The organism is Endozoicomonas gorgoniicola, from assembly GCF_025562715.2.
In the GTDB taxonomy this organism is placed as follows: domain Bacteria; phylum Pseudomonadota; class Gammaproteobacteria; order Pseudomonadales; family Endozoicomonadaceae; genus Endozoicomonas_A; species Endozoicomonas_A gorgoniicola.
In genome coordinates, this window is record NZ_JAPFCC010000001.1 from 4,225,515 (window position 1) to 4,283,185 (window position 57,671).

At 49.2% G+C, this 57,671-nt stretch carries 50 protein-coding genes and 1 pseudogene (2 of these 51 cut by a window edge); 33 read left to right on the forward strand and 18 right to left on the reverse strand.

The features are described from left to right. A protein-coding gene (bfr, locus tag NX722_RS19180) for a bacterioferritin (protein WP_262564459.1) crosses the window boundary here: on the forward strand, positions 1-182 show its end. The gene continues 292 nt to the left of window position 1, outside the view; the window shows 182 of its 474 coding nt (coding positions 293-474); the start codon falls outside the window, past its left edge; the stop codon is at positions 180-182. 71 nt (positions 183-253) lie between these two features. On the opposite strand, the gene grxD is transcribed toward bfr, so the two are convergent. The 4 genes from grxD to NX722_RS19200 form a co-directional block, all read right to left on the reverse strand. Next, a complete protein-coding gene (gene grxD / locus NX722_RS19185) occupies positions 254-580 on the reverse strand; it encodes a Grx4 family monothiol glutaredoxin (RefSeq protein WP_262564460.1) in 327 nt (108 codons plus the stop codon). A 155-nt stretch (positions 581-735) separates the two neighbouring features. Continuing rightward, complete coding sequence (locus NX722_RS19190) at positions 736-1,509, reverse strand: HAD-IIA family hydrolase (protein ID WP_262564461.1); 774 nt, start codon at positions 1,507-1,509, stop codon at positions 736-738. 171 nt (positions 1,510-1,680) lie between these two features. Then, positions 1,681-2,490, reverse strand: coding sequence for a M48 family metalloprotease (locus NX722_RS19195; protein ID WP_262564462.1), 810 nt, complete (start codon positions 2,488-2,490; stop codon positions 1,681-1,683). A 17-nt stretch (positions 2,491-2,507) separates the two neighbouring features. Further along, a complete protein-coding gene (locus NX722_RS19200) occupies positions 2,508-3,776 on the reverse strand; it encodes a pyridoxal phosphate-dependent aminotransferase (protein ID WP_262564463.1) in 1,269 nt (422 codons plus the stop codon). Between the two features lie 183 nt (positions 3,777-3,959). On the opposite strand from NX722_RS19200, the gene NX722_RS19205 reads away from it, so the two are divergent. After that, on the forward strand, positions 3,960-4,358 hold the full coding sequence (locus NX722_RS19205) for a hypothetical protein (protein ID WP_262564465.1): 399 nt from the start codon (positions 3,960-3,962) through the stop codon (positions 4,356-4,358). Positions 4,359-4,400: 42 nt separating this feature from the next. Here NX722_RS19205 and metE read toward each other — a convergent pair whose 3' ends face one another. The 3 genes from metE to NX722_RS19220 all read right to left on the reverse strand — a co-directional run bounded on the left by metE (position 4,401) and on the right by NX722_RS19220 (position 9,218). Next, complete coding sequence (gene metE / locus NX722_RS19210; protein ID WP_262564467.1) at positions 4,401-6,692, reverse strand: 5-methyltetrahydropteroyltriglutamate--homocysteine S-methyltransferase; 2,292 nt, start codon at positions 6,690-6,692, stop codon at positions 4,401-4,403. A 162-nt stretch (positions 6,693-6,854) separates the two neighbouring features. Continuing rightward, positions 6,855-8,444, reverse strand: a complete 1,590-nt coding sequence (locus NX722_RS19215; protein ID WP_262564468.1) for an ATP-binding protein — start codon at positions 8,442-8,444, stop codon at positions 6,855-6,857. Between the two features lie 60 nt (positions 8,445-8,504). Continuing rightward, entirely contained in the window at positions 8,505-9,218 is a 714-nt protein-coding gene (locus tag NX722_RS19220) for a winged helix-turn-helix domain-containing protein (protein WP_262564469.1), read from the reverse strand. An 809-nt stretch (positions 9,219-10,027) separates the two neighbouring features. On the opposite strand from NX722_RS19220, the gene nrdA reads away from it, so the two are divergent. From nrdA to NX722_RS19295, 15 genes are all read left to right on the forward strand, one after another. Further along, complete coding sequence (gene nrdA, locus NX722_RS19225) at positions 10,028-12,298, forward strand: class 1a ribonucleoside-diphosphate reductase subunit alpha (RefSeq protein WP_262564471.1); 2,271 nt, start codon at positions 10,028-10,030, stop codon at positions 12,296-12,298. 57 nt (positions 12,299-12,355) lie between these two features. Further along, the gene (nrdB, locus tag NX722_RS19230) at positions 12,356-13,486 is read left to right on the forward strand and encodes a class Ia ribonucleoside-diphosphate reductase subunit beta (protein WP_262564472.1); all 1,131 of its coding nucleotides are present in this window, start codon (positions 12,356-12,358) and stop codon (positions 13,484-13,486) included. Positions 13,487-13,544: 58 nt separating this feature from the next. Further along, positions 13,545-13,829: a class I ribonucleotide reductase maintenance protein YfaE gene (yfaE, locus tag NX722_RS19235; protein WP_262564473.1), complete on the forward strand. Its 285-nt coding sequence runs from the start codon at positions 13,545-13,547 to the stop codon at positions 13,827-13,829. Between the two features lies 1 nt (position 13,830). Further along, the gene (locus NX722_RS19240) at positions 13,831-14,013 is read left to right on the forward strand and encodes a hypothetical protein (RefSeq protein WP_262564474.1); all 183 of its coding nucleotides are present in this window, start codon (positions 13,831-13,833) and stop codon (positions 14,011-14,013) included. Next, complete coding sequence (locus tag NX722_RS19245) at positions 13,979-14,983, forward strand: bile acid:sodium symporter family protein (protein ID WP_262564475.1); 1,005 nt, start codon at positions 13,979-13,981, stop codon at positions 14,981-14,983. Before NX722_RS19240 ends, NX722_RS19245 begins: the two co-directional genes overlap by 35 nt. A gap of 331 nt (positions 14,984-15,314) precedes the next feature. After that, positions 15,315-16,235: an aspartate carbamoyltransferase gene (pyrB, locus tag NX722_RS19250; RefSeq protein ID WP_262564476.1), complete on the forward strand. Its 921-nt coding sequence runs from the start codon at positions 15,315-15,317 to the stop codon at positions 16,233-16,235. Positions 16,236-16,265: 30 nt separating this feature from the next. Next, positions 16,266-16,721, forward strand: coding sequence for an aspartate carbamoyltransferase regulatory subunit (pyrI, locus tag NX722_RS19255; RefSeq protein WP_262564477.1), 456 nt, complete (start codon positions 16,266-16,268; stop codon positions 16,719-16,721). 163 nt (positions 16,722-16,884) lie between these two features. Further along, positions 16,885-17,802: a DMT family transporter gene (locus tag NX722_RS19260; protein WP_262564478.1), complete on the forward strand. Its 918-nt coding sequence runs from the start codon at positions 16,885-16,887 to the stop codon at positions 17,800-17,802. A 91-nt stretch (positions 17,803-17,893) separates the two neighbouring features. Continuing rightward, positions 17,894-18,214, forward strand: coding sequence for a hypothetical protein (locus NX722_RS19265; protein ID WP_262564479.1), 321 nt, complete (start codon positions 17,894-17,896; stop codon positions 18,212-18,214). Positions 18,215-18,446: 232 nt separating this feature from the next. Further along, entirely contained in the window at positions 18,447-19,853 is a 1,407-nt protein-coding gene (rhlB, locus tag NX722_RS19270; protein ID WP_262564480.1) for an ATP-dependent RNA helicase RhlB, read from the forward strand. A 277-nt stretch (positions 19,854-20,130) separates the two neighbouring features. Then, the gene (locus NX722_RS19275) at positions 20,131-21,534 is read left to right on the forward strand and encodes a PhoH family protein (protein ID WP_262564481.1); all 1,404 of its coding nucleotides are present in this window, start codon (positions 20,131-20,133) and stop codon (positions 21,532-21,534) included. 291 nt (positions 21,535-21,825) lie between these two features. Next, a complete protein-coding gene (locus NX722_RS19280; RefSeq protein ID WP_265442370.1) occupies positions 21,826-25,590 on the forward strand; it encodes an RING finger domain-containing protein in 3,765 nt (1,254 codons plus the stop codon). Positions 25,591-25,651: 61 nt separating this feature from the next. Further along, a complete protein-coding gene (locus NX722_RS19285; protein WP_262564484.1) occupies positions 25,652-26,623 on the forward strand; it encodes an HlyD family secretion protein in 972 nt (323 codons plus the stop codon). Beyond that, positions 26,623-27,573: an ABC transporter ATP-binding protein gene (locus NX722_RS19290; RefSeq protein WP_262564485.1), complete on the forward strand. Its 951-nt coding sequence runs from the start codon at positions 26,623-26,625 to the stop codon at positions 27,571-27,573. The genes NX722_RS19285 and NX722_RS19290 overlap by 1 nt, the downstream gene beginning before the upstream one ends. 8 nt (positions 27,574-27,581) lie before the next feature. Further along, positions 27,582-28,679 carry an ABC transporter permease gene (locus tag NX722_RS19295; RefSeq protein WP_262564486.1) on the forward strand — a complete coding sequence of 366 codons (1,098 nt, stop codon included), beginning with the start codon at positions 27,582-27,584 and terminating at the stop codon, positions 28,677-28,679. A 72-nt stretch (positions 28,680-28,751) separates the two neighbouring features. On the opposite strand, the gene NX722_RS19300 is transcribed toward NX722_RS19295, so the two are convergent. Both NX722_RS19300 and NX722_RS19305 read right to left on the reverse strand, forming a co-directional pair. Next, positions 28,752-29,537 carry a DUF4198 domain-containing protein gene (locus NX722_RS19300; RefSeq protein ID WP_262564487.1) on the reverse strand — a complete coding sequence of 262 codons (786 nt, stop codon included), beginning with the start codon at positions 29,535-29,537 and terminating at the stop codon, positions 28,752-28,754. 61 nt (positions 29,538-29,598) lie between these two features. Then, positions 29,599-29,913: a hypothetical protein gene (locus NX722_RS19305; RefSeq protein WP_262564488.1), complete on the reverse strand. Its 315-nt coding sequence runs from the start codon at positions 29,911-29,913 to the stop codon at positions 29,599-29,601. 192 nt (positions 29,914-30,105) lie between these two features. On the opposite strand from NX722_RS19305, the gene NX722_RS19310 reads away from it, so the two are divergent. The 3 genes from NX722_RS19310 to NX722_RS28965 all read left to right on the forward strand — a co-directional run bounded on the left by NX722_RS19310 (position 30,106) and on the right by NX722_RS28965 (position 33,111). Beyond that, complete coding sequence (locus NX722_RS19310) at positions 30,106-30,339, forward strand: FeoA family protein (protein WP_262564489.1); 234 nt, start codon at positions 30,106-30,108, stop codon at positions 30,337-30,339. A gap of 81 nt (positions 30,340-30,420) precedes the next feature. Further along, positions 30,421-32,922, forward strand: a complete 2,502-nt coding sequence (gene feoB / locus NX722_RS19315) for a ferrous iron transport protein B (RefSeq protein ID WP_262564490.1) — start codon at positions 30,421-30,423, stop codon at positions 32,920-32,922. Positions 32,923-32,934: 12 nt separating this feature from the next. Further along, positions 32,935-33,111 carry a FeoB-associated Cys-rich membrane protein gene (locus tag NX722_RS28965; RefSeq protein ID WP_407648014.1) on the forward strand — a complete coding sequence of 59 codons (177 nt, stop codon included), beginning with the start codon at positions 32,935-32,937 and terminating at the stop codon, positions 33,109-33,111. 67 nt (positions 33,112-33,178) lie between these two features. Here the strand turns inward: NX722_RS28965 and NX722_RS19320 are convergent, their stop codons facing one another. After that, positions 33,179-33,790 (reverse strand): flavin reductase family protein, encoded by a 612-nt coding sequence (locus NX722_RS19320; protein WP_262564491.1) that lies wholly within the window; start codon positions 33,788-33,790, stop codon positions 33,179-33,181. A gap of 178 nt (positions 33,791-33,968) precedes the next feature. Between NX722_RS19320 and NX722_RS19325 the strand changes: the two genes are divergently transcribed. The 5 genes from NX722_RS19325 (at position 33,969) to NX722_RS19345 (ending at position 39,070) form a co-directional block, all read left to right on the forward strand. Next, the gene (locus tag NX722_RS19325; protein WP_262564492.1) at positions 33,969-34,091 is read left to right on the forward strand and encodes a hypothetical protein; all 123 of its coding nucleotides are present in this window, start codon (positions 33,969-33,971) and stop codon (positions 34,089-34,091) included. A 71-nt stretch (positions 34,092-34,162) separates the two neighbouring features. Next, positions 34,163-35,938 carry a gamma-glutamyltransferase gene (gene ggt / locus NX722_RS19330; protein WP_262564493.1) on the forward strand — a complete coding sequence of 592 codons (1,776 nt, stop codon included), beginning with the start codon at positions 34,163-34,165 and terminating at the stop codon, positions 35,936-35,938. A gap of 113 nt (positions 35,939-36,051) precedes the next feature. Continuing rightward, entirely contained in the window at positions 36,052-36,597 is a 546-nt protein-coding gene (locus NX722_RS19335) for an LOG family protein (RefSeq protein ID WP_262564494.1), read from the forward strand. A gap of 14 nt (positions 36,598-36,611) precedes the next feature. Continuing rightward, the gene (locus tag NX722_RS19340) at positions 36,612-37,229 is read left to right on the forward strand and encodes a YqiA/YcfP family alpha/beta fold hydrolase (RefSeq protein ID WP_262564495.1); all 618 of its coding nucleotides are present in this window, start codon (positions 36,612-36,614) and stop codon (positions 37,227-37,229) included. Between the two features lie 311 nt (positions 37,230-37,540). Beyond that, entirely contained in the window at positions 37,541-39,070 is a 1,530-nt protein-coding gene (locus NX722_RS19345; RefSeq protein ID WP_262564496.1) for an MFS transporter, read from the forward strand. Here NX722_RS19345 and NX722_RS19350 read toward each other — a convergent pair. Next, positions 38,987-40,477 carry an AMP-binding protein gene (locus NX722_RS19350; RefSeq protein ID WP_262564497.1) on the reverse strand — a complete coding sequence of 497 codons (1,491 nt, stop codon included), beginning with the start codon at positions 40,475-40,477 and terminating at the stop codon, positions 38,987-38,989. The two genes, NX722_RS19345 and NX722_RS19350, sit on opposite strands and share 84 nt — an antisense overlap. Positions 40,478-40,639: 162 nt before the next feature. Here NX722_RS19350 and parE point away from each other — a divergent pair, with 162 nt between their 5' ends. The 5 genes from parE (at position 40,640) to NX722_RS19375 (ending at position 47,842) form a co-directional block, all read left to right on the forward strand. Then, entirely contained in the window at positions 40,640-42,532 is a 1,893-nt protein-coding gene (parE, locus tag NX722_RS19355) for a DNA topoisomerase IV subunit B (protein ID WP_262564498.1), read from the forward strand. 201 nt (positions 42,533-42,733) lie between these two features. Further along, positions 42,734-42,988, forward strand: coding sequence for a type II toxin-antitoxin system CcdA family antitoxin (locus tag NX722_RS19360; protein WP_262564499.1), 255 nt, complete (start codon positions 42,734-42,736; stop codon positions 42,986-42,988). Between the two features lie 135 nt (positions 42,989-43,123). Beyond that, positions 43,124-45,046, forward strand: coding sequence for a PrkA family serine protein kinase (locus tag NX722_RS19365; RefSeq protein ID WP_262564500.1), 1,923 nt, complete (start codon positions 43,124-43,126; stop codon positions 45,044-45,046). 15 nt (positions 45,047-45,061) lie between these two features. Continuing rightward, complete coding sequence (locus NX722_RS19370) at positions 45,062-46,345, forward strand: YeaH/YhbH family protein (protein WP_262564501.1); 1,284 nt, start codon at positions 45,062-45,064, stop codon at positions 46,343-46,345. Continuing rightward, positions 46,346-47,842, forward strand: coding sequence for a SpoVR family protein (locus NX722_RS19375; protein ID WP_262564502.1), 1,497 nt, complete (start codon positions 46,346-46,348; stop codon positions 47,840-47,842). On the opposite strand, the gene NX722_RS19380 is transcribed toward NX722_RS19375, so the two are convergent. From NX722_RS19380 to yedF, 7 genes and pseudogenes are all read right to left on the reverse strand, one after another. After that, positions 47,824-48,714 (reverse strand): hypothetical protein, encoded by an 891-nt coding sequence (locus tag NX722_RS19380; RefSeq protein ID WP_265442371.1) that lies wholly within the window; start codon positions 48,712-48,714, stop codon positions 47,824-47,826. The two genes, NX722_RS19375 and NX722_RS19380, sit on opposite strands and share 19 nt — an antisense overlap. A 225-nt stretch (positions 48,715-48,939) precedes the next feature. Next, positions 48,940-50,037 (reverse strand): phosphonoacetaldehyde reductase, encoded by a 1,098-nt coding sequence (locus NX722_RS19385; RefSeq protein WP_262564504.1) that lies wholly within the window; start codon positions 50,035-50,037, stop codon positions 48,940-48,942. Between the two features lie 119 nt (positions 50,038-50,156). Then, positions 50,157-50,798, reverse strand: coding sequence for a putative adhesin (locus NX722_RS19390; RefSeq protein ID WP_262564505.1), 642 nt, complete (start codon positions 50,796-50,798; stop codon positions 50,157-50,159). Positions 50,799-50,889: 91 nt separating this feature from the next. After that, positions 50,890-51,177: pseudogene (locus tag NX722_RS19395) on the reverse strand (AIR synthase related protein); the annotation flags it as partial. Positions 51,178-51,203: 26 nt separating this feature from the next. Then, entirely contained in the window at positions 51,204-51,419 is a 216-nt protein-coding gene (locus NX722_RS19400; protein WP_262564507.1) for a DUF3343 domain-containing protein, read from the reverse strand. After that, positions 51,416-52,564, reverse strand: coding sequence for an aminotransferase class V-fold PLP-dependent enzyme (locus NX722_RS19405; RefSeq protein WP_262564509.1), 1,149 nt, complete (start codon positions 52,562-52,564; stop codon positions 51,416-51,418). Before NX722_RS19405 ends, NX722_RS19400 begins: the two co-directional genes overlap by 4 nt. After that, positions 52,561-53,223, reverse strand: a complete 663-nt coding sequence (gene yedF, locus NX722_RS19410; protein ID WP_262564510.1) for a sulfurtransferase-like selenium metabolism protein YedF — start codon at positions 53,221-53,223, stop codon at positions 52,561-52,563. The genes NX722_RS19405 and yedF overlap by 4 nt, the downstream gene beginning before the upstream one ends. A 228-nt stretch (positions 53,224-53,451) precedes the next feature. Here yedF and NX722_RS19415 point away from each other — a divergent pair, with 228 nt between their 5' ends. The 3 genes from NX722_RS19415 to NX722_RS19425 all read left to right on the forward strand — a co-directional run. Further along, on the forward strand, positions 53,452-54,075 hold the full coding sequence (locus NX722_RS19415) for a C-GCAxxG-C-C family protein (protein WP_262564511.1): 624 nt from the start codon (positions 53,452-53,454) through the stop codon (positions 54,073-54,075). A gap of 214 nt (positions 54,076-54,289) precedes the next feature. Next, positions 54,290-56,713, forward strand: coding sequence for an ankyrin repeat domain-containing protein (locus tag NX722_RS19420; RefSeq protein WP_262564513.1), 2,424 nt, complete (start codon positions 54,290-54,292; stop codon positions 56,711-56,713). A 315-nt stretch (positions 56,714-57,028) separates the two neighbouring features. Then, on the forward strand, positions 57,029-57,671 hold the 5' end (the start) of the coding sequence (locus tag NX722_RS19425) for a tetratricopeptide repeat protein (RefSeq protein ID WP_262564514.1). Its footprint extends 3,059 nt past the window's final position; 643 of the gene's 3,702 nt are visible here — the first part of the coding sequence; its start codon is at positions 57,029-57,031; the stop codon falls past the right edge of the window.

Genomic DNA, 57,671 nt, shown 5'->3' on the forward strand with positions numbered 1-57,671 from the left:
TACCGGTTTTAAAGGAAGGCATTAAGTACTGTGAGAAAGTTGGGGATTTTGGTTCAAGGCAACTGCTGGAAAAAATACTGACGGCTGAAGAGGAGCACATGGATAGCCTGGAAGTACACTTGCACCAGATCAAAATACTGGGTACAGAAAACTATCTGCTGTCGCAAAGTGCTGACGAATAACTCTGCCGCTCCCACTCAACAGGTTGGACTGCATCAACGAAACAGTCCAACCCCGGAGCAGTCTGTAAAGATTATTCGCTTTTGCCAGCCGCCTCGGAAATCAGTTTCTGCAGGTCGCCACTGTTATACATTTCAATCAGAATGTCACAGCCGCCAACCAGCTCACCACCTACCCACAACTGAGGGAAGGTTGGCCAGTTAGCGTATTTTGGCAGGTTAGCGCGAATTTCAGGGTTTGCCAGAATGTCTACAAAAGCAAACTGTTCACCACAGGCCATCAGTACCTGGACAGCCTTGGACGAAAAGCCGCACTGGGGCAGTTTAGGGGAGCCCTTCATATAAAGCAGAATGTTGTGAGTTTTGATTTGTTCCTGGAAGTCTTCGAGTTCAAATGCCATTAGAACAGCCTTTATTTTAATAGAAATAAGTCCGGAGCATCATAGCAAAGGTATAAGCCAGCGGTACACCGGGTATATAACATAAATTGCCGGTTTTAATGGTACTTTTGCACCATATAAAGTGCGTTATCCTAAGGCGCAAGCAGTGATTTCGGTTAAATAAGGTCAATATCTGTCACGGATGGAAAAATATGATTTGGCTTAAAAGGCACCTGTTCGATATCAGCGGTTTTGCTGACGCCAGATAATACCAGAACCGTCTCCAGCCCTGCCTGGAAACCTGCCAGAATATCGGTTTTCAGATTGTCGCCAATAATCAGGGTGCAGTCCGAATGAGTCTCCATCTGGTTCAGGGCCGCCCGGATAATCCAGGCGCTGGGCTTGCCGACATAAAATGGTTTTTTGCCAGTAATTCGCTCAATGGGGGCGCAGAGAGCGCCACAGGCTGGCGACATGTCCGGGCCATGGGTGTCAGGATTGGTGGCGATAAAACGGGCACCATCAACGACAAACCTGGCCGCCATATGAATCATGTTCCAGTTAAAATTGCGGGTCTCTCCGACGACCACAAAGTCCGGGTTGATATCAGTCATGGTGAAACCGGCTTTGTACAGTTCATGCATAAGAGCGCCTTCGCCAATGACAAAGGCTTTGTGGCCATCCTGGCGCTTCAGAAATTCAGCGGTGGCCATGGCGGAAGTAAAAAAGTGATGTTCAGGAATGTTGATGCCCACAGAGGCAAAGCGATTTTGCAAATCCTTTGGTGTTTGTGAGGGGTAGTTTGTCAGCATGAGCAGTGGGACATCGCGTTCCAGCAGCCTGTGGATAAATTGATCGGCTCCCGGCACAATCTGGTTATTATGGAGGATGACGCCGTCGATATCGCAAATCACACTTTTGGCTGTAGATGGAATTTCTGCTGTGGGCATCCTGATTCTCCGCTGCTCGTGTTGGACAAGGGGCATCAGTATAAGTCTCAGCCGAGGAAAATCCTATTTTCTAATTGATCACCCTGACGCTCCCCCCCCCTGTGTCAGCATAGTTAATGGGATGGTTAGCCTCTTCTTATTTTCAGTTAATGTAAGCAGGAAACAGGCAGATTAATCCTTCCCCCCCAGATGCCGCACCTTGGGAATACTGGCACGTAAGCCAGATATTCGCGTGTTATGTGCGGGATGAGTACTCATAAATTCGGGCGGGCTACCGCCACCCGCCGCTGACATTTTTTCCCAGAGCGTCACTGCGGCATGGGGGTCATAGCCAGCCCTTGCCATCAGCTCAAGGCCAATCAGGTCTGCCTCCACCTCATTGGTTCTGCTGTTTGGCAAAGTCATGCCGTAATTCACCACAGCATCAGCCATCTGCATCGCGCTCCGGCCTGCTCCCAGCAAGGCGGCAGCCGCACTGAACCCCAGTTGCTGCACATAGGCATGGGACATGGCTTCCCGACCGTGTTCACGCAGGGCATGGGCCATTTCATGCCCCATAATCGCGGCAATCTCATCATCAGTCAGCTTTAATTCATCCAGAATGCCGGTGTAAAACATAATCTTACCTCCCGGCATACAGTAAGCGTTCAGCTGTTGACTGGTTAGCAGATTAACTTCCCAGTCCCAGTGCAGGGCATCCATTCGAAACACCCCCACCTGCTTCACCAACCGGTCGGCAATCGCCCGCAGTTGTTTCAGCTGTTTATGATTCTGGTTAAGCGTACCGTCCTTTTTTCCTTTTGCCAGCGCTTTACGGTAAGCCTCGGCAGCCATCTGGTTCACTTCACTTTCAGAAAGCATGGTCACCATTTGCTGCTGTCTCTGAACACCAATGGTGCCGGATGAGGTGGTAGAAACGGACTGGCACCCTGCCAGCGTAATTGCGGCTCCCACAGCAACCGCCCTGAAAAAGTTTTTCATGTTGTTCTTTTAATCTATTATTTCGACCAGTTTTCGATTCGATCACAGGCCTGTACCAGCTTTGGGCAATTCGCCTCAACAAAAGCCTCTTCAGAAAGACTACTGTCGTTTATTGCATTCAGCGCCCTGTCACCATCAAAATCAACAAATGCCATGCGAGTGTACAACTGACTGTCGTCTAAACCAAAGTCCGAACCCGGCAACAAGGCGACACCGGTCTCCTCCAGAAGTTTCTCACAGAGCTGTTCCGATGAAAAAATACCCTTCTGTTCCAGTTTCGCTCGCAGGGCTGCAAAGCTGGTCAGCAGATAAAAACCGCCAACCGGTTCCTCCATTTTCAGCCCGACAGCCCGCAACCTTTTGACCATATACGAAGAAATTCGTTTTAATACTGCACGGGTTGCCACCAGGTAGGCGTCCAGCGCGGCTGACTCTGAAAAAGCCGTACAGGCCGCATACTGGGTTGGCGCGCTGATAGACGTAAAGGTTTCACTGGCAATAATAGCCATAGCATCCTGCAAAGGTCTTAATGTATCAGGCAGCAGCATTACTCCCAGCCGCCAGCCTCCGGCACCACACCATTTACTGAGACCACTGCTGATGACTGTTCCTTCGGGATAATACACAGACATTGACTGATGATTGCCAGCAAAGGTAGTTTCCGCATAAATCTCATCGGCTACCACAATAATGCCGTATAGTCGGGCGACCTCTGCTAACGCCTTCAGACTGTCAGCATCATAACTGCAACCGGTTGGGTTACTGGGGTAATTCAGAATTAAAATGCGGGTTCGTTCAGGTTCCTGCTGACAGAAAGCATCCAGTTCATCCGCCTGAAGTCGCCAGTGGTTTTCTGGTTTAGTGGGCAAGTGAAAAACCTTGCGACCTAACAACTGAGCCTGAGGGGCATAGGAAACCCATGAAGGGGCAGGAATCAATAGGTCACCTTCACAAGCCATCTGCAAATTGAAAATTAATTCCTTGGAACCGGGCCCCACCAGAACATCTTCCGCCTGCCAGGGAATTCCATCCCGGCGTTGGTAATAACGGGCAACCGTTTCACGTAATAAATAAAGACCTTTTACAGGCAGATAATCTTTTTCATGGGCGTGCAACCTTAACGCACTGACGACCACTTCCGGAACCGGGAACGGGGATTGCCCAAGCCCCAGTTTAATGATGTCCCGTCCCTGTTGAATCAGGCGATTACTGTCTTCGTTAATTTGCAGTGTGGCTGATGGCTTCAACCCTCGTACATTCCTGTTGAGCTGATTGACTTTAATCATTGTTATTTTTCTGTCCCGTCCCTGTGACACGCAATGCCTGCCAGAGAAAGTAGCCACTTCAGGCAGGTATTAATTGATTTAACACCCTATTGATTTGAGAGAACAACTGTTTTTTACAAGAACTGCGACTTTGCTGGTCTTTGCTACAATGGCTCTCAACTTTCAGGATCAGAATAACTACCCATGAAATCAGCTCTCAAACTTTTGATATTGCCGCTGTTATTGTTTATTTCGGCCTGTGGAAGTCTTTCCAAAAACGGTACTGAAGAGGTTTATTATCAGCTGGAGACTAATCTTCTGATTGATGGCAGACCGCTGCAACAGCAAAGTATCGAATTACCGGGTTATACAACCAGAAAACTCTATTTTCATGATGATGTGATGAATCACACCTATAAAGTGGAATATGCCGTGATGCCGGGAGAGGAAGCACAAACCGTGTTTATCGACACCATGATATCCCGCACGGTTAGAAGTGTCGGCATTCTGGCCCCTGATAACGAGGAAGCCGGATTTACCTTTAAAGAACCCTCCCCGGAAATTGAATTGCAGGTCAAAGCCAGGCCAATCACCAGGCGGTAAAAAGGAATGCACTCCGCCAGCAACGCTGGCGGAGGCAACGGGTTAATATTCGGCTCTTAACTCTCTGGCAACCTGAACCATATTGGTCAGAGCTTCTTCCACTTCCGGCCAGTCACGGGTTTTCAGACCACAATCCGGGTTCACCCACAACCTTTCAGGCGGAATCTTTTCAGCCGCTTTCTTAATCAACTGTTTCATCCATTCCCGCTCCGGCACATTGGGCGAATGAATATCATAAACCCCGGGGCCAATTTCATTGGGATATTCAAACTCCTCAAAAGCATCCAGCAGCTGCATGTCAGACCGTGAGGTTTCAATGGTGATGACATCCGCATCCATGGCAGCGATGTATTCAATGATGTCATTGAACTCGCTGTAACACATGTGGGTATGAATCTGGGTATCATCCTGCACACCACCGGCTGTCAGCCGGAAACAGTTCACCGCCCAGTCCAGGTACTCTGGCCAGTCTGCCTTTCTCAGAGGCAGACCCTCCCTGATCGCTGGTTCGTCAATCTGAATGACGCCAATCCCTGCCTGCTCCAGGTCCGTCACTTCTTCACGCAGTGCCAACGCCAGCTGCTCACAGGAGGTTTTTTGAGAAACGTCATCCCGTGGGAAAGACCAGCGAAGAATCGTCACCGGCCCCGTGAGCATACCTTTCATCACCTTACTGGTCTGCTGCTGGGCAAATACGCTCCAGTCAACGGTCATAGCCGCAGGGCGGCTGATATCACCATAAATAATGGGCGGCTTTACGCACCGGCTACCATAACTCTGCACCCAGCCGTACTCAGTAAAGGCAAAACCATCCAGCTGTTCACCAAAATACTCCACCATATCATTGCGCTCTGCTTCACCATGAACCAGAACATCCAGACCTAACGCCTCCTGTCGTTTTATTGTGGCCTGTATTTCCTGCTGCATGGACTCAAGATATTCCTGCCTGTCCAGCTGCTGTTTTCGATAAAGACTACGCTGCCGACGTATCTCTTTCGTTTGGGGAAAAGACCCGATTGTGGTGGTAGGGAACAGCGGTAACTTCAGCTTTTCCCGTTGCAGGCTATATCTTTCAGCAAAGGGAGAATGTCGCTGCATCAGCTCGGGAGTAATGGCATCTGTTTTTTGCTGAACCTCTTCCCGATGTATTCTTCGGGACGCTCTGCGACTACAGGCGACGGCATCTGACAAGGCCACCAGCGCCCTGGTTTTGTCGCTGTTATCACCTGACAACGCCTTGCCCAGTACTGCAATTTCTTCACACTTCTGTACCGCAAAAGCAAGCCAGGATTTCGTTTCTTCATCCAGCCGTTCTTCCGAGTCGAGATCAACCGGAACATGCAGCAATGAACAGCTGGAAGAAACCCACAGTCGTTCACCCAGCCTCTCACGGGCTGGTTTTAGCTGTTCCAGAATCGCTGAAAGGTCAGAACGCCAGATGTTTCTGCCATCAATCACGCCGACAGACAGGGTTTTATAAGCAGGTAACCGGTCCAGCTCAGAGAGTAACTGTTCAGGTGCGCGAACCAGATCAATATGCAAACCTTCAACCGGCAAATTAACGACAGTCGTCGTTGCATCCTGCAAGCCACCAAAGTAGGTTGCCAGCATGATCTTGATAGCAGGTGTTTGCAGCCTGTTATAAACACTCTCAAATGCCTGCAACCACGGTTGTGGTAAATCCAGAGCCAGAATGGGCTCATCAATCTGCACCCATTGAGCACCGGTTTCTGCCAGCTCCGCCAGCACCTGCCCATAAACCGTCATCAGCTCATCAAGCAGCTCCAGCCGGTCGAAGGATTCTCCTTTAACCTTGCCAAGCCATAACCAGGTTAATGGCCCTATCAACACAGGCTTGGCATTAAATCCCTGCTCCTGAGCTTCTATGGTTTGTTCGATTACCGCCCGGCTGGTCAACCGGAACGTCTGCCCCTGGTGCAGTTCAGGCACAATATAGTGATAGTTGGTATCAAACCACTTAGTCATTTCACAGGCCGCTGCTGCCTGACCGCTGGGCGCACGCCCTCTTGCCATCCGAAACTGGGTATCCAGCAGGTTATCAGCCTGACCTTCAACGTTGCCTTCAAACCTGTGCGGAATTGCTCCCAGCATCATGGAATGGTTCAACATCTGGTCGTACCAGGCAAAATCCCCCGTAGCGACCCAGTCCATACCGGCATCCTGTTGCATTCGCCAGTGCATTGACCGTAAACGCTTGCCTTCAGCCATCAGGGCAGACTGATCGAGATCACCTCTCCAGTATGCTTCTGTTGCTTTTTTCAGCTCACGAAATTTGCCAATTCTGGGAAAACCAACACAATGTGAAGTCGCCATTGCCACCCTCCTCGGAGGTGATGTTGTCATACGTTTATTGGATTTATTCTGGTCATGATCGTCTCTGCCACGCTCACTCACAGACGTGAATGAGTGTGGTAGAGAATGCAGAATGCTTCAAATTGGATTTCAGGTCAACTAAACGACAGAAAAGGTTTACAACTAACGCCGCTGCTTGCGGGGCCATACCAGGCTGAACCGGGCACCACCCATCGGGCTGTGACTGACCATCGCCCGACCGTTATGCCAGTACATAATCCGGCGGACAATGGAAAGCCCCAAACCATAACCACCAGTGTTGCGGGTACGACTGTCGTCAAGACGACTGAAAGCAGAGAAAACCCGGTCCCACTCTTCCTCGGCGATGCCCGGCCCATCATCATCAACATCGACGCGGCAGGTCTCCTGAGTGGATGAAAACCTTACCTGCACTTTACTGTCGGCGTAGCGGCAGGCATTGCCAATCAGGTTCTGAATGGCACGATGGATATAGCGTCGGTCAACGTCTGCGAAACGTCTTGGGTTCAGCACATTGCAGGGAATATGTTCAATGTCCACACGGTCCTGCAGCCGCCCGTATTCACTGACGACCTGCGCTACCACTTTATCAACATCGTGTCGTTTATAACGAATCTCCGGAGCAGACTGCTCCAGATTGGCATAGGTCAGAAATTCGTCAACCAGGTTATCCAGTTCTTCGATATCCTTATCCATACCTTCCAGCTGTTTCTCGCGCTCTTCACTGGTTTCTGCGTCAGCAATCAGATCCAGGCCAAAACGCAGGCGCGCCACCGGTGTTCGCAGTTCATGGGAGACACCACGAATCATCTCCTTCTTCAGGCTCAGTAAACGCTGAATGTAGCCCGCCATGGCATTGAAGGCAGAAGCAAGGCGGCCAATGGAATCGGTTCCGCCAATAGAGACCCGTACATCAAAATCACCCCGGCTGAAACGTGTGGCAGCGCGCTCCAGCCGACGCAGGCGTTTCTCCATCCCACGAACCAGGATATAAATCGCCAGACTGATGGAGGTCAGCATAAACAGACCGATGGAAATCATCAGCTTAAAGGGATAAGGGTTCAGCAACCTCAGTGGCCCCAGCCGCAACAGCTGGCCCGTATCCGGCAGGCTGGTATACATGGAAATGCTCTGCCCTTCCTCATCCAGCAGCATCAGCATACTGCCCTGACGCAACTCCTCCTGCTGAACCGGCAGCAACCGGGCCTGGGCTTCCTTAAGCAGATGCACCGGATAGCTGAAAGAGCCGACGGCTAACGCCTGCAAACGCTGCTCCCGTTCTGCGGGTGCGTAGCGCAGAAGCTTTTCCCGGAGCAAACTCAGTGTGCCATTGATAATCTGCTCCGATATATTCAACACACAGCCTTGCAGCAACCGGTTCTGATCAAGACGGGTAGATACCAGCGCCCGGCTGTTATCCAGCATCTGAACAGACACACCGGAACGATCCATATGCTCCAACGCCTTTTTACTGAGTCCGGACTGATCAACCGTTACGACTGAAAAAGGAATAGCAACACGGTAAGCCCACTCATCCAGCCACGCCTGACGTTCCTGCTCGGGCAATTCCTGCAGGCTCTCTGACACCAGCCGGAATGTGCCCCGAACCATATCTTCCCGATACTCACCCAGACGGTGGTCATTAATCAGCGTCACTGAGATGCCAGACAGCACAGCCACCAGCACCAGCGTGAAAAGAAGCCCGCCATATATTCGGAGAAAAATACTACTCACAAATCTAACCTGTTAGCGCCATGGGCCTGACCAGGCACGATTCCCGGCCAGGCATCTGACTCAATCACTTTTTACAAACAGATAGCCTTTACTGCGCACTGTTTTGATAAGGCGGGGATGCATCGGGTCATCACCAATTTTGGGGCGAATTCTGGATACACGGACATCAATGGACCGGTCCTGACCGTCGTATTCAATACCACGCAGCTGGGCAAAAATCTCTTCCCGACTCAGAACCCGCCCTGCATTGGAGCAGAGTAGCCACAAAAGGTCGAACTCGGCACTGGTCAGCTCAATACTGGCCTGATTCAACCAGGCTTCGCGCATAGCGTTATCGACAACCAGTGGGCCAAAAGTCAGACGACTGACGGCCTGTTCCTGTTCTTCTTCCACCGGCGCAACCGCCCGGCGCAGCAAAGCCCGGATACGAGCCAGCAAAACCCTGGGACGAACCGGCTTGGCCACATAGTCGTCAGCCCCCATTTCCAGCCCCAGAACTTCGTCAAGGTCTTCAGCCCGTGCCGTCAGCATTAAAATCTGGCCGTGATACTGTCCCCGAACCCGGCGGCAGATGGAGATGCCATCCTCTCCGGGCAACATCAGATCCAGCACGACCAGATCCGGGCGTTCCTTCAGGATGCGTTCAACCGCCTTGCCGCCATCGCCTTCCACAGTGACCTGCAGGCCATTGTTCTGAAGATAATCCCTGGTCAGGGTCGCCAGCCGCTCATCGTCCTCAACGATCAGTATTCGACCTGTCTCTGTATTTTCCACAACCAAATTTCCAGCGTATGAATTATTGTGCAAGATACTACTACACCCCCACGCCAGAATCCTGTCTGTTAAGCAGTTACAGCCGCGGCTTATTCCAGTATCACTACCCGTTCGACATTCAATGGATAAAAACAGTTCAGGACAAAGGAATTTTTTTCACGGCAAAATCCGCGCAAATCCGTTAAAATCTCAAACACTATATATTGTGGTTGTTGAAAGTCGCATAACTGTCGGAATCAGGAAAAATCAATAGTATTTTTCTTATCTTTAGTCCAGATTATATTCCTTTTTATTATAAAAAAAATTGGGTCTCAACTACGACCTGTTGAATACTGCTTGAGTGCGATAAGAAAGACAAACTGCCAGTTTGCAAACACTAACATAAAAATAAATTCACAGGTTATCCACTGCATTTCCACGACAGTGTCAACTTGAACTTATCCCAATACCGCATTATCTTGTGTATATAAACAAGACATACACAACATGTTGTATATCTCGTATTCAGCACCCCACAAGATGTTATGACAGTACCGCTGACTGCGAGTACTCAAAAGCACAGATCTGGCGCTGTAAGAATGCTAAATATCAGGGAAGAATGCTTAAAGGCTCTCGGATAACCATCAGTCAGGGCTTACTTTCTAAGATACATGTTGCAGTTGATCCTGATTTTTTATCGATCCGGGTTATAAGTACACAATCAGCATCTCCCATTAGCTTTCTGGTTTCTGCCTCCCGAGAAAGGTGCAGTCGACAGGTTTCTTGTCGACAACGAAAACACAATATATTGATTTACAGGTAAGGGTTGAATGAACAAAAATATCCTGGTCACCAAGCGAAACGGCGACAAGGAGCAGCTGGATCTGGACAAGATTCACAAGGTGATCGCCTGGGCTGCTGAAGGATTAAACAATGTTTCTGTCTCAGAAGTAGAGCTGAAGTCACATATACAGTTCTATGATGCCATCCAGACCACTGATATCCACGAGACCCTGATCAAATCCGCTGCTGACCTGATCTCAGAGCAAGCACCTGATTATCAGTACCTAGCGGCCAGGCTGGCGATTTTCCATCTCCGTAAAAAAGCCTACGGTCAGTTTGAGCCTCCGGCCCTGTACGACCATGTCCAGAAACTCTGCGAAGCCAAAAAATACGACACCCACCTCTTAAAAGACTACAGTGAAGCTGAATTCAGCCAGATGGACAGTTTCATTGACCATCAGCGCGACATGAACTTCAGTTATGCAGCCGTTAAACAGCTCGAAGGCAAATACCTGGTTCAGAACCGTGTCACCGGCACCTACTACGAAAGCCCGCAAATGCTCTATATGCTGATCGGAGCCTGCCTGTTTTCAAGCTATCCAAAAGCAACCCGAATTGACTACATTCGTCGTTTTTATGATGCGGTGTCCACTTTCAAGCTGTCTCTGCCAACACCGATCATGGCGGGGGTCAGAACCCCCACACGGCAGTTCAGTTCCTGTGTCCTGATTGAGTGCGGTGACTCTCTGGATTCCATCAACGCAACCTCCAGCGCTATTGTAAAATACGTCAGTCAACGGGCAGGCATTGGGATTAATGCCGGAGGAATCCGTGCCATTGGCAGCCCGATCCGTAACGGCGAAGCCTTTCACACCGGCTGTATCCCTTTCTACAAGCACTTTCAGACCGCTGTAAAATCCTGCTCCCAGGGCGGCGTCAGGGGCGGAGCAGCCACTCTGTTTTACCCGCTCTGGCACTACGAGGTGGAAAACCTGCTGGTACTGAAAAACAACCGCGGGGTCGAAGAGAACCGTGTACGGCATCTGGACTATGGCGTTCAGTTTAACCGCCTGATGTACCAGCGCCTGATTCAGGGTGGCAATATCACCCTGTTCTCCCCCAGCGATGTACCCGGTCTTTACGACGCCTTTTTCCAGGACCAGGAACAGTTTGAAGTACTGTATGAACAGTATGAAAAAGACGACAGTATTCGCAAAAAGACCCTGAAAGCCGTTGAGCTGTTCTCCCTGTTTGCCTCAGAGCGTGCCAGTACCGGCCGCATTTATCTGCAAAACGTTGACCACTGCAACACTCACAGCCCCTTTGATCCTGCTGTCGCCCCAGTGCGCCAGAGCAACCTCTGTCTGGAAATTGCCCTGCCCACCAAGCCCCTGCAGCATGTTATGGATGAAGACGGTGAAATTGCCCTGTGCACCCTGGCCGCCTTCAACCTTGGCAAGGTCGATCAGCTGGACGAACTGGAAGCACTGGCCGACCTGCTGGTACGCGCACTGGATAGCCTTCTGGACTACCAGGACTACCCGCTGCCTGCCGCCTATACCGCCACCATGGGGCGTCGTCCACTGGGGGTGGGAGTGATCAACTTTGCCAACTATCTGGCAAAAAACAATGTGCGCTACTCCGACGGTTCCGCCAATGGCCTGACCCATAAAACCTTTGAAGCAATCCAGTATTATCTGTTGAAAGCTTCTAACCGGTTAGCCAGGGAACAGGGAACCTGCACCAAATTCCATGAAACCACTTACGCCAAAGGCATCCTGCCTGTCGATACCTACAAGCAGGATCTGGACAGTGTCTGCCCGGAACCTCTGCATCTGGACTGGGAAGCCCTGCGCAGTGAGATTCGGGAATACGGGCTGCGCAATTCCACCCTGACCGCCCTGATGCCCTCTGAAACATCATCCCAGATCAGTAATGCCACCAATGGTATAGAGCCCCCACGAGGCTATGTCAGCGTAAAAGCCAGCAAAGACGGGATTCTCAAGCAGGTCGTTCCGGACTATGAAGAACTCCGTGGACGTTACGAATTGCTCTGGGACATCGAAAGTAATGACGGTTACCTGCAACTGGTGGCTATTATGCAGAAGTTTGTAGATCAGACGATTTCAGCCAACACCAACTATGACCCGGCTCGTTTCGAAGGTGGCAAGGTACCCGTTAAACTGTTGTTGAAAGACCTGTTAACCGCCTACAAACTGGGTGTTAAAACGCTTTACTACCATAACACCCGTGATGGCGCAGCGGACTCCCACGAAGAGGCCGACGACGGTTGTGCCGGTGGAGCCTGCAAGATTTAACGACCCTTCAACTCAACCCAGTCGTGGTCGCTGCGGCGACCCGGATAAACAAATACTATGAGCTACACCACTTTCAACCAGGAACTGTTCAATGCCACCGAAGAACCCATGTTTTTTGGTCGCAATGTCAACGTTTCCCGCTACGACGTGCAGAAACACCCCGTCTTCGAAAAGCTGATTGAAAAACAGTTGTCGTTTTTCTGGCGACCTGAAGAGGTGGACCTGTCAACAGACCGCAGCGATTTCGCGGCTCTGCCAGAACATGAAAAGCATATTTTTCTGAGCAACCTGAAGTATCAGACCCTGCTGGACTCGATTCAGGGACGCTCCCCCAATGTCGCCCTGCTGCCCATTGTCTCCCTGCCAGAACTGGAAACCTGGCTTGAGACCTGGGCTTTCAGCGAAACCATCCACTCGCGTTCGTACACCCACATTATCCGCAATATCCTGCCGGAGCCTTCAGCCGTATTCGATGATATTGTCACCAACAGCGCTATTGTTCAGCGGGCTTCCGACATCACCCGTTATTACGACGACCTGATTGAAGGCATCAACCAGTACAACGTGCTGGGAGAAGGTGAGCACCAGGTGAATGGCAAAACGGTTCATGTGTCGATCACCGACCTGAAACGCCGACTTTACCTGACGGTGGTATCCATCAACGTGCTGGAAGCCATTCGCTTTTATGTCAGCTTTGCCTGCAGCTTTGCCTTTGCCGAGCGTTCCACCATGGAAGGCAACGCCAAGATCATTAAACTGATCGCCCGTGATGAAGCCCTGCACCTGACGGGAACCCAGCACATGCTGCAGATTATGGCGGAAGGTAAGGATGATCCGGAAATGGCTCACATCGCCACGTCACTGCATAGCGAAGCCAGAGAGATATTTATTGAAGCCGCAAAGCAGGAAAAAGAGTGGGCTGAATATCTGTTCCAGGACGGTTCAATGATTGGCCTGAACAAGGATATTCTCAGCCAGTATGTGGAATACATTACCAACCAGCGCATGTCTGCCATCGGCATGGAACCGGCCTTTGCACCGATCCAGAACCCTCTGCCGTGGATGAACAGCTGGCTGAACAGCGACAATGTGCAGGTAGCACCGCAGGAAGTTGAAGTCAGCTCTTACCTGGTGGGGCAGATAGACAGCGAAGTGGGGTCGGAAGATTTCAGTAACTTTTCACTGTAGCTTCACCCCGCTGTAGCACTATCGCCATAACCAACTAACAGACGACAGGAGACTCCCGTTGGCCAATATCATCAAGATTATTGAAGGGTTCAGCTTTATTCCCAGAAGCGAGCTGAACCTGCTGGAAGCCCTGGAGTCTCAGAAGGTTAATGTCGATTACCAGTGTCGTGAAGGCTTTTGTGGCAGCTGTCAGGTACAGCTGCTCGAAGGTGAGGTGGAGTACACCAGCGAACCCATCGCCTTTATACCAGAGGGTCGGATTCTGCCCTGTTGCTGCCACGCCAAAAGTGACCTGACCATCGAGATTCCCGGCGGGTGTCATTTAAAGAAAACTGAACAATAAAATGCCCCTTCTGCCAACCCTTTTTCTGGCCATTGCTGCTTTTCTGGCTTTTCTGTTTTTTCCGGCAAGAGTATGTACAGCAGCCCCGGTTATTGGCAAAACCACCATCAGCCACCAGTTCACCCTGATTGGCCACAGCATCACCCTGATTGGCCACAGCAAGTACCACGGATGGTTTCAATAAACCTGCTATATTGTCGAAAACGAAAATACCTGAAATCAAGAGGATCATAATCCTGTTTTCCAGATTACTGCCTTTATGGGCACTGTGTGGTCTGATCGCTGGCTATTATTTCAGCTCTGCCATTGCCCCTTATAAACCCGCCATGTCTCTCCTCTTAGCCATTATTATGCTTGCCATGGGACTGACTTTGACGATAGCTGATCTGCGCGAGGCGTTAACTGATGTACGTCCTCTGGTTATGGGTGTTTGCCTGCAATTTATCCTGATGCCTCTTCTGGCCTACATCATCAGCATGAACTTTTCCCTTTCCCGGGAACTGCTGGTGGGAATGATACTGGTAGGTACTGCACCCGGCGGGACAGCCTCCAATGTGCTTGCCTATCTGGCAGGAGGACGAATTGCACTGTCGATTGGCATGACAACCCTGTCAACATTACTGGCGGTTGTCATTATGCCATTACTGAGTTCTTTGTACTTAAGTACCGTAGTTGAGGTTGATAAGGTCGGTATGCTGCTCAGCATTCTGCAAATCATTATTCTTCCAGTGGCCGTAGGAGTGCTTCTTAATTATTTCTGTCCACGGCAGGTCAGTCGCATTAAACCCTGCCTGCCCTCTGTTGCCGTTGCCGCCATCAGTTGTGGCATTGCCCTGGTGGTTGCACTGAATGTAGACACGCTTACCACGGTTTCTGTCGCAGTGGTTCTGGCGGTTCTTCTGCATAACATTCTGGGGCTGGTGTCAGGGTACTTTTTTGCCAGGCTGTGTGGAATGAATGTACCCACCGCCCGTACTGTTGCTATAGAAGTTGGCACACAAAACACAGGGCTGGCAGTCGCCCTGGCTTTCAAGCACTTTACGGTTCTGGCGGCCCTGCCCGGAGCCGTATTCAGCATAACCCAGAATTTACTGGGTGCCTGGCTGGCCAGTTACTGGTCCGGAAAACCACCGGCAGAAACAGAAAAAAGCTGACTACTGGCTTGACCATCAAGCTTTTATACGTAAAATGTCGTTCAATTTACTCAGCTGTTTATCAGCGACATTGCAACAATGTTGACTTGCTGCAATTTTTTCACTGCAATAACTTGTTAGAATGTTTTATTGAGCCTGCCAAAAGCAGGCTTACAGGACGAACGGATACTTCCGAGGCTAAGCAAACCCGTGTTTATATTAGTCACAGTAAAACGTGAAGCACTGGCTCCGACTCTCTATGCCAGCCGTCGTCGATTTCCCGTTTTTAAAAAAGCCCCTTTTATAAGGGGCTTTTTTTTGGTTTAAAACCCACGCAGACAGGTGTTTATTGATGGAAAACCGACTCTACAAAAGAGATATCATTTCCATTGCTGACTTTGACCGGAATGACCTTGAACTGGTTCTGGAAACAGCAGCACAACTGAAAAACTCACCACGCCCTGACCTGTTGAAAGGCAAGGTGATCGCCAGCTGCTTCTTTGAGGCATCCACCCGCACCCGCTTGTCCTTTGAAACCGCAGTACAACGACTGGGCGGCACCCTGATTGGCTTCTCCGATGGAGGCAATACCTCTGCCAAAAAAGGCGAGACCCTAGCAGACTCCGTCAATATCATCAGCTCCTACACCGACGCCTTCGTGATGCGCCACCCGCAGGAAGGCTCAGCCCGACTGGCATCGGAATTTTCCAGCGTACCCGTCATCAATGGAGGAGACGGCTCCAACCAGCACCCGACCCAGACGCTGCTCGACCTGTTCAGTATTCGTGAATGTCAGGACAAACTGGATGGTCTGAAAATCGCGTTTGTTGGTGACCTGAAATACGGACGCACCGTGCATTCCCTGGCTCAGGCACTGTGCCATTTTGGGGCGGAGTTTACCTTTATCGCGCCGAAAGCACTGACAATGCCGGATTACATTCTGGAAGAACTGGACGAAAAAGGGATCAAATACCACTTCTCGGACTCTATCGAAGAGACTGCCCCGAAGGTGGACATCATCTATATGACCCGTGTCCAGAAAGAGCGCTTTGACGAAACCGAGTACAAGCACATCGCTTCCAGATACATTCTGAACGTGGACTCACTAAAAGACGCAAAAGACAACCTGAAAATCCTGCACCCACTGCCAAGGGTGGATGAAATTGCTGTTGAAGTCGACAAGACGCCTTACGCCTACTACTTCCAGCAGGCTGAAAACGGTGTCTATGCCCGCCAGGCATTGCTGGCGCTGGTATTGAATGAAGTCGTGTAAACGGCATTGCAACGAATTGAGGATGAGACAATGAGAAAGAAACTTCAGGTTGAAGCCATTCGTCAGGGTACCGTGATCGACCACATTCCTGCCGGACAGGGCATTAAAATCCTGGATCGCCTGCAACTGCTGGACTCCAATGCCAGTATTACCGTAGGTTTTAATCTGCCCAGCAAGGACCAGGGTCACAAAGATATCATCAAGGTCACCAACCGAATGTTCTCTGAGCAGGAGGCAAACCAGCTGGCACTGTTTGCCCCCACCGCGACAATCAATGTAATCGACAACTATGAAGTCGTCGACAAGTTCAAAATGGCACTGCCAGAAAGCCTGCAGGGTGCTTTCTCATGCCCGAACTCTAACTGCATCACCCACAACGAGCCAGTCGATACTCACTTTTCCCTGCGTGAGCATAAAGGTGACGTTCGCCTGAAGTGCAGGTACTGCGAAAAGAGTTTCAGCAAGGATATTGTTGCTGAATTGTAACCGGCTTTTGGCTGTTAGCTGTTGGCCGTTAGCTGCTGGCTCCTGGCTATTTACTGCCTGACCAATAGCCAATAGCTAACAGCCAATAGCGATATATTGCGAACCTTCCAGATTTATTCATGTCTATACTGCATCGGATTCTAATAAGCAGTACGGACAGGATGTGAATTATTTCTCTTCTTTAAAGCCGCTCATCCCCTATATAAAACTGACCGCCATGAGCTTTTTCTTTGGGGGCGTATTTATTGCGGGAAAAACCATTGCCGGCAACGTTGAGCCAGTGATAGCGGCATTCCTGCGTTTTGCCATCGCTACTCTTGTGCTCCTGCTAATCCTGCTGTGGAAAGAGAAACAGATCCCGATCCCCACTCCCTCCCAGTTTGTGGGGCTGGCAGCTCTAGGCTTAACGGGCGTTCTGGGCTATAACCTGTGCCTGTTGACAGGTCTGGAAACCGTTTCTTCCAGTCGTAGCTCTGTCATTATTGCCAGCAATCCGGTGTTCATTACCCTGATGTCGGTTCTGTTTCTGGGCGAAAAACTCACCTGTCGCAAACTGGTCGGTATTGGTCTGTCAGTCTCCGGTGCCGTTCTTGTGGCTTCACACGGCAGCTGGAGCAACCTGGCCGATTTCAGCTCCGGCGATCTTGCTATAGTGGTCGGCGCCCTCTGCTGGGCAAGCTACTCCGTCATTGGTAAATACATTCTCAACTCCCTGTCACCGCTGGTTTCAGTCACTTACGCCTCAGCCATCGGCCTGGTGATGTTGCTGCCTCTTGCCTTGTATACAGCCGATTTTCAAACGGTTCGTTCATTGGATGTCAATGCCTGGATTGCCATTGTGTATATGGGGATATTCGGCACCGTCTGTTCTTTTCTGCTCTACTATCAGGGCATACAGGTGTTAGGGGTTGTCCGGGCTGGCGCCTTCATTAATCTCATTCCGGTCAGTGCCATTATACTGGCGCTGTTTATCCTCAACGAGGAAATAGACGCATCCATCACAATTGGCACATTAATCACTATTTTCGGCATTTTTCTTATTAATTCACGACAAAAGACTGCCATTGGAACTAATCAGTGATACCTATGTCTAATAGCTGAAATTTCTAATTAACCATAAAATTAGGTAATTAAGGTTATAAGCCCGCCTTCGGTGGCTAAGGATAGGCAGTATGGATTGTGGTCCAGTCCAAACACTTATACAGATCATTTCCGGTTCAGACCGTTGCACAACGCCTGCGCCCGAAACCGCTTCTGCTAAAGCCCAGAAATCCTTCGAAGAAGCCAGCTTCTTCGCGGCTCATTTTAAAGACTTTACCGTTCGCCCCATGCCAGACCCTGCTTTGATGCAGGTTCTTCGAAGAGGTCAATGGCGTCGTAAACTGCGCAAAGTCAGTAAAAAAGAGCAGCCTGAACGCACTCATATGCGGAAACCCGGGGACAAAGAAGAAGAAAAAGAAGCACACCACGAAGAGCTGCATGAAAAGTGGTAAGACCGGTCGAAAACAAGATCAATTGGCTCAAAAGTGGTTCTTCTTACCCGTTTAACTTAAAATCGATGAAATTAGCCGCAGAACCTCAATCTACACTCTGCGACATCATGCTGCACCATGTTCCCTTAATTACCCGCCAACACCATCTGGCAGGAGCTCTGGCGGCAGCTGCTCAGCCTGCACCTTTTATTCAATCAGGTTCAGGAAATCGATAAGGAATGAGATCAAAGCATTGAGTGGTTTACTAAGCATTTTCCGCAGAAAAAAGGCGGTTTCAGAGTCCGGACAAAAGCAGAGTTCTGTACCTGCCCGAAACAGTGGAAAAAAACCTCAGAGTCATAATTCTGAGTCCTCAGGTTCCCGCAAAAAAAAGCGCTATCAGGAACGCACCAACAACCCCCGCAAAAGCCACTCCAGACAGGCACATAAAAAGCCAGTGCCAGCCTGGGACATCAGCCAGTTTGCAGTCGAACCGGAAGAAGGCAAAACCCGTTTCCACGATTTCGACCTGCCCGACGGTCTGATGCAGGGCATCCATGAGCTGGGTTTCAAATACTGCACACCGATTCAGGCAGAGGTTCTGGGCAGTACCCTGGCAGGGCGTGATGCCATTGGTAAGGCACAGACGGGTACGGGTAAGACAGCCGCTTTTCTGATCAGTACCATCAAACAACTGATTGATATCCCACCACCAGACACCCGTTACATTGGTGAACCTCGTGCAGTAGTCATTGCACCGACACGGGAACTGGCTCTGCAGATTGGCAAAGACGCTGAAGCCCTGACCAAACACCTGCCACTGCATGTGGTCACCGTGGTGGGCGGCATGGATTACGACAAACAGCGTCAGAAGATCAATGCCAATTACATCGACATTCTGGTGGCAACACCGGGTCGACTGCTGGATTACTGCGAGCGCAAGGACCTGTATCTGGATCTCACCGAAACCATGATCATCGACGAAGCCGACCGCATGCTGGACATGGGCTTTATCCCCCAGGTACGTCGAATCGTGCGTATGACGCCACGTCCGGGCGATCGCCAGACCCTGCTGTTTTCTGCAACTTTCACTGATGAAGTCCTGCGCCTTGGTGAGCAATGGACCTGGAAGCCGGTCAAGGTTGAAATCGAACCGGAAAGCGTTGCCACCGACACAGTTGATCAGAAACTATACCTTGTTACCAACAAACAGAAGTACGCCCTGCTAACCAACCTGATCAGGCAGGGTAAGCTGGATCGCGTCATTGTCTTTACCAACCGCCGGGATCAGACCCGGCGCCTGACTGAGCGCTTGCAGAAAGATGGTTTCAAAACCGACCAACTGTCCGGCGAAGTCCCTCAAAAGAAACGCATTAAAACCCTGGACAACTTCAAGAACGGGAAAATCAACGTCCTGGTCGCTACCGATGTCGCAGGACGCGGTATTCATATTAAAGGCATCAGCCATGTGGTGAATTACTACCTTCCAGAAGATCCGGAAGATTATGTACACCGCATTGGCCGTACTGGCCGTGCCGGGGCATCAGGCACCAGTATCAGCTTTGCCTGCGAGGATGACTCTTTCCTGATCCCTGATCTGGAAGACATGCTGGGTGCCAAACTGAATATGGAATACCCACCTGAAGAATTGTTGAAGTAGTTCACAAATGGCCGGTTTATCCGGTCATTTTTTATCACCCACGGTGATGAAAAATTTTCACGGTAAAAAACGGGTAAATAGCGAGCATTCGAAAGGCATTTAAATAGCAGCAAAAGAAGCTTATTTCTTAAATTTTAGAACCAAAACTAGCGGAATAAAAGCTGTTTGAAGTGACAAATTAATTTTTTATTTCAAACCGTAATTTAAACTTGCCGACCTTCATTTTTTCGATAACTATTAACTATGAGAGATCCACAAACCGACGAGGAAGTCGCTTATGGGAAAAGCTTTGGAAGCCAAGCCGATCATCTCAACCCAAACAACCACCTACATACTAGATAGCAATGTCCTGATACACGATCCAAACTCAATACTGAACTTCGAAGAACACCGCGTTCTTATTCCAATGACAGTTCTGGAGGAACTGGACAAACTCAAAAACGGAAAGCAAACCATCGCCGCCGATTGCCGACAGGCTATCCGCATTATTGACCAGATCCTGGGCAGCGCCTCACCCGCAGAGATTGAAACAGGCGTAGCTATTACCCGTGGAGAAAAAGCAGAACCTCAGGGAACCCTGTCCATTCTGTCGCATCAGGAAGCAGACAACGTAACGACTCTGCCGACCAGTAATAACGACAACAAAATCATCAACGACATCTGCCAGTACCAGCGCAACCACCCCGACACAGAAGTGATACTGGTTACCAAAGACATCAACATGCGCCTCAAGTCCAGGGGCTGCGGTATTCACTCAGAGGATTACCATAGCGATCAGCTGCTGTCCGATATCGGCATGCTGACTAATGGTTATCTCCACTTTGAAGGAAATTTCTGGGATCGCGTTAACGAAGTCAACACACAACAGGTGGAAGGAGCCACTTATCACCGTATTCCCAGAGAGACATTCAGCGAAGACCTTTACCTTAACCAGTTTTTCCTGGACGACACTGGTTTTGTCGCCAGGGTACACAGCCTGACGGACGATGAAGTCCAGCTGCTGCACATGAGCCACGAAACTCTTATGAACCAGGAGGCATGGGGGTTACAACCGCTCGATATTTATCAGGCGATGGCACTGAACCTGTTGCTTGACCCGGATATCCATCTGGTGAACCTGACAGGCGCAGCCGGTTCCGGTAAAACCATTCTGGCTCTGGCAGCCGCCATCGAAATGACGGTTGCCACTAAACAATTTCGTCGAATTATAGCGACTCGCTCAACCCGGGGGCTGGACGAAGATATTGGCTATCTGCCCGGCACCGAAGCGGAAAAAATGGAGCCCTGGCTGGGTGCCATTACCGATAACCTTGAAGCCCTGCACTACGATGACGAGTCAACCAACGGCAGTGTGGATTACATTCTCAAACAGGTGCCTCTGCACTTTAAATCCCTTAACTACATTCGCGGTCGAAGCTTCCAGCAGAGTCTGATTATTATCGACGAATGCCAGAACCTGACGCCACACCAGATCAAAACGATCATCACCCGTGCCGGAGCGGGCAGCAAGGTCATCTGTCTGGGCAACCTGGCACAAATTGACACACCCTATCTTGCCCCAACCAGTTCCGGTCTGACGTACATGACTGAACGCCTGAAAAACTTCCCTCATGGAGGCGCGTTGCAGTTGAAAGGCGTACCCCGTTCTCCTCTGGCAGCTTACGCTGAAGAGTATCTTTAACCCCACTCTCAACCCCGCAAAGGAGCCAGCCACCTGCTGGCTCCTTTCTAAAATCTGTTCTTTACACTGCTCAACTGTCAAAGACTTATAAGCAACAATTGTTGTTTATATAATCAAAAAACTTCTTCACCGTCATTTCAGTTATCTGAGTTCATAGTCTACTCTCGGAAGTTTAGCTTTCAGTTCTGATTTTCAATATTTAGTTGTCCATTGTGATGATGGTCCTATCAAGCATGACTGGATCAAAAGTAACCCAAAGAGTTTGTGAATGGGACAGATTTTTTAATGGTTATGAAACTACTTAAAACTTTCGCAATAATCATATTTCTGTCCGCCAATACCAATTTGTTTTTCATCAATAATGTTTGGGCAGACAGCCATTTTTTTTCTACTTACATCCACTCACGCGATCTGACCGGAAGTTTAAAGCTCTTCAACAAAGCGACTCATTCGGACGAGTTTGAAGTACTGGCCAGCCCCGGACAACAAATACTAGTGTGTGGTCATTCAATAGTACAAAACGGTGCCGTGCCTCTGACGTCCTCCAACGATGGGGTTACTACTTACCAGCTAACACATGAGACAGCACAATTTTATTACTATGGGTCAAAATCCCCTTGTGCAGCCAATCTGGTTTTTAAACAGCAGCCTGTCCACTCTGCCAGCACCTTCCTGATTAAATGGAGGGAAAAAAACACAAACAAACCGGGCAAGACTGAGACAGGTAGCACCCTGATTGTCCCTGCCAATCCCACAGCTCATACCGCCGCAGACACAATAAACGGTTATGGTAGTGGCGGTGACACGCCGGGGCCGGAAGATTTTTTTAAACGAGGCAGACCTTTTTTCCCCACTTTCTTTACCGAAAGTCTTTTTATTAATATCGACCTGCCCTTCCTGAAGTACTTTAGCCTGCCCAGGGTAAATACGACAGAAGACGATTACCGTTATCTGGATATATTTGTTCGTACGCCAGATACTACTGAACCTGTTCATATACAACTCAGTCGAGCGTTATTTCAGCGGTTTCTTGAGGATTTCTCCAGCTCAGGGCACTGGAACAGTTTGTTAGCCTGGATCAAAAGTCAGGCAGGGAGCCGTTCGTGGCTGGTCAATCACCTTATCCACACTCTGAACTATTTCTCTGAAGTCGATGACTTATGGCCAGCTAACCCGGAAGTACTTCAGGCCATTACCACTCAACTCAATGACATTCTGGAAAATACAGGACAGCCTTTGCAGTTAGAGCTTGAACTGGAGTGGTTAAATTTATGGCTGGGAAAAATCGAAGTACCACAAACTGGTCAGGAAGGTAATCAAAACCATTCACCCAGCGGAAATAGCAGTGACAGTAGCGCGACCAGTACAACCAGTTCTCTTCAGGCATCCACCAGTCTTACACATACCTCAGGGGAGTGTAGTCATACCAATGGGGCTGATGGAGAAGCTCCTTTTCCTTCCCATGCCCATACTTTCAACTTCACACCCTGCCCTGCTTGTAGAGGGGAGCCGTGCCAGCTGAAAAAGCCCCCAGAGAACGCTGAAGATAAAGAGACCCTGGAAAACTGGATGCGCCTCGTAAATACCCACAGCTCCCGGGGCGTTATCATCAGGGTAATTAAATCCCTGGAGTTCACAGCGCAAACGATACAGCAGAACAGAGCCTCTTCAGGCACTTTCCTGTTTCCCGGCAGTGTTATTGCGCCCTTTGGTAATTCTGAGGCTGCTACCCTGGGAATTGTTCTACATCCTGATACGATTACTATTGCCCGGTTCAAACAAAACGCTATTACCGCAAGAGTTCACCAGAGTTTAGGTTTCGTGGCTTCCATATTAAACCGTGGTGCTAATTCCTGTGATTACAACACCTTGAGCAGCGGTTCACGCAGATATCACAAAAACCACATAAATAATTTTTCATTTCTGCTCAAATTGCTGGAACAACACTTCCTGTTCACCAACGAGTCGGCAAGCCCCACCGCAATAACCAGCGGAAGTATTACCAGAGAGGGAGGCTTACGGGTCGGACACAAGCACTATGATAGAAATAGAAACGGTAAGACCATTCCTCATAATGAGGTTGTCTTCAAATGGGATAACTGGTCAGATAAGTTGCTTGGCTTTTTCCTGAGAAGTAAAGACAGCACCGTTCAAAGAGACACATTACTATCGCTGAAAACACTGATCAGAAGTCTGACAGACATATCAATTGATAATATGAAACTAGCTGAACTTCCTGTCGCCCTGTTCTGCCCGGAAGAGGCCCGGTTCATTTTTGTATGTACTGCCAGACAACTTTTTGAACTTGAACTCGATGACGAACATGTGACTGATTTCACCATTCCGGAAGGCGTAAGCCATTCCAGAGCATTCACCAGCATGGAGTTATTAAACCCGGATCACTTCGCTTCCAATATAGATTACATAGGAAGACTGCTGGCTTCCTGTTGTTCTGGAAACAATTTAAGTTTCCCCGCTGCCAGTTTCAATAATCGGGACGGTATCTGCCTGACACAAGCTCTCAGAGTTTCCTGCAACCGACAGCTGCTTGAATTTGCAGGTCTGGAATTTTCTACAGAAGAAGCTCTTCTGCTGTCTTATTTGGCAACACTTCCTGAACATTTGTCCATTAATAATCAACAAGTTGAGGCGTTAATGACGCTTTTCCGTGCCAGCGGGGCCAGTATTCAGGTGGTACAGGACATGGCTCTTGCTATTACATGCCTTAATAGTCAGCCCGAAGCAACAACTACCCACTTTGCTCAATCAGAACCGGGCTCCAGAGCCAGAACGTATTATCATCTCCTTCAGGCCAGAAATGGTGATTATACTCGTCTGTCTGAAACAGGCATCGAAGCGGCTACCGTTGACCTGGCACAACTCGAAACTTCTCAAGCCAATATAATGCACGCTATCAAGCGGTTTAAGTCAACCCCTGCTATCAGGAGTACAGGGCATGGCTGGCCTATCATGCTTGCTGAATTGCGACTTGTCATTCCGGCTATAACGGTTGAACGCCTTCGCAAAAATCTCCACCCGATTCAGCAATGGCCTTATGCGGAGATAATGGCCAGCATTCCTGGCAACCTGAACTTACTGGATCAGATAGAACCGTTCATGGGTGAAACAGCCAGCCCGTATGTAAACTGGTTATATGCTCACATTATTAAAAATGGCCTGCCAATCTTTCCTGGTACATTGAGTGCCGGTTATACAACCAGTAATGTCAGAGAACGGCTTGAGCTGGAGCTTCGTCGGCGCCCCACAACACAGCAGATAAATAACATTCAAAGCAGCTACTCAGGCGTATCATCAAGAGCCTGGGAAAATGCAGAGTTTCCAGTCTGGCAACAAAATCCAGTGGAAGGCATGGACAATCTGCCCGAGTGGAACCCGCCCATGACAGGACAGGGATCAAGTATTGACTTTACTCCATCGCAGACTCATGACAAGCCATTGATCTGGCTTGTTCCTTTTCCGCCGGTCGGTTGGGTTTGCCCAATATGCCTGAATAATGGAAGTTCTGGCATCACCGTGAAAACAGTGTGTAACCATCAAATACACCAGTTGTGTCTTGAGGGGCTTCTGGCTTCAACGCACACCAACAAATGCCCTGTGTGCAGAACGCCACTGACGCCAATTCGCGGAAACCAGCCTGCTGGAACAATGTCCTGGGTGGTCATAGATGATTCATGCCCTGGGGAGAATACCCTTGAAATCATCGAAATAACCTACCGGGTACTTCCAGGTATCACAATCATTTCAGGGCAAGAGGTACATTATCCGGGTGAAACCAGAACCGCTTATCTGCCAAACCATAAAAAAGGAAGGAAGGCTCTGAGAATGCTCCGAAAAGCTTTTGAGCAAGGTTTAGTGCTGACCGTTGGCTATTCACAGACACGAAGAGCAAATAACGTTGTCACATGGAATGACATACCCCATAAAACCCAAAAACGCGCAAGGCCTGAAAATCACGGCTACCCGGATCCTCACTACGTTGACCGACTGATTGAAATACTTAAGGAATACGGTATAAGAGATCCGGATGACATATAAAGCCTGTTTTTTTCAGGAAGTGTTATCATTGCGCACCGGAGAAAAATAACCGGGTGATGCAATGATCACTTCCAGACTTCACGCTTTTTTATCGCGCCTGCCTTTTCTCTTTGCTTTCAGCTTGATTCTCTCAGGCTGCACCAACGACTCCTCCAGGCGGATTCTGGGTACGCTTGAGCGCGACCGTATTGTTCTGTCTGCCACTTCGTCTGAAATTATCGTAGAGGTTCTCATACCGGAAGGTTCCAGGGTGACAGAGGGTGACCTGATTTTGAGGCTGGATGACCAGAAGCAACAGTCTGTGGTGGCTTCGGCACAGGCTGAAGTGGAGAGAGCTGAAGCTTACCTCGCCGAACTGAACAGCGGCGCACGACCGGAAGAAATAGCGGCAGCCCGCGCACAGGTCGCCAGCCAGAAAGCACTGTCTACTGAAGCCAGGAAAAACTACGAGCGCATCTCGGTACTGGTCGGAAAAAACATGTTAGCGCAGTCTGACCTTGATGCTGCGCTCGCCAGACAAAACTCTCTGTCTGCCAACCTGCAGAATGTAAAAGACAAGTTGCAACTGTTGTTGAAGGGGACACGGGTTGAGACCCTTGAGCAGGCTGAAGCCTCGCTGGCCAGAGCCAGGGCGGCTTTAAAGCTGGAACAGCAAAAGCTGGATGAACTCTTCCTTTATGCCACCAGGGACAGCTGGCTCGACAGCCTGCCCAGACACAAAGGCGAAAAGGTTGCAGCAGGAACACCGCTGGCGATTCTGCTGGCAGACAACGTCCCCTACGCCCGTATTTATATTCCTGAACCGTTTCGCACCCGGGTCAGTGTCGGCGACAAACTGGCTATTCATATAGACGGCGTAGATCGTATTTATGCTGGCACTCTGCGCAAGGTTGCCCTCGATCCGGCGTTTACCCCCCATTACGCCCTGAATGAAAAGGAGCGATCCCAGCTGGTGTATCTGGCAGAGGTTCAGCTGCCGCCCTCAGCTGCAGAACTGCCAACAGGCATTCCAGTTCAGGTGGAGTTGCCCTGATGCCCGGGCTGGCCATCAGGGCAGAAGGGCTGACCCGAAACTTCGGGGACTTTGTTGCCGTCAATAATCTTGACCTGATGATTCCGAAAAAAACCATTTATGGCTTTCTGGGACCCAATGGCTGCGGCAAATCCACCACTATGCGCCTGCTGACCGGACTGCTGACACCCAGCGCCGGACAGGTAAAAGTGCTGGATATGGACATTCCAAAAGACTCGGAAGCCCTGCGACGACGGTTGGGCTATATGACCCAGAAATTTTCCCTGTACGATGACCTGTCTGTAGAAGAAAACCTGAAGTTTATTGCACAGATTTACAACCTGCCCGCCAAAGCCTGCAAGTCCCGCATTGAGCAGCAGCTGTCAGAGTTTGGTTTGAACCAGCGTCGTAAACGGCTGGCTGGCAGCCTGAGTGGCGGCCAGCGGCAACGCCTGGCCCTGTCCGCTGCCACCCTGCATCAACCGGAGTTGTTACTGCTGGATGAACCCACATCTGCCGTTGATCCGGAAAACCGCCGGGACTTCTGGGAAAACCTGTTCGACCTCTGCGAACAGGACACCACCATTCTTGTTTCAACCCACTACATGGATGAAGCGGAGCGTTGTCATGGGCTGGCTATCCTGGAATCCGGCTGCAAACGGGCAGATGACTCCCCCAAAGCACTGCTGGAAAACCTGGGCGCCCATGTGCTGGAAGTCGATGGTGATAACCTGCGACAGGTGAAAAGCACCCTGGAACTTCTGACCGGGGTTTTATCCACAGCCCAGCAGGGTACTCATTTGAGAGTTCTGGTTAACGAACATATTTCAACACCCGAGCAATGGTTGCGTCAGCAGTCCCCTGAACTGATGGCTGACCGCACTATTCGACAGGTAAGACCCAGCCTGGAAGATGTCTTTGTGCAATGCACGAGGCAGGAAGCAAGTACCGGACAAGACAAACGGCAGTAGGAGTCTATATGAACAGCCTGCAGCGCATTCTTGCTATTTTCCTGAAAGAACTTCGGCAGCTGGCAAGAGATAAGCCCACGTTTGGCATGGTGGTCATGATTCCCCTGATTCAGTTACTGCTGTTTGGCTATGCCATTAATACCGATGTGCGCCATTTGCCCGTGGCCGTTGTCGATTTTGCCGATAACAGCGGCAGCCGCGCAATAATCGCTGCCGTTCAGGCATCACAGGCAGTCAATGCCATTCGTTATGAACACAGCGTCTTACAGGCTGAAGAAGTCATGCGACAGGGGGATGTGCGCGCTATCCTGATTATTCCAAAAGATTTTGAACATCGTATGGCTCTCAGGGAAACCGCAGCCCAATGGCTGGTTGATGGTTCCGACCCGATGATCAGCAGTGCCATAAAACAGCTGAGAGATATGTCAGCAGGCGAAGTACCCGGTTTTTATTCCGAACCTATAAACCCTCTCTTTGAAATTACCCTTTACTACAACCCTGAGCAGCGGGCTGTGGTGAACATTGTTCCCGGTCTGGTTGGCGTTATTCTGACCATGACAATGATCATGTTCACCTCAGCGGCTCTGGTTCGGGAACGAGAGCGTGGTAATCTTGAACTGCTGATCACAACACCGGTAAAACCTATGGAACTGATGATAGGTAAAATAGTGCCGTATGTTTTTATCGGATTGCTGCAGGTATGGATTATTCTGGCGCTCGGATTCCTTATCTTTTCAGTACCGGTTGATGGCAGCGTGGCTCAGATGCTCTGGGCAACTCTGTTGTTTATCGCAGCCAGCCTGACCATGGGATTAATTCTCTCGACTCTGGCAACCACGCAGTTGCAGGCCTCGCAGATGACCGTGTTTATCTTGCTGCCTTCGATACTGCTCTCAGGCTTTATGTTTCCTTTTGAGGGTATGCCCAAAGCAGCTCAGTGGCTGGCTGAACTATTGCCAGCCACTCATTATATGCGACTGATGCGGGGCATTATTCTGCGCGGTGCCAGCATCAGCCACATGTGGATGGATGTGATAGCACTCGTCGTCTTTACCCTGTCGGGTATTGTGATTGCCGCCATGCGGTTCAAGAAAACTCTGGACTGACTGTCCAAAACAAAGAAGCTGGCAAAAGCCAGCTCCAGATAATCGTTTTAACAAACCAGTGCGGTGTTCAGGTTATAACTCTTTGGCTTCAATCCAGAGCACGGCGTCCTGAGACAGCTCTTTACCTTTGTACTCGGTTTCAGGACCAGCACCCATGCAGGCAAATCCCCAATGACCGGCTTTGGGGATACCAAAAGTAAACATGCCGTTCTCATCGGTATAAGCGACAATGGCTGACGCTGGCGGCTGACGATGAACCGTTTTACCAAAGGCATTGGCTTCACTGTCAATGTCGGTGTTGATAAATTCGATTTCACACTCAATGCCTGCCGCTGGCTTGCCGTCGGAAAGCACCTGGCCGGTAAAAGTACTGCCCGCAAAAATCTGGTAAGGCTTGTTTTTGGGTACGATTTCTGTCAGCAGTCCTGCTGGCTCGTCCCAACCATTTGGCACACCACCCTTGTTAACAATGCGCTTGGTGAACTGCTGAATATAGGTATCTTCAGAAGCTTCAAAGTAAGGAGCCGGAACCAGTCCAAAAATATAATCGCCATTACGACGGATTTTGTGCTTCACCTGATAGGCATCTGCAGAGTTGTCAGGACCTTTCCATGTCACTTTTTCCAGATTATCCCGAAGGTCGGTTTTTTCACCCTTGAACTTAACAAAAAATTCTTCAGGTTGCCCCATGTCCATCACATGGCCGTTTTCCATGGGATGTCCGAAAACCAGCTTCGTATCAAGAGTAGCAGGCTTGTCATGCTGAGAATCGGGTGTGTACATCAACTGAAAGTGGGCCTGAGAAGCCGCAGAAAAAGCAAGGGCTGCAACACTTGCTGCGAATGCAATTTTTTTCATAGTTTAACCAGGTAATAGAGCTATTGATTGACTGACTATTGAATTAATCGACAACGATTAATTACCCAACGATGTCCTTGCCATTAATTTCAATACTGTGGCCGGGGCCACCATTAAACAGAACCTTGTATTCGCCGGATGGTTTCTCGAACTCTATTTCGCTATCCGCGTTCAGCTTGCTTTTGGTCAATTCCTTACCGGATCCATCAATAATCAAGATTTCGGTACCTTTGGCTGAGGAGCCATCCGAGAAACCACCCTCACATAAAACTGTGTTATCGCCAAAGTCGTAACATGAAAATAACGGTGTATGTGCCAGGGCAATTCCCGGTAGAGAAGCTGCAATGAATGCTGATAATGCAAACTTTTTAATCATAATTTTATGCCATACAAAAAATATTTGTCGGCATAATAAAAATCATCAAAACCATTTAAAAGCAAGAATCATTCTCTTTTGACAATGCCTTGACTTAAGTCAATCAAATGATAAAGGTTATCATTTACGACTACTCCATTCTGCAACGAATCCTTATACTCAAAACCCTTTTATTGCGTTCAAATAAACAGTATGAAGAGACCCGTTACTGAACTAAATGTTGGAAAGAATGCCGTTATATATGGTCACAACTCAGAGGGCGCTATTCGTCAGCGTCTTCTGGATTTAGGCCTTATGCCGGGTGTTGAAATTAAACTCGTCAGGCACGCACCTATGGGAGACCCCGTAGAAATTAAAGTAGGCATGACAAGTATTGTCATACGAATAGCGGAAGCTGAAACAGTCATAGTGGATGCCAGCGCCTGACCTGGCGAAAGCGCCTGATCTGGCAAAAGCGCCTGCTGCGGAAATTGTACGACACGCATTCACTGTTGAGCGGAATATAGCATGCAAAGAAAAAAAATCTTACTGGCAGGGCAACAAAATGCCGGTAAGTCCACACTATTCAACCAGCTGACCGGAGCCCGGCAATTTGTTGCTAATTATCCGGGGGTGACTGTTGATAAAAAAACAGGTTATTTCTCTGACCAGAATGGTGACTGGCAGTTAATCGATTTACCCGGCACTTACAGCCTGACCAGTTTCTCCCTGGAAGAGCGTGTTGCCCGCAAAGCCCTCAGAGAAGAACAGGCTGACGTTATCCTTAATGTCATGGACGCAGCGAATATCAATCGTTCCCTGCACCTGACTCTGCAACTGCTTGAACTTGAATTACCCGTCGCTCTTGCCCTGAACATGATGGACGTGGCTCGTTCCGAGGGGATTGAGATACAAACCGGGAAGCTTGCAGAAAAACTGGCCATACCTGTTGCTGAATGTATTGGTCGTACCGGCCAGGGAATAGAACGGCTTTCAGACACCCTCACTCAGGCACAACCAGGTGCTTTCAGAACCTCTTACCCCGAGCTTGAACAGAGCATTTCTGATATTTCCGGGTCATTAAATGAACTGGATATCACCGATATGCCAGCCATTCGCTGGCTTGCATTGCGACTACTCGAAGAGGATCAGGAGGCCAGCAACTGGCTTGCCAGCCAGATCGAACCAGACCAGTGGGAAAAGCTGAAACAAAAGGTCGCCACTCATCAGGCTGCTATTAAAACCAGACTGGACTCGGGCATAAATGACTACATTGTCGCCCAACGACAGAAAACCGTTGCAGACATTCTCTCACATTGTGTTGAGGTCAAACGTGAAGACCTGAACAAGAAAAACGTCACTGAACGTGTAGATCGTGTTGTACTGAACCGTTTTGGCGCTCCCCTGTTTCTTATCGCCACCGTATTTGTTATTTATCAGTGTGCCATTGTTTACGGTTATGAACTCACCAATTACTGGTGGCCTTATCTGGCTTCCTTCAGGGAACTGGTGGCCGGGGTACTGCCAGAAGCCGGGTTCCTGCACGACCCTTATGTGCGCTCGTTAGGCTTATGGATCATTGATTCTGCCAATACACTTCTTAACTACATCCCTATCTTTTTAATCCTGTTTGCCCTGATCGCCATTCTGGAAGACTCAGGTTATATGGCGCGCATTGCGTTTATATCGGACCGGCTACTGAACAAATTTGGTCTTCACGGTCAGAGTACGCTGCCCCTGATACTGGGTGGTGTATTTGCCGGAGGGTGTGCAGTACCCGGTATCATGGCAACCAAAGGAATTCCGGACAACCGGGCGCGACTGGCGACCATCCTGACGGTTCCCTATATGAACTGTCTGGCAAAAATACCGCTTTATACGCTGCTGCTGGGCATATTCTTTGTCGATAGCATGTCCCTGATGACCTTCTACATATCCACCTTTAGCGTTATTGCCGCACTTCTGGTTGCCAAGCTGCTAACCCGGACCGTCTTGCAAAAAACAGAAACTGCTCCCTTTGTGATGGAGCTGCCAAGGTATAACCTGCCGACCCTGCGAAGTGTTATTACCCGCTCGCTGGAGCGAACCTGGATGTATGTTCGTAAAGTAGGAACCATTGTCCTGGCAGTTTCTACGGTTATCTTTGTTTTGTTGCAGTTCCCCGGTATTTCCGAGGATAAAGAGCACATCGCACAGCAGCGTGCCGAACAGGCCGTGGCGACCTTCGACAAAGCCATTCGGGGTACACACTATGCCGAAAAATTTGACCACACAAATCTTCCGGCACTGGTGAACTTCTACACCGATTTCAAGCGCGCCAAACTCAATGCCCGTGGGGCTGAGGCTTCAGCCACGATCAATAGCCAGTTCAAGGCCCGTAACGAAACCTTCATGGCTGTGGTCGCACCTGCAAAAGGGGACAGGGATGCAAGAAAGGCTAATCGTGCCCTGAGAAAGCTATCTTCCGCACGCAACGCTATTCGTCGTGACATCAATGAACAGCGTCTGGAGGCCTCACTGTTAGGCAGCCTTGGTCGTGCATTGGAGCCAGTCAGCCAATATGCCGGTTTTGACTGGAAAATCAATGTTGCGCTGTTTTCTTCTTTTGCAGCCCGTGAAAGCAGTGTCGCCACCCTGGGCGTACTGTTTCAGCAGGACGAAGAGAGTAACCAGAAACTGGAACAGCGCATGGGCGAGTCCAATGAGTTTGCCGGCAAGGGGGCAGTAGCTGCCGTGGCACTGATTCTGTTCTTCATTCTTTATCCTCCCTGCCTGGCGTCTGTCATGATGATCAAGGTGCAAACGGGTCAGTATAGATGGATGCTGTTGTCTATTCTGCTGCCCACCCTGATCGGATTCACGGTTGCCTCCATCGCTTACTCCACCGGCAACCGTTTGAATCTTACCGGAACAGAACTGATGTCACTGGCCTGGTTTTCAGGATTGGCACTACTGCTGCTGATCGGTTTAAAAGACTGGGTCAGGAAGAAAATACAGCCATCACAAAATATCCCGGTCACGAATCTATAGGGGAGGCAGGCTATGTATGAGCAGGCTAACAGTTTTCTGGATATTCTGATCACCGCCGTGGTGATCAGCAGTGCAGCTTATTATCTTTATCGCAAACTGTGGAGGAAAAAGAACGTCTGTGGAAGTGGCTGCGACTCCTGCCCGAGTGCAACCAGCAAGAAACATAAGACACAGGGAAGCTGTAAATAAAGGGCACTGAAGCTTAGAATTTACCGCTGTCCGTCATCCCCACCTGTTGGGGATGACGGCGAAAATGCTAATCCAGTATCGGTCGGTCGATGGCAAACCGATCCCTGGTGGTGGAATAGTAACTGCCCTCCATACGCCCTACCGTATCGAGCTTACTGACGTTAATACGATCACCGTCTTTCAGTTCATCATTTACATGAATATGACAGATCTGCCCCAATATCAGATTGCCCGCCAGAGGGTCGTTGCCAAATGAAATCAGATCGTGCAAACGACACTCATAATGAACCATCGCTTCCTTAACAGAAGGCGGCTTAACCAGGGATGACGGCATGGCAGTCAGCCCTGCCTGTTGCAGCTCGTCAATATGATGCTCGTAAGGAGCGGAAGTCTGGTTCATGGCATCGGCAATGTGATGACTGACAACATTCACCACAAACTCCCCGGTATTGCGGATATTGTTCAGGGTGTCTTTGCTTTTGCCAGTACCGTCCAGCAAAGGCGAAAAACCCAGCACAGGAGGGTTAACACTCACCACATTAAAGAAAGAGAAAGGTGCCAGGTTGACAATACCCTGATCGTCAATACTGGACACCCAGGCAATCGGTCTTGGTGTCACGGTACTGATCAGTAATTTGTAGACATCCTTTACAGGGGTCGCAGTTGGATCAATATGCATGGCCGGTTCTCTTTATAATTCAGATTTTTGGACGGCTTATCAGTATAGACATAACCAGAAAACAATCGCGACCGCCAGTCTTCTCCAATATGAAATGAGCCTCACGCTTTTGGATCTATAGTCCATGATTACAGGATGAAAATAATCATGAACACGAGGCTCATTAAGACCCTTCAAAGTGGGCGATGTTGATCCAGGAGGAGCTTCTGTCGACCATACGACGACAACGGATATAGCCAGAACCATTGCCGGTGGCTTAATGGAGGCGGTTCTGAGATTATCTGAATACTTGAAAGAGTGATATCTCCTTAAAGAACAGGCTTTTTGTTGCCTCAGCGATGAAAGGCCTGTTTTAAGCACGGGAACAGGTGCATGCGTATATATAAAAACAAAGTATTCACTACCTTCAGACAGCTGGTGTTGTGTGCATTGGTGGCATGGCTGCCAGTGTGTCTGAAAGCCTCTTCTATTGATAACGAAGACATTGCGTCGGAGGCTGCCAGCGGGTTATCAACCAAGGCTGAAGTCATTGCGGATCACTTTATGGTGTCCGCAGCCAATCCTCTGGCAGTCAAGGCCGGTTACGATGTATTGAAAGCCGGTGGCAGTGCCATTGATGCCATGATTACAGTGCAGACGGTGTTGGGGCTGGTTGAACCCCAGTCATCGGGTCTGGGTGGCGGTTCCTTTGTCGTATATTACGACGCTGAAAAAAATGAGCTGACCACATTTGATGGCCGTGAGACGGCACCTGCTGCGGTAACACCCGAATTGTTTCAGGATAAAGACGGCAAACCATTAGCATTTTTTGATGCCGTCGTGGGTGGCCGGTCTGTAGGCACCCCGGGTACGGTCAAATTGATGTCGGATCTTCATGCCCGGTATGGCAGGCAGTCCTGGGAATATTTGCTTAAGCCGGCGCAGGAAATGGCTGAAACCGGTTTTAAAGTGTCTCACCGCCTTGCCAGTGCCATTGAGCAGGATAAAGAGCGATTAAAGCATTACCCGGATACACGTCAGTATTTCTTCAAAAAAAATGGTCAGCCCCTGGCAGAAGGTGACGTACTGAAGAATCCGGAATACGCCAGAACACTGAGTATTCTGGCCAAGCAGGGAGCCGGTGCGTTTTATCACGGAAAGATCGGTACACAGATTGTTAAAAAGGTTCAGGGGATAGAAGACAATCCCGGACTACTGACACGCAGTGATTTATCCAGTTACCAGATAAAGGAACGCTCTGCCGTTTGTGCGCCTTACCGGCAATACAACGTTTGTGGTATGGGGCCTCCCAGTTCTGGCACGCTAACTGTTGGTCAGGTTCTGGGCATTTCGGCTCATGCGAACCTGGCGTCTTTACCACGCAACAGCGCTGAAGCCTGGCAGGTAATAGGCGACGCAACCCGGCTGGCTTTTGCAGATCGTAATCGTTATATGGCAGACACAGACTTTGTGCCTATGCCGCAAGGATTGCTGGATCAGCAGTACCTGGCTGAACGAGCCAAACTTATTACCAAAGGCACTGCCCTGACTCAGGTTGCCCCCGGGACACCTGACTGGGATAAGCCAGTTGCCCGGGCTGATGATCAATCTTTGGAGCTGCCCTCCACGAGCCATATCTCCATTGTGGATAAGGGCGGAAACATTGTCTCCATGACCAGTTCCATTGAAAATGGTTTTGGCTCCCGGGTGATGAGTAGTGGTTTTCTGTTAAACAATGAGCTGACGGACTTTTCTTTTCGCAGTTACAAACAAGGCTACCCGATTGCTAACCGTGTTGAGCCGGGTAAACGTCCACGGTCTTCCATGACACCTGTGATTGTAATGAAAGATGAACGACCCTATCTGGTTCTTGGCTCTCCGGGGGGAGCCCGTATCATCGGCTATGTCGCCAATACCCTGATTCGGCATCTTGAATGGGGCATACCGATACAGGCAGCCATTGACTTACCGAATCTGCAAAACCGCTCTGGAGTGTATGAGCTGGAAGCGGGTACTGACGCAGAAGCTTTGAAAAAGCTTCTGGAAGACATGGGGTATCAGGTTAAGGTCACGGATCTGAACTCGGGTCTTCAGGCAATACAGTTTGATAATGGACGTCTGATAGGAGCGTCCGACCCTCGTCGTGAAGGCATTGCGATGGGTGACTGAACCGAAGACAGCGAAGAGGAGAAGACTCCGGGAAGCAAACTCCGGATTCTCCTGATACTATTTATCTTTCTACGTGTTTTTAACCATCAGACAACGAACAGCCAGGAGACTGAATGACCAGCATCAGTATTTTCTGCGGAGCCAATACCGGCCACCGACCGGAATATAAAGCCGCCGCACTCGACCTGGCTGAAGCCATGGTCAGGCGTGATATGACTCTGGTTTATGGGGGAGGAAACGTTGGTTTAATGGGATGTATTGCCAACCATGCCTTATCACTGGGTGGCCGGGTTATTGGTGTCATTCCAAAGCTGATGGTTGATCTGGAAAAAGCCCACGACTCGCTAACAGAAATGCACATTGTTGACACGATGAGTGAGCGAAAACAGGCATTGTGTGATATTTCAGATGGCTGCATTGCACTGCCTGGCGGAACCGGCACCCTGGACGAACTGTTTGAGTACATAGTGCTTCTACAAACCGGTTTTCACCACAAACCTTCCGGCCTGCTGAACGTCTGTGGTTATTATGATCACCTGCTTAGCTTTATGGATCATGCCATTTCTGAAGGCTATGTCACACAGCCTCTGCCCGATATTCTATCGGTGGCTGATAAACCAGAGTCACTGCTGGACACCTTGATAACTCGCATGGAATAGCCTCGGGACTAACAATGACAAAAACGCCTCTGCTGATTTACTTACACGGATTAAACAGTTCATCCCAGTCCACCAAGGCGCAACAGACCATTCATCATGTCCATCAAAACAAGCTGGATATGGATTTGTGGGTACCCGATTTACCCAGCCACCCTGAGCAGGCAAGACGCCTGATGTCTGACCGCATCAATCGCGAATATGGCATACGACCCGTTTATATTATTGGCAGCTCTCTGGGTGGCTATTATGGTACCTGGCTGATGCAGCGCCTGATCTATCTCCACCCGGAGATTGTCACCCGCCTGGTTCTGATCAACCCTGCTGTTCGTCCCTACGAGTTGTTCCGTGATTATCTGGGCAGGCAAACCAATTTTCACACCGGCGACAAATGGGAGTTAACCATGGATCACGTTGACACCCTGCAATCCCTTGAGACCTTATGGCTCGATAACGCAAGAGACATTCTGCTGATGGTGCAGGAAGGTGACGAAACCCTTGATTACCGGAAAGCCGTAGAAAAGTACGCCAATGCCCAGATGATTATTCAGAAAGGCGGCAATCACTCCTTTGAACATTACGACAATATGCTGCCAACCGTCTTCGACTTTCTTTCAGGAAAACCAGTGCTTTAGGTCTTCTGGCACTGGTACCCTCTCACTCCGGTCAACATTAATCCGACAAAATTCCAAACCACTGCTACATTGTTTACCAGTTTAACTGGTTCGGTTTCTCAGGGAACCGCGCAATATCAGGTCACTGTTGTTTAATTTCAAAGATACCTGCCACGGAAACATCCTCTGCAACGCAATGACCAACGCGGCCACTCTATCAGGGAACCTTTAACGCCTCATCACAAGTCTGAAGGCCCTGATACCGAGTAGTCTTTTTCTATCTCACATCTGGATATCAAAGCAGTATGAAGTCTTTTTTCAAGAGCCCAGTTGTGCCTGAGGGATATTCAAGGACACAACACGAACGATACTCAAGATTACGCCTGCAAGTTCTTGGTGGCGCATTTCTGGGTTACTCCGCTTATTACCTGGTACGAAAAAACTTTGTTCTGGCTATGCCTGATCTTATCAGTCAGGGATACAGTAAAACCGAACTGGGAATGGCACTGTGCGCTCTGTCGCTGAGCTATGGCATCAGCAACTTTGTTATGGGTACCTTTGCTGACCGACTGGATGTCCGTAAACTGATGCCGCTGTGCCTGATACTGTCGGGGGGCGTCTCACTGTTAATAGGCTTTATGCCTATCCTGCAATTCCCGCTGATGGTCATGGTATGCCTGATGGCTCTGAATGGCTGCATGCAGGCGGCTGGCTGGCCGTGCAGCGCAAAACTGATCGCTCACTGGTTTGTGCGTCAGGAACGGGGAACAGCCATGAGTATATGGAGCCTGTCGCAAAATGCCGGATGTGGTTTGCTGGGGCCTCTCTCGATACTGGCTCTCGCCCTGTTTTGTGACTGGCAAAGCCTTTTTTACTTTCCTGCCTCCATTGCCATAGTGATGGCTATTGGCTGCTATTTCATGTTGAGAGACAGTCCGCAACAGTGCGGACTGCCGCTCCATTCACCAGAGCTGGCAGAAGAACATGAAATCAAACATCAACGGTCGTCTTTCAGACAATCCTTCCGACTTTTCTGCCAGCATTGCCTGAAGCTTCCGCCAATATGGATTCTTGCCGTCGTCAATGCCTGCATTTACTTCGTTCGCTACGGCGTCATCGACTGGGCTCCCGTCTACCTTCAGGAATCCAAAGGCTTCAGTTTCAATACCTCCAGCTGGGCATTTTTTGCGTTTGAATACGCTGCTATCCCCGGCACCCTGATCTGTGGTTATCTGAGCGACAAACACTTCAGGGGACAGCGAGCCCCTGTCAACGCCTTGTTTACGACAATGGTTCTGATTTCCATCCTGTGTTACTGGCAATGCCCGGCGGGCAACACGACATACGCCATGCTGTCCATGATTGCCACAGGGTTTCTGGTTTATGGTCCTGTCATGCTGGTGCATGTGCATATAATTGACTTGGTACCTCTCCCGTTTGCTGCCACCGCAGCCGGTTTTATTAGCCTTTTCGGCTATATATTTGGCGCTACATCAGCCAACCTGCTGCTGGGAAAAGTACTCGACCATTATGGCTGGGATGCCTGCTTTGAACTGCTTGCAGCAGCCTGCGCCCTGGCGCTGATACTCCTGCTATTGCTATGGATGTGGGAAAACATGCACCCCAACCCTGATGCACCGTTCTCTCAACAGGCACAGCCTGCAACGATCCCAATAACAACGGAAAAAAATTCTGGCGATAAGAAAGGGTTTCGCAGACTGTTGTCAGCTGCGTTTTTCCCCGGAACGTCTGCCGGAGGAAGGTCTAGAAGACATTGCTCAGGTAATAAACTGTTGTGTCGGAGAACTCAGTACTCGCTTAAGACCCTGCTTATCTACCTTTCCAAGAGGCGTTCTGGGTAATTGTTCCAGCAGGGTCATTTTAGTAGGTAGCTTGTAAGACGCTACTTCCGTACATAACCAATCCCGGATCTCCTTGAGATTAATATGCCTTGATACAGGCACAACACAGGCACAAATCGCTTCACCAAGCCGGTCACAGGGGGTTCCGAGAATGGCACACTCCTGTATACCGGGGTGAGCGTCCAGCCTGGCTTCAATTTCGAGGGCAGAGACCCTGTAACCACCGGTTTTGATGATATCAATACTGCGTTTACCTAAAAGACGATACTGTCCCTGGTCCAGCATCGCCATATCACCAGTTCGAAACCAGCCTTGGTTAAACGCCTTCTGGTTCAGGTCAGCCTTACCGTGGTAACCCTTGAACATTTGCGGGCTCCGTACTTCCAGTTCGCCAACATCATTGACTTCATTGCCGCTTTCGTCCACCAGACGAACACTGACGCCTGGTAAAGGACTGCCAAGACACTCAGGTCGGCGCTCTCCATGTTCCTGTTGTGATAACACCATGCCAGCTTCGGTGAGTCCATATCGTGTCAAAAGTGGCTTATCGGCCAACTTCAACCATTGACTGTGAACGGAGGGAGGCAGTGGGGATGACCCAACAATCGCCAGCCGGAGCGTTCTTGCTCCGTCCTGCCAGCGATGCTGTTGTACTTCAGAAGACTTGTCCCAGGCATCAAGCATATAGCGGTAAATTGTAGGAACGGCGGTAAACAGCGTAAACTTTCGGCTGGCAAGCTGCTCCCACACCTTTTCAGTTTTAAAGGCAGGCATAAGCAGACAACTGGCTCCTGCTGCCAGCGTACATAACAGCCCACAAACCAGCCCATGGATATGGGCAATGGGCAGAACATGTAACAGCCTGTCTTCAGGTGACCATTGCCACGCCTGACACAATGTTTTTACCTGGGCTTCGACAGACCCAAAGGTATGAACGACACCTCTCGGATATCGACTGGTACCACTGGTATAAATAACAACCGCACCTTTCTGCGGATCCAGAGCCATAAGACCAGGCGGGGCTGCCTCATACCCGGTCGCTTGCAGAATGTTTATTCCACAGCGCTGCATCAGGTAACGGGCATCAGCTTCGCTGTCAGGCGCGTAAACCAGATACTTCGCATCAACATCCCGAATACGCCATTCCCACTCAGGAACCGGCATAAGAGGATCGAGCGGTACTGCAATACCCCCTGCCAGCCAGATAGCCAGTAATGAAACCACTGAAACAGCATCACGTCCTGCCAGAAATGCAACAAACGGGTGGTCTGCATCAGCCTTCTGTTTCAATACTGAAGAAAGGGCTCTGGCCTGTTCGAGTAACTCTCCGTAGGTGTGTTCGCCTGTTTCATCGATGACAGCAACACTGTCAGCAGGGTGGCCAATAAGCTGTGACAGAAACGGCATCAGACCGGTCAACTTGTTCAATAGGTGGCGAAAGTATAGTCACACAAGAGCGGGTTTACAGCATTCAGAGTCTGCGTAAGGAACTGACGATTAAAGGCCAATTAAGATACACTATCGGGCTAACAGCGCTTTTGACCATGCTTTCCATCTGATAAGGATTCCATGCGTAACGAATACACCGCAGAAGCCATTGAGGTTCTCAGTGGTCTGGACCCGGTCCGTAAACGTCCGGGTATGTACACCGATACAACCCGACCCAACCATCTGGCCCAGGAGATTATCGACAACAGTGTCGATGAGGCTCTCGCTGGCTTTGCCAGCAAAATCAAAGTCATTTTGCACAAAGACAACTCTCTGGAAGTCACCGACGACGGCCGGGGTATGCCGACAGACATTCATCCTGAACACGGTATTTCAGGTATTGAACTGATTCTGACCCGCCTGCACGCCGGTGGTAAATTCTCAAACAAGAACTACCAGTTCTCTGGTGGTCTGCATGGCGTGGGTGTCTCTGTCGTCAATGCGCTCTCCACCGTTCTGGAAGTCACCGTTCGCCGTGATGCCAGAGTCTCGCAGATCACCTTTAAAGACGGCTTTAAAGATAAAGACCTGCATGACATCGACACCTGCGGTCGTCGTAATACGGGTACCACCGTTCGTTTCTGGCCAGACGCGCAGTACTTTGACTCGCCAAAGTTTTCTGTCTCCCGACTGATGCACGTACTCCGTGCCAAAGCCGTATTGTGTCCGGGGCTGCGGGTTGAGTTTGTCGATCATCACAGCGGCGACACCACTGAATGGTATTACGAAGACGGTTTGAAGGATTACCTCAGAGGTACTACGCACGAATACCCAACCCTGCCTTCTGAACCTTTTACCGGTTCACTGAAAGGTGAGAAGGAAGCCGTTGACTGGGCCGTTCAGTGGCTACCGGAAGGTGGCACCCTGTTGACCGAAAGTTACGTAAACCTGATTCCAACCCCCCTGGGAGGTACTCATGTCAATGGTTTGCGAACCGGTTTGCTGGAAGCCATCCGTGAATTCTGTGAATTCCGCAACCTGATACCCCGTGGCGTAAAACTGGGACCAGACGATATCTGGGAAAACTGTGCTTTTGTATTGTCTGCCAAGCTGGCTGACCCTCAGTTTTCTGGTCAGACCAAGGAGCGGCTCTCTTCCCGCGAATGCGCCGCCTTTGTGTCCGGCGTTGCCAAAGATGCTTTCAGCTTGTGGCTAAACCAGCACACCGCAGAAGGCGAACAGCTGGCCGAACTGTGCATTAACAATGCCCAGAAGCGCATGCGCAAGTCCAAAAAAGTAGCACGTAAAAAAGTTACTCAAGGCCCTGCCCTGCCCGGTAAACTGGCGGATTGTGCCAGTCAGGACATTAACTACACTGAACTGTTTCTGGTCGAAGGTGACTCAGCAGGTGGTTCAGCCAAACAGGCGCGTGACCGGGAATATCAGGCGATACTGCCCCTGCGTGGTAAAATTCTGAACACCTGGGAAGTCGATTCCAGTGAAGTTTTGGGCTCTCAGGAAATACACGACATCTCGGTAGCGCTCGGCGTCGATCCGGGTTCCGACAAGCTGGACGGTTTACGCTACGGCAAAATCTGTATCCTTGCCGATGCGGATTCCGATGGTCTGCACATTGCCACTCTGCTGTGCGCCCTGTTTGTTCAGCATTTCCGTCCACTGGTCGAACGCGGTCACATTTATGTGGCTATGCCGCCGCTGTATCGTATCGACGTTGCCAAAGAAGTGTTTTATGCACTGGACGAAGATGAGAAAGAAGGCATTCTGGAACGTATCAAGGCTGAGAAAAAGCGTGGCAAGGTTAATGTTCAGCGCTTCAAGGGTCTGGGTGAGATGAATCCTCTCCAGCTGCGTGAAACCACCATGTCTGCCGACACTCGTCGTCTGGTTCAGCTGTCTCTGGATGATGATATTGCCGAAACAACCCAAAAAATGGACATGCTTCTGGCTAAGAAAAAATCCGGAGAAAGACGTCAGTGGCTTGAGAAAAAAGGGGATCTGGTTGATATAAATTAGACCTGTTGCTGGAAACACCATAAGCTGGTGTTTCCAGTATTTACACCGACCATAACCGCCTCAAAGCCTTGACATTAATGTTCAAATAGCCGTAAGCAACCGCTGAATTACAACTATAATCCACTGGTCTGACCGGAAAGCCTGAGCGGTTTTCTTCAGACAGCTACCCCACAAAACGTCCACAACACGGTGCGGCTGGATATGACTACTCTTTATGAGCCTTCTGTGCCAACGTCTCCTGTTCATCTCGAAGTAGACGCATTGCTGCTCCAGCAGGCAGAAAGTCAAGGCATTAATATTTCATCACTGATTGAGCAGACTCTGCGCACCGAACTGTCCTGTACAGAGCCTGCCCCTGCCGACTCTTCAGCAGATCATCTGACAATTTACCATAACCTTATTGGCGAACACCCGGTGTGCTGCCTGGGTTTGAGGCACTATTTCCGGAAAAAATAACGACAGACCTTCCTGCACCAGAAGTGCAGGAAGATTTTTTGCTGTGTAAACATCATTCCGGCGTCCAATAACCAATAAACGACAGACTTTTTCTAAGCCACTGTGAGAGCCTCAGCCACGGAGAGAGAGAAAACAATGTCACTGTTCACACACTATCAGCAAAGATTTGAGTCCACACAGCAGGAAGAGATGAGCCTCCGGGAATATCTGGAGCTTTGTCGTGACAACCCACACACCTATGCCAGTGCCGCTGAGCGCATGCTGGAGGCTATTGGAGAGCCAGAGGTTATCGATACATCCCGTGACCCAAGGCTCAGCCGGATTTTTTCCAACAAACTGATTCAACGCTACCCCACCTTCGACGAATTTTATGGCATGGAAGAGCCTGTTGAGCAGCTAGTGTCCTACTTCCGTCATGCTGCCCAGGGTCTGGAAGAGAAAAAGCAGATACTCTACCTGCTGGGCCCCGTTGGTGGGGGTAAATCATCGCTGGCTGAAAAGCTCAAAGCGCTGATGGAGCGAATTCCCTTTTATGCCCTGAAAGAGTCGCCCGTCTTCGAATCCCCACTGGGGTTATTCGATGCCGACGACGATGGGCAGCTGTTAAGGGATGAATACGGCATTGCTGAACGCCATCTTCGCTACACCATGTCTCCCTGGGCAGCTAAACGACTGCAGGAGTCTGGTGGCGATATTACCCGCTTCAGAGTGGTTAAACTCTACCCCAGCCGCCTTCATCAGGTCGCAATTGCCAAAACAGAACCCGGTGACGAAAATAACCAGGATATCTCCAGTCTGGTCGGCAAGGTCGACATTCGTCAGCTGGAAGAATTTGCCCAGAATGACCCCGACGCCTATCGTTTTTCAGGCGCCCTCTGTCGTGCTAACCAGGGGCTTATGGAGTTTGTGGAAATGTTCAAAGCACCTATCAAGGTGCTGCATCCACTCCTGACGGCAACGCAGGAAGGCAACTATAACAGTACCGAAGGGCTGGGAGCGCTGCCCTTTGAAGGCATTGTGCTGGCACACTCCAATGAATCGGAGTGGCAGGCTTTCAAGAACAATAAAACCAATGAAGCCTTTATCGACCGCGTAAATATCATCAAGGTCCCCTACTGCACCCGGGTCAGTGAGGAAACGCATATCTACCAGAAACTGTTGCGTCACAGCTCATTACACGACGCTCCCTGCGCTCCCGACACACTGCAACTGTTGAGTCAGTTTTCGGTTCTGTCACGAATCAAGGAACCTGAAAATTCTTCGGTTTACTCGAAGATGAAGGTGTACGACGGAGAGAACCTGAAAGATACCGACCCTAATGCCAAATCCCTGCAGGAATACAAAGATGCCGCCGGAGTTGATGAAGGAATGGAAGGGTTGTCGACCCGGTTTTCCTTCAAAATACTGTCCCGTGTTTTTAATTTCGACCCCACTGAAACCGCTGCCAACCCGGTTCATCTGCTGTATGTGCTGGAACAACAGATTGAACAGCAGCAGTTTCCACAGGAACTCGAAGACAAGTACCGGGGGTTTATCAAAGGCTACCTGACGCCTAAATACATTGAGTACCTGGGCAAGGAAATTCAGACAGCCTACCTTGAATCTTACTCGGAATACGGCCAGAACATTTTCGACCGTTATATCACCTATGCTGATTTATGGATTCAGGATCAGGAGTACCGGGATCCGGATACCGGTCAGATACTTGACCGCAGCGCCCTTAATGACGAGCTGGAGAAAATTGAAAAACCAGCCGGTATCGCCAACCCTAAAGATTTCCGCAATGAAGTGGTTAATTTTGTACTCCGTGCCAGAGCCAGCCTGCAGGGCAACAACCCCAGCTGGCTCAGCTATGAAAAAATGCGTCTGGTGATTGAGAAAAAAATGTTCTCCAACACAGAAGACCTGTTGCCTGTTATCTCATTCAACGTCAAGGGTTCCCAGGAAGAACAGCGCAAACATGCCGAATTTGTCGAACGCATGATTCAGCATGGTTACACCGAAAAGCAGGTACGGCTGTTATCCGAATGGTACATCCGGGTAAGAAAATCCCAGTGACCGGGGGTACCATCAATGAGTATCATCATTGACCGGCGTGACAGAGCCGGGAGCAGTACAGGAAAGAAAAGCACAGTTAACCGGCAACGTTTTCTAAGACGGTATAAACACATTATCAAAAAAGCCGTTCAGGACAGTGTTGACCAGCGCTCCATCACCGATACTGACCGTGGCGACAACATTCATATTCCTAACAAGGATCTTTCCGAGCCGATATTCCATCACGGTCAGGGTGGAAAAAACCAGCGGGTACACCCGGGCAATAAGGCGTTTCATAAAGGTGACCGTTTTTCCCGGCCACCAGCCGGGAAGGGTCAGGGCAGCGGACAAGGGGCTGCCAGCGATCGTGGCTCAGGCGTCGATGAGTTTGTGTTTCAGATCAGTCGCGAAGAGTTCCTGGAGTATGTGTTCGAAGACCTTGAACTGCCTAACATGCTGCGCAAAAACCTGAAAAGCACCACTGAATACACCTTACGACGAGGAGGGTTTACTTCTGCCGGTTCGCCAGACCAGATTAATGTCGTACGATCATTGCGTTCAGCTTATGCCCGCCGTATAGCACTATCAGCAAAGAAAAGAAAAAAGCTTAAAGCACTGCAATCAGAGCTGGATTCGCTAAAAAACAGCAATGACCCGGAAGACCAGAAAAAAGCCTCAGCGTTAAAGCTGCAGATTGAGGCGCTTGAGCAAGCTATAAAACGCATGCCGTTTATTGATGAGTTTGATCTGAAATACAACAACCTGATCAAAATTCCCTTACCCTCCAGCAAAGCGGTCATGTTCTGCATCATGGATGTGTCCGGCTCAATGGGGCAGGAGATCAAAGACATCGCCAAGCGTTTTTTCCTGCTGCTTTACCTGTTTCTGCAGCGCAGTTATAAAGCAGTGGAAGTGGTGTTTATTCGCCATCACTCTGAAGCCAGGGAGTGTGATGAAGAGGAGTTTTTCTATGCCCGTGAAACAGGTGGCACACTGGTATCCAAAGCCATGGACCTGACCAGCCAGATTATTGATAAGCGTTACCCGGTTTCCGACTGGAACATTTATATAGCCCAGGCTTCCGACGGTGACAACTGGGAGACCGACACCGACATCTGTCGAAAGATTATTTTGGAAAGACTCCTGCCCAGGGTTCAGTATTTTGCCTACGTTGAAATTGCCAATCGCCCTCAGACCCTCTGGCACACCTACCAGCAGATACAAGATGAATTCGCCGATTATTTTGCCCAGCAGCGGATTCGTAACCACGCGGATATTTATCCGGTTTTTCGTCGTTTATTTGCCCGGAGAAGTGGCTGAATGTCTGACCAGAAACCTTTATCAACCGGTTCTGAATGGACCTTTGAACAGCTGAAAGCATACGACGAAACCATAGGTTGTCTGGCGAAGCAGTTCAGACTGGATACCTACCCGACCCAGATTGAGATCATCAATTCCGAGCAGATGATTGACGCTTATGCGTCAGTCGGCATGCCGCTTATGTATCATCACTGGAGTTTTGGCAAGCATTTCCTTGGCAGCCTGCAAAACTACCAGCGCGGGCGCATGGGACTGGCTTACGAAATTGTCATTAACTCCAACCCCTGCATTGCCTACCTGATGGAAGAAAATACCATGGCAATGCAGGCACTGGTCATTGCCCATGCCTGCTACGGGCATAATTCGTTCTTCAAGGGTAACTATCTATTTCAGCAATGGACGGATGCCGACGCCATCATCGACTACCTGCTGTTTGCCAGGAATTACATTAGCCAGTGCGAAGAAAAATACGGTGTCGACAAAATTGAAGAGTTGTTAGACGCTTGCCACGCCCTGATGAACCAGGGGGTTAATCGTTACAAACGACCTCAACCTGTCTCTGCTGCCGAAGAAGAGGCTTTAGCCAAAGAGCGCGAAGAGTATATTCAGAGAAACCTCAATGACCTGTGGCGAACGATCCCGGCTAAAGAAGAGCCTAAAAGCAAAGCTAAACAGCGTTTTCCTGAAGTGCCAGAAGAAAACCTGCTGTACTTTATAGAAAAAAGCGCCCCCCTGCTGGAAAACTGGCAACGTGAAATCATCCGTATCGTGCGCAAAATCGCCCAGTATTTTTATCCCCAGCGACAAACGCAGGTGATGAATGAAGGCTGGGCAACGTTCTGGCATTACACCCTGACCCACGAACTATACAAACAGGGATTTATTAATGACGGGTATATGCTTGAGATACTGCACTCTCACACCAGTGTCGTGTTTCAGCCCGACTTTGACGATCCACGCTACACCGGCATAAACCCCTACACTCTGGGTTTTAATATCTACCGGGATATCCGCCGTATCTGTGAAAACCCAACCCCCGAAGACCGGGAGTGGTTTCCTGATCTCGCGGATTCCGACTGGCTCGACACCCTTCACTTCGCCATGCATAACTTCAAGGATGAAAGCTTTATTCTGCAATATCTGTCACCTAAAGTGATGCGGGATATGCATCTGTTCTGCATCGAGGACAACGAAGTCAACTCATTCCTTGAAGTCAACAGTATCCACGATGAGCCAGATTACCGGACTTTAAGACAGTCCCTTGCTGCCCAGTACAATCTGGGCAACACAGAACCGAACATTCAGGTTTACAACGTGGATATTCGCGGTGACCGTTCACTGACGCTTATTCACACCATGCACGAAGGGCGTCCACTGGAGCCGGGAAGCGCACAGGAAATCATAAAACACCTGCATTACCTCTGGGGGTTTGATATCTGCCTTAAATCCGTTGACCAGTGGGGGACAGAGAAAGAGGTTTATGCTTTGTCGGGGTGAAAAAGAACCTTTTGACCAGAAGGGATACTTAGCAGCACTGCAGCTATAAAGAACTGAACCATTGAGCAAACGTTGCCCCCACCATCCCCACCTGAGCCGAAGTACCAATGACGCTTATTTGAGCCTGTTTTGCGTTTTTTGGGCGAGGAGCCTTCAGGCGGGTCTTTTTTGCTCGCCGGTTCTGGGTCTTTTTTAGACTGATCACCATCACTATCTCGTTTTTGTTGTGCCTGCTCTCTGGCTTTCATCATGCTTGCAATATGATAATCTGTCCGAAATCCATCAAACAGTTCACCATTTCTGTTGAACTGAACGCCATGAACAACGAATGGTAAGTGGGTAGGGTTATCTGTTTGTGTTTCAGCTGCAAGTAAATCAATATAAATCGAATGCGTTTCTGATTCTGTGGAAGCACCTTGCTGTAAAAAAATTAAACGAATAAATCGCATACTGCTGTTCCGTAAGGTTTGATAACGATCAAACCTGAACGTATGACCTGAAACCCGGCCAAACAAAGGATCTTCTGCGGCAAACTGCAAATCGTTATGAACTGATCCCCTGGGAATAGCCTGTACACTATTTGCAAACCTGGAAGAAAATGCAAACATGGTAGCCCAGTCAATCTCTTCAAACAGGCTTGGTTTTGGTGCAGCTTCAGGTATATAAGTTACAGGTAAAAATTTTTCAATGTCACGAGGTCGCTCAGCAGGCATATGATCTCTATTCCCATCAGAAATCAGATAAATGGGTATATCTGGCATGAATGTAATAATTAAAGTTTTACCCTTGGAATTACCCGCTCCAAAAAAATCAACCTGGTTAAGCCCTTCCATTGTGGCAATCACAGGGTGGGCAAAAAGTAATAGCAACATCAGTCCATAGTGCCTGAAAAAGTATCTGCAATGTTTTATCGTGCAAATATGGCCGCATGGCTTTTTGTTATTATCCACTAAAACAAACTCCAGCCTGATGGTTAAGGTTAAGACAGTCAGAAGGCTACGCCATCGAATGATTTAATTGGCTCTATGGTCGATATCGCCATAAACCGGGCAGTAGTAAAGACTAGAAAACATGACTGATCAAGCGGAGGGCAGCAGTCACTTTTCGTAACAAGCCAGCAACGCTTCCTGCTGACCAATAAAGTTTTTACCCCGTTCTCCCTGAAGTGCATCAAGCAACAGTTGTCGCCAGTTTTCCCGGTTATAGCCATACCCCTCTGGATCGGTATTTACACCCAGTTCACGGAACCAGCCATCGAACTGATCCCATGCTTTGTTCAGGTCATGCCCGAAAATGGCTTTCAGGTCAGAATCCACCTCCCGGTCCAGCCCGATCACAGAGCGCAGCACCTGCGGCAGGGTAAAGGAGCAGGCGATGCCATGAGGCGTGCCAGACTGAAGAGTAACAGCATAAGAAATATTGTGGGCAATGGACGTTTTGGTATTGGAAAACGCCAGCCCGGCTTTCAAGGCTGCTTTCATCATATCTGTTCGAAAGCGTGCGTTGTCCGGCTGCCGGACAAGACGGGGCAGAGTGTCCAGAATGATGTTTACCGCCTCGACAGCCAGGGCTGAAGACACCCCGTTACGGTTTTTGTTCCAGATACTTTCCAGAGCATGTGACAGTGCATCCAGACCGGTACTGAGGGTGAGGGCTAAGGGCAGTTGCAACGTTAAATCAGGGTCACACAGCGCAGCTTCAGGGTAGAGTCCGGCATCAGCCAGTGAGTATTTCCTCTGTGCCTGTTTATCCCAGATAGTCGCCCAGCAGGTCACTTCACTACCGGTTCCAGCGGTAGTAGGAATCGCGATGACTGGCGTACACAACAGCTGCCCTTTGCCGCCACCTTCAGTGATATAAGACTTTGTTTGTTCGAAATCACTGCCTGCTGCCGAAAGAAACTTGGCAGTATCCATAACCGAGCCACCGCCCAGGGCAACAATCACTTCAGGCTGACCATTACTACACTGTTCCTGACACAAGAGTTCGAGGTTAACAATATCCGGATTAGGCTCAACGTTATTGATTACCACCTGCGGCGCTCCCGCCAGAGTGGTAATGGTTTCCGTCAGTTCTGTAAAAAATGGTTCGTCATAGGTCACCAGTGCGTATCGCCTGCCATTTAACCGCTCTGGTAATGTTGCCAGACAGCCAGAGCCAAACTGCACATCGACCGGATTATGGAAACGCCACATGTTGAGTGCATCCCAATCAGTTGATTGCTCATCAGTTTAAGAGGGATTTATAAAAATACTAATAACCTGCCGATTCAATTTGCCCGGTCACAGGCTTGAGTCAAACTTTCTGACGACCTCTATGGGGAATGGGTATCACGGTACCTTTTCATGTAATCATAAGTCGGCTCATAGTAACGTCTTTCTGTCCGGTACTCGTAGCGACAGAATGCGCAATGGATTCTGGAGTACAGAACCCCTGTCTGATACAGGGTGTCGAGTACACCTTTAAGGGATATGCCCCGCGATCCAGACGGTTCCACAGTAACAATGTCAAAAATACGATACGGGTGCTGAGTGAAATCCGGCCCTGAACCACGACGGCTCTGGTAGAGACAGAACTGAATATATTCATCGCTGCCTGATGGCCGCTCATTGACACGGTGGTAAAGCGTATAATTGACGACGGACTCCCCGGAAATATAAGCCTCAAAGGGTCGGTACGTACCATCCATGAATGAAAGCAGACTTCCGAAAGTGACAGTACCATGGGGCGAGTAGAATAATAACGTCGTCCATATAGGGCTTTCAAAATAGTATGTTCCCATAAACCGCTGAAAAGCACAGGGAAGCCCGTTCTGGTTGTGAGCGCCGCCATGACCAAGAATAATTAAATTTTTAACATCAAGGTTGAATCGGTCGTACGTAAACAGCTTTAATTTTCCGCTTAAAACCCTGGTGTGCATTTGATCCAGGATTTCTTTTGGAAGCGATAGAGGCATGACTCCGGACTCCTGAATCAGGAACCAACTATTCAGAGCTCACATTATACCAGCAGGAGGGCAACATCCATCCTGGGCAGCACTTCACCAATCATTGCTGCCTGGTCGTGCAATCCCGTAGCCCTGAGGTCAGCCAGCATGGCTTCGGCGGGTGGTCTTCAATGGTGTGTCCACCAACCACCAGCGCCCCCGCTTCCATGACTTTGTTCTGCCCACCCTGAAGAATCTGCGCAAACCCTTCGACCGGCAAATCTTTGGTCGAGTACATCATCAGGTTCAACACCATCAGGGCGTTGCCGCCCATGGCAAACACATCGCTCAGGGCATTGGCAGCCGCTATTTCGCCAAACTCCTGTGGATCACTGCACACCGGAGAGAAGTTGTTTCAGACATCAGTCATACGCCTTATATGCGGGCAAGCGTCAAAATAAAACCTGCGGATTGCAATTGTTGTTGCACAGTGTCGGCATGGTTGTTATCAATTTCAAGGCACATGCCACATTCTGAAGATAACTGCCGGGGTACGGGAACCACTTCGCAGGCAACGCCCTGCTCCCGGCACCAGGCTTCAGCCTTAATGGCAGCACGCATATTTTTCAGCAGAATAAATGCCCGCTTCATGCAGCCACCTCCATCGTGATACTTATTAAAGCATCCAACAAATAAGCAAAGTCGTCTGGTGAATGGTAAACAGAAGGCGACAGTCGGCAGGTGCCTTCAGGGTACGTCCCCAAGTGCTGGTGCGCCAGGGGCGAGCAGTGCAGACCGGAACGGGAGCTGATACCAAACTGTTTTTCCAGATGCCACGACAGCGTACCTGCATCCAGTACATTGTGGGTTAAGGATATCACTTCGCCCTGAGCTTCAGCATCCGTTGCCCGGTTGACAGTAAAACCATCAATGGCCTGAATAGCCTCCAGCAGCGAAAGGAAGTCTTCACGACTGTGGCGCGGTTCCGGGGTATGTTCCAGAGCTGCCAGCAAACCAAAAATGCCCGCAATATTCGGCGTACCGGCTTCAAAGCGGTCCGGCATTACCATTGGCATTTCAAGGTGTTCACTGTTACTGCCCGTACCACCCAGCAACAGTGGCTTTATGGAGTGAGGCTTACGAATATACAATCCGCCGGTACCGGTTGGCCCCAGCAGGGCTTTGTGCCCGGTGAAAACCAGGTAATCAATACCCCACCGATCTACATGCACCGGACATTTCCCCAGAGACTGGGAAGCGTCTACCAGCACAGGCAACTCACCAACCGCCTCTTTTATACTGGCAACGGGCTGAATCACACCATTCACATTACTTTGATGGTTTACAACTACCAGCGCCGTATTGCTGTTGACCAGATCGCTTATCTGTTCCGGAATCACCCGACCATCCCTGCCTGCCGGCAGGGTTTTTAAAGAGATTCGTCCCTGTTGTTCCAGCATCGCCAGTGGGCGGGCCACTGCATTATGCTCCAGGGGCGATACCAGCACTTCAGCACCCTCAGGAAAAGTGAAACCCTGTAAAATCGTATTAGCGGCATGTGTCGCATTACTGGCAAAACACAGGTTTTCAACCTGTTCGATATCCATCATGCCTGCCAGTTTTTCACGACACGCTTCAACGACAGAGCTGGACTCAAAAGCCCTGGCATGGGATGAGCGACCATAGCTGCCTCCCATCTCTGTCAGGTAGTGCCTGATCGCTTCTGTGACTTCCACCGGCTTGGGAAAACTGGTAGCGCTGTTATCAAAGTAGGTTAAAGGGTCAGCACGATTCATGGATATACCACATGACCAGCGGCGGCAATTTTTTCCGCAATCTCATACATATTGGAAATACGGCCCGTTGCGAGCTTCCCCTGTAACTCAAAGAAATCAACACAGGCACCACAGACAATAATATCAACCGACAGAGCCTCAAGCGCCTGCAACGCAGAGTCAGCCCCCGAGCCTTGTGCTGCCAGCCGGACTCCGCCGTTGTACAGAATAATGGTCGACGGTTTACGCTCAATTTCTATCAGAGTGTTCAGGTAGCCTTTAATGAGTATGCTGCCAAGGTCGTCATCCCCCAGCCCCATGCGGTCGCTGTTCAGTACAACCATGTAATCAGAAACAAGGTCATCAGAGTTCCGGGCTGGCGGCAGTGTATTTTTTGTGGCTGGTGCAACGTCACCCCCGGCAGTGTTTTCTGTCGTACCAGACTGTCTGCCTGAAGCCTGGCAAGTCGCAGTGATCACCCACTCGCCCGATTCAGCAACATACTCCGGATTCATACCCTGATCTTCAAAAAAAGTCATCAGGTTAAGGTGAGCTATCTCATTATCCACAATCACCTGAAAACACTCACCCGCCTGCAAGGTTTTTAACAGGCGACGGGTTTGTATCAAAGGTTGTGGGCAGAGCAGGCCCCGGGCATCCAGAGTGTGATGGTGTTGCATAAAAACCTCAGTTCAGCTGTGTTCAATAGACGGCGTATAAATGTAGAGATCATTCTGAGGCAAAGTGAAAATAGTGGGATATAGGGACAAGGCGCAAGGCGATAAGTATTACCCTGACATTCCTCCCTCTGCGTTTGAATACTGCAGGTGCAACCCATAAGATGGGAGCTTTCCGGATTTGCTACCTTTTGAATGTAGCGCGGGCCCTGATAGCCCGTGGAGTAAACTATGCCTTTGCCAAAAAAACACAAGCCTGCCTCATCACTCTCAAAGCGTGAGCAGGCGATCGAAGACCGTCGTCTTGAACGCATGCGTCAGTACGATGACATCAGTGAAACCGCTCGACAAAAAGCAGAAACACTTTATAGAAAAAGCCAGTTTCTCTGCTCAGAAGCCGTTTTCACCACCGTTAACGACCACCTCGGGCAACCCGCTGACCCTCGTATGGTGAAAATGGCATCCGGCTTTCCGGTAGGCATCGGCATGTCAGGCTGCCTGTGTGGTGCAGTCGCCGGTGGGGTTATGGCGCTGGGTCTGGAGCATGGCCGGGAACAGAAAGGGGAAAAACTATCGGATGATATATTTCCACTGTCGTCCGAACTGCACGACCGGTTTCAGAAACGCAACGGTTCAACCTGTTGTCGAAAGCTCCTCAAACATGTGGAGTTTGGTTCAAGGGAGCATATCAGACAATGCATACGACTGACGGGAGAGGTTGCTGCCGACGTTGTTGACCTGATTGAACATGGCATTACTGAGCCCATCGACAAAACAGCGTCAGATTGCAGTGATTGTCCAAAAACAGACAGCCATTCGAAGCCATCAGCTTCCAGCTCTCTGGCGGCACGATAAAAAAGTAAACTTCTGCCTTAAATCGTAAAAGCACACAAATCCAAATCAGCTAACCGCTTAGGTCGATTAGCTGATTCAAATCAATACCCCAGGTGCGGTATATAAAACACGCATTTCAGAATACGTCTACACTGGTATTCCTGACCCAGGTCGTGGGGTTAACGTTATTTGATTTCTTATTAAAACCAAATCTCAAGAAAAGATGGATAAAATAATGAAAACTGTTGCACCAAAAAATAAAAAACTATTTATAATTTACTTTTCAATATTTCTATTACTGTCTTTTCAAAACTCTATGGCAATGGATGTCACCGAAGATACAAGAAGAGCGAGTAGCAATCGCCCCCACAAAAGTGACCCTTATTTGCTTTATGATCTGGTAGAAAAAACCCAATGGAATAAAAATAGAAACAATGACTTAACCGTTTTGAAAGAAATAAAGTCTTTAATAGACCATGGTACCGATATCAATGCCATACACAATGACGAAACACTGCTAGACGTTGCAATTAGAAAAAGCAGTTACTCTATACCACTACTTATCAGTTATGGTGTTTTGTTAGATGTCCCTTCTGCCGACCTTTCATTTACCCCCCTTCAAAGAGCAGCCAAATACTGGAACAATGAACCTGAACATCAGGAGTACTGGAACCTTCTGTCAAGCTACATAAAGGCTGGCGGTAGTTCTTCAATTACAGTGGCGATGAATAATCACAAGTGGAGAAACCGTCTTGTGAGTCTGAGAGAGTCGATTGCCGGACAAGTCTCTTATGAAGTCTCTTATGAAGAGTGGCTGTCGGATACCAGAGAATTACAGCAGCTATTTAAAGAGATTGAGCAAGCCTCCATCGCCAATGGTATCATTCCAGACAAAAGCATCGTGGACCAGGAGAGTGCTTTTGAAGACACACCCCTTCGCGTTGCTATCAGTTCAAATAATAGTATTGCTGTATCAGCATTGATTAAACTGGGCGCCGATGTAAATAAAAGAAATGAAAATGAGATTACACCATTACACTTGTCAGTTATCCATCAACATCCTGAGGCTATAGAACAATTAATTAAAGCCGGAGCCAACCCCTTAGCCAAAGGCTATTTAGGCAACACTGCAATAAATATTGAAAATAATTCCAACTTCTACGGCATGATTCTTTACGCGTTGTCATTACTTTGCCATACACAGACTTACAATCACCTTTCATCCCAGGTTGCGGGTTATAGCTGCCCTGACTTTATTCAAAAAAGATCTATGCTCGAAACCTTTTTGTCTTCATGCAAGGAGGGATCACCCTATTTAGAAGAGCCGGTTTCCCGAAATATAATGAAAACCTGTATTATTCTTATGCCCACGCAGGTTTTAAATGAATTTCTTGGCCAGAAAGATCCTCTATTGTCCGGTATATCAGAAACTAATAACTGGTTTTGGGAAACATTCCCGTCGGTAATTAATGAACTTCCATCAAAAATTGTTATGCAATCTGTGAAGTATGCCATCACCAATAATGACTCTAAGCTGCTTAAACTGATTGTGGATAAAACCAGCATAACACCTGATATTGATAAAGAATTTGCAACTATATTACTGGAGAGCAAACACCCGGAAATCACCAGAACATTACTGATATGGGGCATATACCCTGAGTTAAATAATTCAGTAGGGAGCCGGGATTGCGCACTGGGAATTAAAAATGATTTTGAATGCATACTTTCACTCCCTCTGTCTAATGCAATTTTTAATGGTTATCTGGAAAAGGCAAAAACTCTCATTCAATTTGGTGCCAACCCTGACCATAAGGCCGTTCGACTACTCATGAAAAGACAAGATATAACCAAAGATATGACTCTCCTTCTTCGACTTTATCGAAGGCCGACGCAAAACCCGGACATTAACCACCAACCATCGCCTCAGGAGAAGAAAAATATTCGGTTAATAAAAGCAGTCATGAATCTGGATGTATTTGAAACGGCAGCCAGTCTGGCTAGCGGTGCCAATCCGAACACCCGGCTCCCCTGCTCTGCTGATAAGTGCTATGCAGGCTTGCTGGGAGAAGCGCTTGCTCTTGAAAGACATGTTGCTAAAGCCAGCATTTCCCGCTTGTTACTTTTATATGGAGCCTCAGTCACCTGGATTTTACCATTTAGTACAACTGGATTTGCTTATTCCTGGTGGTCTTTAGCTTATGACAAAGGCAAGAGTTTATTTGCCTGGGACAGTTGGCTTCAGGATAAAGAACTGGCGACGGCTCTTGAATACTTTAATCCATACACGGCGAAGGACAGTGAAACAACAGCTAGTCAGGTATATAGTCTGCTTCAGCGAACTGCAGCCGGTGCTGGAGTGCGCCTGACCAAACGACCTGATATTTTAACCGAGACCTCCGCTTGCCTGAGCCTTAGCCCCGAAATTGGCGAAGAGAGCCAGGTCTGGGTAGATGTTGACTCGACTCCTCCTCATTCAGGCGGCAGCGCTTGCTTCTATAACACCTGTTCTGCTGTTGATTCAAGGTCAGGAAAGCAGAGTGGCTACGACGGAACCTTGTATTGGCAACAGAGCGAGTATGAAATTTTTCAGCCCTATTGCCGGGTGATTGACTCCCAAATGAGTTCTCTTGGTAAGCAAGTACTGAGAGGCTCATAATCGCTGCCAGTACCAGATACAACAACGTAAATTCACCAGTATTTTCATGTACGACAAGGTGATCGGAGAGTTCATCTCACGGATGTAGTATCAACCCGTTTGAAACGTGACCAAAAATCGAGACGCAAGGTTTAAGCTTCTGGTCTAGAATCGTCTTGCCTTGTGCGCAGCGGGTTTCGAAAGATTGATGGGTATTGCATATCATTAACTTTCAGTTACATTCCTTCCGGAACTCGTCTTTCCTTTTATCAGGTTATGTTGACATGAGGCTTAAATCCTAAATGGTCATTTTACGACAATAAAAAACGGACATTTATGACAAACCGGGAAAACCTGTTCTGTTTTGTTCGCCAACCTTTTTTATGTGGCTTGCTGTGGCTGATAACCGCGACAATACACGCTGCCGATGATCCCCCTTATTGGAGTATTTTGGTAGAAACGTCCAGCACTTCACCGGATAAAACGAATATCAACCATTGTCTGACCCATAACATGTCATTTGGATCCCGGGGCATAGATGAAGGTGACGTATTTTCTGTGCTGAACCAGTTTGTGCCTGGCTCTCTGTCAGCGGTTACTTTTAAAGGGGATGATTACGTTCATGATTTGTTTCTTTCCACCTCCCGGAACGATTGGCTTTTGTCCGGTTCCACGATGGAGATTGCCGAGAAACATCTATTAAATGTCCTTCCTGATGAGATCGCCCCGGAGGCACACACCCTGTACATTATTCCGTCTCTTTCAACCGAGTTTTCGTTAGTTCCGTACAACCTGTCACAAGACACTTTGGTTATTGAGTTTTTGCTACCTGAAGAAGACATGCCGCCAGTACTTCCTCCTGACAACAACATGGCGACCTCTGTAACCGCACTAACGGATCGCTGGCGTTTTCAAATTAATCTCGGATTACTCTTTGAGCCGAGGAATATTTATCTGCCAGGTTCTTTTACCCTGTCTT

Excerpts from the sequence above, each read along its gene's own strand:
- NX722_RS19340 (WP_262564495.1), top strand. The coding sequence starts at position 36,612 with ATGACAAAAACGCCTCTGCTGATTTACTTACACGGATTAAACAGTTCA.
- NX722_RS19365 (WP_262564500.1), top strand. The coding sequence starts at position 43,124 with ATGTCACTGTTCACACACTATCAGCAAAGATTTGAGTCCACACAGCAG.
- ggt (WP_262564493.1), top strand. The coding sequence starts at position 34,163 with ATGCGTATATATAAAAACAAAGTATTCACTACCTTCAGACAGCTGGTG.
- NX722_RS19290 (WP_262564485.1), top strand. The coding sequence starts at position 26,623 with ATGCCCGGGCTGGCCATCAGGGCAGAAGGGCTGACCCGAAACTTCGGG.
- NX722_RS19200 (WP_262564463.1), bottom strand. The coding sequence starts at position 3,776 with ATGATTAAAGTCAATCAGCTCAACAGGAATGTACGAGGGTTGAAGCCA.
- NX722_RS19360 (WP_262564499.1), top strand. The coding sequence starts at position 42,734 with ATGACTACTCTTTATGAGCCTTCTGTGCCAACGTCTCCTGTTCATCTC.
- pyrB (WP_262564476.1), top strand. The coding sequence starts at position 15,315 with ATGGAAAACCGACTCTACAAAAGAGATATCATTTCCATTGCTGACTTT.
- NX722_RS19350 (WP_262564497.1), bottom strand. The coding sequence starts at position 40,477 with ATGCCGTTTCTGTCACAGCTTATTGGCCACCCTGCTGACAGTGTTGCT.
- parE (WP_262564498.1), top strand. The coding sequence starts at position 40,640 with ATGCGTAACGAATACACCGCAGAAGCCATTGAGGTTCTCAGTGGTCTG.
- grxD (WP_262564460.1), bottom strand. The coding sequence starts at position 580 with ATGGCATTTGAACTCGAAGACTTCCAGGAACAAATCAAAACTCACAAC.
- NX722_RS19280 (WP_265442370.1), top strand. The coding sequence starts at position 21,826 with ATGAAACTACTTAAAACTTTCGCAATAATCATATTTCTGTCCGCCAAT.
- NX722_RS19335 (WP_262564494.1), top strand. The coding sequence starts at position 36,052 with ATGACCAGCATCAGTATTTTCTGCGGAGCCAATACCGGCCACCGACCG.
- NX722_RS19310 (WP_262564489.1), top strand. The coding sequence starts at position 30,106 with ATGAAGAGACCCGTTACTGAACTAAATGTTGGAAAGAATGCCGTTATA.
- NX722_RS19190 (WP_262564461.1), bottom strand. The coding sequence starts at position 1,509 with ATGCCCACAGCAGAAATTCCATCTACAGCCAAAAGTGTGATTTGCGAT.
- NX722_RS19300 (WP_262564487.1), bottom strand. The coding sequence starts at position 29,537 with ATGAAAAAAATTGCATTCGCAGCAAGTGTTGCAGCCCTTGCTTTTTCT.
- NX722_RS19385 (WP_262564504.1), bottom strand. The coding sequence starts at position 50,037 with ATGTGGCGTTTCCATAATCCGGTCGATGTGCAGTTTGGCTCTGGCTGT.
- NX722_RS19285 (WP_262564484.1), top strand. The coding sequence starts at position 25,652 with ATGATCACTTCCAGACTTCACGCTTTTTTATCGCGCCTGCCTTTTCTC.
- NX722_RS19400 (WP_262564507.1), bottom strand. The coding sequence starts at position 51,419 with ATGAAGCGGGCATTTATTCTGCTGAAAAATATGCGTGCTGCCATTAAG.
- NX722_RS19195 (WP_262564462.1), bottom strand. The coding sequence starts at position 2,490 with ATGAAAAACTTTTTCAGGGCGGTTGCTGTGGGAGCCGCAATTACGCTG.
- NX722_RS19370 (WP_262564501.1), top strand. The coding sequence starts at position 45,062 with ATGAGTATCATCATTGACCGGCGTGACAGAGCCGGGAGCAGTACAGGA.
- nrdA (WP_262564471.1), top strand. The coding sequence starts at position 10,028 with ATGAACAAAAATATCCTGGTCACCAAGCGAAACGGCGACAAGGAGCAG.
- NX722_RS19375 (WP_262564502.1), top strand. The coding sequence starts at position 46,346 with ATGTCTGACCAGAAACCTTTATCAACCGGTTCTGAATGGACCTTTGAA.
- NX722_RS19205 (WP_262564465.1), top strand. The coding sequence starts at position 3,960 with ATGAAATCAGCTCTCAAACTTTTGATATTGCCGCTGTTATTGTTTATT.
- NX722_RS19240 (WP_262564474.1), top strand. The coding sequence starts at position 13,831 with ATGCCCCTTCTGCCAACCCTTTTTCTGGCCATTGCTGCTTTTCTGGCT.
- metE (WP_262564467.1), bottom strand. The coding sequence starts at position 6,692 with ATGGCGACTTCACATTGTGTTGGTTTTCCCAGAATTGGCAAATTTCGT.
- NX722_RS19265 (WP_262564479.1), top strand. The coding sequence starts at position 17,894 with ATGGATTGTGGTCCAGTCCAAACACTTATACAGATCATTTCCGGTTCA.
- feoB (WP_262564490.1), top strand. The coding sequence starts at position 30,421 with ATGCAAAGAAAAAAAATCTTACTGGCAGGGCAACAAAATGCCGGTAAG.
- yedF (WP_262564510.1), bottom strand. The coding sequence starts at position 53,223 with ATGCAACACCATCACACTCTGGATGCCCGGGGCCTGCTCTGCCCACAA.
- NX722_RS19305 (WP_262564488.1), bottom strand. The coding sequence starts at position 29,913 with ATGATTAAAAAGTTTGCATTATCAGCATTCATTGCAGCTTCTCTACCG.
- NX722_RS19415 (WP_262564511.1), top strand. The coding sequence starts at position 53,452 with ATGCCTTTGCCAAAAAAACACAAGCCTGCCTCATCACTCTCAAAGCGT.
- NX722_RS19405 (WP_262564509.1), bottom strand. The coding sequence starts at position 52,564 with ATGAATCGTGCTGACCCTTTAACCTACTTTGATAACAGCGCTACCAGT.
- pyrI (WP_262564477.1), top strand. The coding sequence starts at position 16,266 with ATGAGAAAGAAACTTCAGGTTGAAGCCATTCGTCAGGGTACCGTGATC.
- NX722_RS28965 (WP_407648014.1), top strand. The coding sequence starts at position 32,935 with ATGTATGAGCAGGCTAACAGTTTTCTGGATATTCTGATCACCGCCGTG.
- nrdB (WP_262564472.1), top strand. The coding sequence starts at position 12,356 with ATGAGCTACACCACTTTCAACCAGGAACTGTTCAATGCCACCGAAGAA.
- NX722_RS19380 (WP_265442371.1), bottom strand. The coding sequence starts at position 48,714 with ATGTTGCTATTACTTTTTGCCCACCCTGTGATTGCCACAATGGAAGGG.
- NX722_RS19390 (WP_262564505.1), bottom strand. The coding sequence starts at position 50,798 with ATGCCTCTATCGCTTCCAAAAGAAATCCTGGATCAAATGCACACCAGG.
- NX722_RS19420 (WP_262564513.1), top strand. The coding sequence starts at position 54,290 with ATGAAAACTGTTGCACCAAAAAATAAAAAACTATTTATAATTTACTTT.
- NX722_RS19295 (WP_262564486.1), top strand. The coding sequence starts at position 27,582 with ATGAACAGCCTGCAGCGCATTCTTGCTATTTTCCTGAAAGAACTTCGG.
- NX722_RS19320 (WP_262564491.1), bottom strand. The coding sequence starts at position 33,790 with ATGCATATTGATCCAACTGCGACCCCTGTAAAGGATGTCTACAAATTA.
- NX722_RS19275 (WP_262564481.1), top strand. The coding sequence starts at position 20,131 with ATGGGAAAAGCTTTGGAAGCCAAGCCGATCATCTCAACCCAAACAACC.